Annotated in this window: 51 protein-coding genes (2 of these 51 cut by a window edge); 46 read left to right on the forward strand and 5 right to left on the reverse strand. The window is 55.0% G+C overall.

Features of this window, described 5'->3' with window-relative positions; translation table 11 throughout:
• The 35 genes from ACTQ1N_RS05500 to efp all read left to right on the forward strand — a co-directional run.
• Positions 1 to 1,052: the 3' portion of an acetate/propionate family kinase gene (locus tag ACTQ1N_RS05500; protein ID WP_441955403.1), read on the forward strand. It extends 148 nt beyond the left edge of the window; the window shows 1,052 of its 1,200 coding nt (coding positions 149-1,200); the start codon falls outside the window, past its left edge; the stop codon is at positions 1,050 to 1,052.
• A 173-nt stretch (positions 1,053 to 1,225) separates the two neighbouring features.
• A complete protein-coding gene (locus ACTQ1N_RS05505; RefSeq protein WP_441955405.1) occupies positions 1,226 to 1,795 on the forward strand; it encodes a DUF177 domain-containing protein in 570 nt (189 codons plus the stop codon).
• A 3-nt stretch (positions 1,796 to 1,798) separates the two neighbouring features.
• Positions 1,799 to 1,987, forward strand: a complete 189-nt coding sequence (gene rpmF / locus ACTQ1N_RS05510) for a 50S ribosomal protein L32 (RefSeq protein ID WP_154523799.1) — start codon at positions 1,799 to 1,801, stop codon at positions 1,985 to 1,987.
• 168 nt (positions 1,988 to 2,155) lie between these two features.
• Positions 2,156 to 3,247: a phosphate acyltransferase PlsX gene (plsX, locus tag ACTQ1N_RS05515; RefSeq protein WP_441955407.1), complete on the forward strand. Its 1,092-nt coding sequence runs from the start codon at positions 2,156 to 2,158 to the stop codon at positions 3,245 to 3,247.
• Between the two features lie 17 nt (positions 3,248 to 3,264).
• A complete protein-coding gene (acpP, locus tag ACTQ1N_RS05520; protein WP_441955539.1) occupies positions 3,265 to 3,495 on the forward strand; it encodes an acyl carrier protein in 231 nt (76 codons plus the stop codon).
• Between the two features lie 10 nt (positions 3,496 to 3,505).
• Positions 3,506 to 4,222, forward strand: a complete 717-nt coding sequence (rnc, locus tag ACTQ1N_RS05525) for a ribonuclease III (protein ID WP_441955409.1) — start codon at positions 3,506 to 3,508, stop codon at positions 4,220 to 4,222.
• A 128-nt stretch (positions 4,223 to 4,350) separates the two neighbouring features.
• Positions 4,351 to 7,908, forward strand: coding sequence for a chromosome segregation protein SMC (gene smc, locus ACTQ1N_RS05530; RefSeq protein WP_441955411.1), 3,558 nt, complete (start codon positions 4,351 to 4,353; stop codon positions 7,906 to 7,908).
• 16 nt (positions 7,909 to 7,924) lie between these two features.
• A complete protein-coding gene (gene ftsY / locus ACTQ1N_RS05535) occupies positions 7,925 to 8,872 on the forward strand; it encodes a signal recognition particle-docking protein FtsY (RefSeq protein ID WP_441955413.1) in 948 nt (315 codons plus the stop codon).
• A gap of 118 nt (positions 8,873 to 8,990) precedes the next feature.
• A complete protein-coding gene (gene ilvA, locus ACTQ1N_RS05540; protein ID WP_441955541.1) occupies positions 8,991 to 10,202 on the forward strand; it encodes a threonine ammonia-lyase in 1,212 nt (403 codons plus the stop codon).
• Positions 10,203 to 10,346: 144 nt separating this feature from the next.
• Positions 10,347 to 10,685, forward strand: a complete 339-nt coding sequence (ylxM, locus tag ACTQ1N_RS05545; protein ID WP_441955415.1) for a YlxM family DNA-binding protein — start codon at positions 10,347 to 10,349, stop codon at positions 10,683 to 10,685.
• A 68-nt stretch (positions 10,686 to 10,753) separates the two neighbouring features.
• Positions 10,754 to 12,130 carry a signal recognition particle protein gene (gene ffh, locus ACTQ1N_RS05550; protein WP_441955417.1) on the forward strand — a complete coding sequence of 459 codons (1,377 nt, stop codon included), beginning with the start codon at positions 10,754 to 10,756 and terminating at the stop codon, positions 12,128 to 12,130.
• Between the two features lie 212 nt (positions 12,131 to 12,342).
• Positions 12,343 to 12,588: a 30S ribosomal protein S16 gene (gene rpsP / locus ACTQ1N_RS05555; protein WP_154523778.1), complete on the forward strand. Its 246-nt coding sequence runs from the start codon at positions 12,343 to 12,345 to the stop codon at positions 12,586 to 12,588.
• A 16-nt stretch (positions 12,589 to 12,604) separates the two neighbouring features.
• Positions 12,605 to 12,835 (forward strand): KH domain-containing protein, encoded by a 231-nt coding sequence (locus ACTQ1N_RS05560; protein WP_441955419.1) that lies wholly within the window; start codon positions 12,605 to 12,607, stop codon positions 12,833 to 12,835.
• Positions 12,836 to 12,899: 64 nt separating this feature from the next.
• Positions 12,900 to 13,421, forward strand: a complete 522-nt coding sequence (gene rimM, locus ACTQ1N_RS05565) for a ribosome maturation factor RimM (protein WP_441955543.1) — start codon at positions 12,900 to 12,902, stop codon at positions 13,419 to 13,421.
• 108 nt (positions 13,422 to 13,529) lie between these two features.
• Entirely contained in the window at positions 13,530 to 14,306 is a 777-nt protein-coding gene (gene trmD, locus ACTQ1N_RS05570; protein ID WP_441955421.1) for a tRNA (guanosine(37)-N1)-methyltransferase TrmD, read from the forward strand.
• Between the two features lie 47 nt (positions 14,307 to 14,353).
• Positions 14,354 to 14,992: an HAD family hydrolase gene (locus ACTQ1N_RS05575; protein WP_441955423.1), complete on the forward strand. Its 639-nt coding sequence runs from the start codon at positions 14,354 to 14,356 to the stop codon at positions 14,990 to 14,992.
• 36 nt (positions 14,993 to 15,028) lie between these two features.
• Positions 15,029 to 15,433, forward strand: coding sequence for an ACT domain-containing protein (locus ACTQ1N_RS05580; protein ID WP_441955425.1), 405 nt, complete (start codon positions 15,029 to 15,031; stop codon positions 15,431 to 15,433).
• A 43-nt stretch (positions 15,434 to 15,476) separates the two neighbouring features.
• Complete coding sequence (locus tag ACTQ1N_RS05585; RefSeq protein WP_441955427.1) at positions 15,477 to 16,745, forward strand: acyltransferase family protein; 1,269 nt, start codon at positions 15,477 to 15,479, stop codon at positions 16,743 to 16,745.
• A 78-nt stretch (positions 16,746 to 16,823) separates the two neighbouring features.
• Positions 16,824 to 17,747 (forward strand): carbamate kinase, encoded by a 924-nt coding sequence (gene arcC, locus ACTQ1N_RS05590; RefSeq protein WP_441955429.1) that lies wholly within the window; start codon positions 16,824 to 16,826, stop codon positions 17,745 to 17,747.
• A gap of 556 nt (positions 17,748 to 18,303) precedes the next feature.
• Positions 18,304 to 19,911: a peptide chain release factor 3 gene (locus ACTQ1N_RS05595; protein ID WP_441955545.1), complete on the forward strand. Its 1,608-nt coding sequence runs from the start codon at positions 18,304 to 18,306 to the stop codon at positions 19,909 to 19,911.
• Between the two features lie 121 nt (positions 19,912 to 20,032).
• The gene (locus ACTQ1N_RS05600) at positions 20,033 to 20,443 is read left to right on the forward strand and encodes an Asp23/Gls24 family envelope stress response protein (RefSeq protein WP_441955431.1); all 411 of its coding nucleotides are present in this window, start codon (positions 20,033 to 20,035) and stop codon (positions 20,441 to 20,443) included.
• 122 nt (positions 20,444 to 20,565) lie between these two features.
• Positions 20,566 to 21,039, forward strand: a complete 474-nt coding sequence (gene nusB / locus ACTQ1N_RS05605) for a transcription antitermination factor NusB (protein WP_441955433.1) — start codon at positions 20,566 to 20,568, stop codon at positions 21,037 to 21,039.
• Entirely contained in the window at positions 21,036 to 22,394 is a 1,359-nt protein-coding gene (gene xseA, locus ACTQ1N_RS05610) for an exodeoxyribonuclease VII large subunit (RefSeq protein WP_441955435.1), read from the forward strand. Before nusB ends, xseA begins: the two co-directional genes overlap by 4 nt.
• Positions 22,395 to 22,443: 49 nt before the next feature.
• Positions 22,444 to 22,707: an exodeoxyribonuclease VII small subunit gene (xseB, locus tag ACTQ1N_RS05615; RefSeq protein WP_441955437.1), complete on the forward strand. Its 264-nt coding sequence runs from the start codon at positions 22,444 to 22,446 to the stop codon at positions 22,705 to 22,707.
• 91 nt (positions 22,708 to 22,798) lie between these two features.
• Positions 22,799 to 23,692, forward strand: a complete 894-nt coding sequence (locus tag ACTQ1N_RS05620) for a polyprenyl synthetase family protein (RefSeq protein ID WP_441955439.1) — start codon at positions 22,799 to 22,801, stop codon at positions 23,690 to 23,692.
• A gap of 4 nt (positions 23,693 to 23,696) precedes the next feature.
• The gene (gene dxs / locus ACTQ1N_RS05625) at positions 23,697 to 25,568 is read left to right on the forward strand and encodes a 1-deoxy-D-xylulose-5-phosphate synthase (protein WP_441955441.1); all 1,872 of its coding nucleotides are present in this window, start codon (positions 23,697 to 23,699) and stop codon (positions 25,566 to 25,568) included.
• A gap of 11 nt (positions 25,569 to 25,579) precedes the next feature.
• Positions 25,580 to 26,404: a TlyA family RNA methyltransferase gene (locus ACTQ1N_RS05630; RefSeq protein ID WP_441955443.1), complete on the forward strand. Its 825-nt coding sequence runs from the start codon at positions 25,580 to 25,582 to the stop codon at positions 26,402 to 26,404.
• A complete protein-coding gene (locus tag ACTQ1N_RS05635; protein WP_441955445.1) occupies positions 26,401 to 27,258 on the forward strand; it encodes an NAD(+)/NADH kinase in 858 nt (285 codons plus the stop codon). Before ACTQ1N_RS05630 ends, ACTQ1N_RS05635 begins: the two co-directional genes overlap by 4 nt.
• A 6-nt stretch (positions 27,259 to 27,264) precedes the next feature.
• Positions 27,265 to 27,768, forward strand: a complete 504-nt coding sequence (locus ACTQ1N_RS05640) for an arginine repressor (RefSeq protein WP_441955547.1) — start codon at positions 27,265 to 27,267, stop codon at positions 27,766 to 27,768.
• 4 nt (positions 27,769 to 27,772) lie between these two features.
• Positions 27,773 to 29,464, forward strand: a complete 1,692-nt coding sequence (gene recN / locus ACTQ1N_RS05645) for a DNA repair protein RecN (protein WP_441955447.1) — start codon at positions 27,773 to 27,775, stop codon at positions 29,462 to 29,464.
• Positions 29,465 to 29,479: 15 nt separating this feature from the next.
• Positions 29,480 to 30,088: a DUF4176 domain-containing protein gene (locus ACTQ1N_RS05650; protein ID WP_441955449.1), complete on the forward strand. Its 609-nt coding sequence runs from the start codon at positions 29,480 to 29,482 to the stop codon at positions 30,086 to 30,088.
• Between the two features lie 131 nt (positions 30,089 to 30,219).
• Positions 30,220 to 31,497, forward strand: a complete 1,278-nt coding sequence (locus ACTQ1N_RS05655; protein ID WP_441955451.1) for a COG1470 family protein — start codon at positions 30,220 to 30,222, stop codon at positions 31,495 to 31,497.
• 3 nt (positions 31,498 to 31,500) lie between these two features.
• Positions 31,501 to 32,502, forward strand: a complete 1,002-nt coding sequence (locus tag ACTQ1N_RS05660; protein WP_441955453.1) for an ABC transporter ATP-binding protein — start codon at positions 31,501 to 31,503, stop codon at positions 32,500 to 32,502.
• A complete protein-coding gene (locus tag ACTQ1N_RS05665) occupies positions 32,459 to 33,643 on the forward strand; it encodes an ABC transporter permease (RefSeq protein ID WP_441955455.1) in 1,185 nt (394 codons plus the stop codon). Before ACTQ1N_RS05660 ends, ACTQ1N_RS05665 begins: the two co-directional genes overlap by 44 nt.
• Before the next feature lie 230 nt (positions 33,644 to 33,873).
• Positions 33,874 to 34,431, forward strand: coding sequence for an elongation factor P (efp, locus tag ACTQ1N_RS05670; RefSeq protein ID WP_154523713.1), 558 nt, complete (start codon positions 33,874 to 33,876; stop codon positions 34,429 to 34,431).
• Positions 34,432 to 34,501: 70 nt separating this feature from the next.
• Here the strand turns inward: efp and ACTQ1N_RS05675 are convergent, their stop codons facing one another.
• Positions 34,502 to 35,260 (reverse strand): TraX family protein, encoded by a 759-nt coding sequence (locus ACTQ1N_RS05675; RefSeq protein WP_441955458.1) that lies wholly within the window; start codon positions 35,258 to 35,260, stop codon positions 34,502 to 34,504.
• 213 nt (positions 35,261 to 35,473) lie between these two features.
• On the opposite strand from ACTQ1N_RS05675, the gene surE reads away from it, so the two are divergent.
• From surE to htpG, 3 genes are all read left to right on the forward strand, one after another.
• A complete protein-coding gene (gene surE / locus ACTQ1N_RS05680) occupies positions 35,474 to 36,307 on the forward strand; it encodes a 5'/3'-nucleotidase SurE (RefSeq protein WP_441955460.1) in 834 nt (277 codons plus the stop codon).
• Between the two features lie 241 nt (positions 36,308 to 36,548).
• A complete protein-coding gene (locus ACTQ1N_RS05685) occupies positions 36,549 to 37,112 on the forward strand; it encodes a hypothetical protein (protein WP_441955462.1) in 564 nt (187 codons plus the stop codon).
• A gap of 227 nt (positions 37,113 to 37,339) precedes the next feature.
• Positions 37,340 to 39,586: a molecular chaperone HtpG gene (gene htpG / locus ACTQ1N_RS05690; protein WP_441955464.1), complete on the forward strand. Its 2,247-nt coding sequence runs from the start codon at positions 37,340 to 37,342 to the stop codon at positions 39,584 to 39,586.
• A gap of 93 nt (positions 39,587 to 39,679) precedes the next feature.
• Here the strand turns inward: htpG and ACTQ1N_RS05695 are convergent, their stop codons facing one another.
• On the reverse strand, positions 39,680 to 40,300 hold the full coding sequence (locus ACTQ1N_RS05695) for a DUF5721 family protein (protein ID WP_441955466.1): 621 nt from the start codon (positions 40,298 to 40,300) through the stop codon (positions 39,680 to 39,682).
• Between the two features lie 226 nt (positions 40,301 to 40,526).
• On the opposite strand from ACTQ1N_RS05695, the gene ACTQ1N_RS05700 reads away from it, so the two are divergent.
• Positions 40,527 to 41,534 carry a hypothetical protein gene (locus ACTQ1N_RS05700; protein ID WP_441955468.1) on the forward strand — a complete coding sequence of 336 codons (1,008 nt, stop codon included), beginning with the start codon at positions 40,527 to 40,529 and terminating at the stop codon, positions 41,532 to 41,534.
• 129 nt (positions 41,535 to 41,663) lie between these two features.
• On the opposite strand, the gene ACTQ1N_RS05705 is transcribed toward ACTQ1N_RS05700, so the two are convergent.
• Entirely contained in the window at positions 41,664 to 42,107 is a 444-nt protein-coding gene (locus ACTQ1N_RS05705; RefSeq protein WP_441955470.1) for an aspartate carbamoyltransferase regulatory subunit, read from the reverse strand.
• Positions 42,101 to 43,021: an aspartate carbamoyltransferase gene (gene pyrB, locus ACTQ1N_RS05710; RefSeq protein WP_441955471.1), complete on the reverse strand. Its 921-nt coding sequence runs from the start codon at positions 43,019 to 43,021 to the stop codon at positions 42,101 to 42,103. The genes ACTQ1N_RS05705 and pyrB overlap by 7 nt, the downstream gene beginning before the upstream one ends.
• A gap of 207 nt (positions 43,022 to 43,228) precedes the next feature.
• On the opposite strand from pyrB, the gene pheA reads away from it, so the two are divergent.
• From pheA to ACTQ1N_RS05745, 7 genes are all read left to right on the forward strand, one after another.
• Complete coding sequence (gene pheA, locus ACTQ1N_RS05715) at positions 43,229 to 44,359, forward strand: prephenate dehydratase (RefSeq protein WP_441955473.1); 1,131 nt, start codon at positions 43,229 to 43,231, stop codon at positions 44,357 to 44,359.
• A gap of 101 nt (positions 44,360 to 44,460) precedes the next feature.
• Positions 44,461 to 45,804: an ATP-binding protein gene (locus ACTQ1N_RS05720; RefSeq protein WP_441955475.1), complete on the forward strand. Its 1,344-nt coding sequence runs from the start codon at positions 44,461 to 44,463 to the stop codon at positions 45,802 to 45,804.
• Between the two features lie 111 nt (positions 45,805 to 45,915).
• Complete coding sequence (locus ACTQ1N_RS05725; RefSeq protein WP_441955477.1) at positions 45,916 to 47,457, forward strand: Ppx/GppA phosphatase family protein; 1,542 nt, start codon at positions 45,916 to 45,918, stop codon at positions 47,455 to 47,457.
• Position 47,458: 1 nt separating this feature from the next.
• On the forward strand, positions 47,459 to 49,753 hold the full coding sequence (locus ACTQ1N_RS05730; protein WP_441955479.1) for an RNA degradosome polyphosphate kinase: 2,295 nt from the start codon (positions 47,459 to 47,461) through the stop codon (positions 49,751 to 49,753).
• Between the two features lie 39 nt (positions 49,754 to 49,792).
• On the forward strand, positions 49,793 to 50,851 hold the full coding sequence (gene ispG, locus ACTQ1N_RS05735) for a flavodoxin-dependent (E)-4-hydroxy-3-methylbut-2-enyl-diphosphate synthase (RefSeq protein WP_441955481.1): 1,059 nt from the start codon (positions 49,793 to 49,795) through the stop codon (positions 50,849 to 50,851).
• Between the two features lie 102 nt (positions 50,852 to 50,953).
• On the forward strand, positions 50,954 to 55,552 hold the full coding sequence (locus ACTQ1N_RS05740; protein ID WP_441955483.1) for a PolC-type DNA polymerase III: 4,599 nt from the start codon (positions 50,954 to 50,956) through the stop codon (positions 55,550 to 55,552).
• 29 nt (positions 55,553 to 55,581) lie between these two features.
• Positions 55,582 to 56,109: a shikimate kinase gene (locus ACTQ1N_RS05745; protein ID WP_441955485.1), complete on the forward strand. Its 528-nt coding sequence runs from the start codon at positions 55,582 to 55,584 to the stop codon at positions 56,107 to 56,109.
• Between the two features lie 62 nt (positions 56,110 to 56,171).
• On the opposite strand, the gene ACTQ1N_RS05750 is transcribed toward ACTQ1N_RS05745, so the two are convergent.
• Positions 56,172 to 57,671: the 3' portion of a GH36-type glycosyl hydrolase domain-containing protein gene (locus ACTQ1N_RS05750; protein ID WP_441955487.1), read on the reverse strand. It continues 933 nt past the right edge of the window; 1,500 of the gene's 2,433 nt are visible here — the last part of the coding sequence; the start codon falls outside the window, past its right edge; the stop codon is at positions 56,172 to 56,174.

Consider the following 57,671-nt stretch of genomic DNA (forward strand, 5'->3'; position numbering starts at 1 on the left):
AAGTCACCGATGCTCCGATGCCGACGCACAACGAAGCGATTACCCTCGTGCTGAAGGCGCTTGTGAATCCGAAGACAGGCGTTCTGAAGAGCCTGGACGAGATTCAGGCGATTGGTCACCGCGTCCTGCATGGCGGCGCAAAGCTGACGGAGTCCCGCATTGTGGACGATGAGGTCATTGCAGCCATTGACGAGGCTTCTGACCTCGGTCCGCTCCACAACCCGGCAAACCTGATCGGAATCCGTGCCTGCCAGAAGCTGATGCCGGGCAAGCCGAATGTTGCGGTCTTCGATACCTCCTTCGGCATGACACTTCCGGAATATGCATATCGCTATGCAATCCCGACGAAGTATTATAACAAGTACAAGATCCGCCGCTACGGCTTCCATGGAACCTCTCACAGCTTTGTTTCGAAGGAGACGATCAAGTTCCTGGGGCTTGATCCGGATAACTCGAAGGTCATTGTCTGCCATCTTGGCAACGGCGCTTCGATCACAGCTGTCAAAAACAGCAAGTGCGTCGATACATCCATGGGTCTGACACCGCTTGAAGGACTTGTCATGGGAACCCGCTCCGGCGACCTTGATCCTGCAATCCTGCAGTATATCTGCAATCATGAGAAGATTGACATCAACGAGATGCTGCGCATCCTCAACAAGGAGTCCGGCGTGATGGCGCTGTCAGACGGCCTGAGCTCCGACTTCCGCGACCTTGAGGAAGCGATGGACAACGGCAACAAGGCAGCAGGCCTTGCAATTGATGCGTTCTGCTATCGTGTCGCGAAGTATGTCGGTGCTTATGTTGCAGCGATGAACGGTGTGGACGCGATCACATTCACAGGTGGTATCGGAGAGAATGCAGGGATCGTCCGCAAGAAGGTGCTCGCGCATCTCGGCTACCTTGGAATCACGATGGACGAGGAGCAGAACAAGAAACGCGGCGAACGGTTCATCCTCTCCACGAAGGATTCGAAGGTGACCGTCTCTGTCATTCCGACGAATGAGGAGCTTGCGATCTGCCGTGAGACGGTTGCGCTTGTGAACGCGCAGTAAAAAGGGGTACCCGACGCTGAATCCGCAGGGTTTTTCTCTGGATGGAACAGAAAACAGGCGGCAGCGATTGGGTACCTGAGAAGCAGCGAAAGACGCGGTTATAAAAAAGTCCTGCTTGACATCATGTAAGCAGGACTTTATAATAACAAAGTGCGCTTGGAGGAATTCTGTCTATGAATCTGAATCTGACCGAAGTGCTCCTCGAGGAGGGGACCGTACTGGAGAAGGAATTGCCGGTCGATCTCAATCAGCTGGAATTCTCGTTTGGAACCTATCCGGTTCTGGAGAAGACGCCCCTGAAGATCTCGGTATGCAGGGACAAGAAAGAAAACCTGCTCATCTCCGGGAAGGTAAAGATGGTGGTTGAGATTCCCTGCGACAGATGTCTGGAACCCGTGCGGGTGCCGCTTGACCTGTCGTTCGATGAGAGGGTGAATCTGGGCGAGAGCAGTTCTGAGAATGCATCTGCAGAAGAAGAGGATAACGCCGCTGCTTCTCAGGAAGACGCATTCGAGAAGGACTACATAATTCAAGGATACAACCTGGACGTGGATAAGCTCATTTCCGGTGAGGCATTGCTGAACTGGCCGTCCCGTGTCCTCTGCAGGGAGGACTGCAGGGGCCTGTGCCCGGTCTGCGGCCACAACCTGAATCAGGGTGAGTGCGGCTGCGATCGCAGACAGCTTGATCCAAGAATGGCAACTGTCCTGGATGTTTTCAGAAGTGTTGATAAGGAGGTGTAACCCATGTCGATCTGCCCGAAGAATAAACATTCCAAGTCTAGAAGAGATATGAAGCATGCTCAGTGGAAGATGTCTGCTCCGACTCTTGTAAAGTGCAGCAAGTGCGGCGCTCTGATGAAGCCGCATCAGGTCTGCAAGGCTTGCGGATGCTACAACAAGAGAGAGATCATCAAGGTTGGGGCTGAGGCCTGAAGCTGATGACGGAGGAGGAAAGAGGGCAGCTGCTGCCTGATTTCCGATCATGTTGTGTACATAAGGGATTGCTGCGAATGCGGTGATCCCTTTTGTTGTCTTGCAAACGGACAACCGATTTAGTATAGTAAACCCGGATATGGAAACAGCATGATGGGAGGTTTCAAGGTGGCTGGAGAGATCAGAATTGCCCTGGATGCGATGGGAGGCGACCATGCGCCGGGGGAGATCGTAAAGGGAGCGGTACATGCCGTCATGCACCATGCCGGCATGAGGATCATTCTTGTCGGAAGACAGGAGGAGGTCCGCCGGGCGCTGGAGAAAGAGACACAGGCGGCGAAGGCGGATGCCTCCGCATTAGCCGGCTGGCAGGATCGAATCAGCATTCAGGACGCGCGGGAGGTCATCTCCACTTCCGAGCACCCTGTGGATGCAATCATGCACAAACGGGATTCCTCGATGGTCGTCGCACTGACGATGGTAAAGAAAGGCGAGGCGGATGCAGTCGCATCGGCCGGAAATTCCGGCGCTCTGATGGTCGGCGGTCAGGGAATCGTCGGCAGAGTCAGGGGGGTTCAGAGACCTCCGTTCGGGACGCTGATCCCGACAAAGAGAGGTGTTCTGCTGCTCGTGGATTCAGGGGCCAATGTGGATGCCCGGCCGCAGTTTCTGGCGCAGTGGGCAAAACTCGGAACCATCTACATGCAGAGCAGCCTCGGCATCAATCGCCCGAAGGTTGGAATTGTGAATATCGGGGCGGAGGAAGAAAAGGGCAATCAGCTTGTCAAGGATACATTTCCGCTTCTGAAGAAGATGCATGAGGATGGCGAGATCAACTTCGGGGGAAGCTGCGAAGCAAGAGATATCCCGGAAGGAGCGTTCGATGTCGTTGTCTGTGATGGCTTTGTGGGCAACGTCGTGCTGAAGATGTATGAGGGCGTTGCGAAGGTTCTTCTCTCCGAGATGAAGGCTGGGCTGCTTTCCAGCACGCGGTCAAAGATCGGAGCGCTTCTGATCAAGCCGGCGCTGAAGAAAACGCTCAGGAAGTTTGACAGCAGTCAGTATGGCGGAGCACCGATCATCGGGCTGACCGGGCTGGTCGTGAAGATGCATGGAAGCTCTAAGGCGGTCGAGGTCGAGAGAGCGATGGATCAGTGTGTCCAGTACCGCGAGCAGCGGATTGCGGACAGGATTCAGGAGTATGCGGCCGGGGAGAAGAAAAAGCAGGATGCCGCAAGGGCGGCGGAAAAAGGAGTTTAAGGATGGAAGGAAACAGCGTGGAATTTGAGAAGCTGCAGCAGATCATTGCCGATGTTTTGAGTGTGGATGTGGACGAGATTAAGCCGGAGACGACATTCAGGGATGATCTCGGGGCGGACAGCCTGGATGTCTTCCAGATCATCATGGGGCTGGAGGAAGAGTTCAATATCCAGATTCCAACAGAGGAAGCAGAGAAGATTGTGACAGTCGGCGATGCTGCGGATGCGATTGCCAAGGCGGTCAAGTGAGGTGAAAGCCATGATCTCATCGGCAGAGGCAGAGAAGCTGCGGAAGCTGGAAGGCGTGATCGGCTACACATTTCAGGACAGGCGGCTGCTGTTCCAGGCGCTCTGCCACAGTTCTTATGCGAATGAACATCGCGAGGAGGGCGCCCAGGACAATGAGCGGCTGGAGTTCCTCGGTGACAGTGTCCTGGAGGTATGCAGCTCCGATTTTCTTTACAGGAAATATCCAGAGATGCCGGAGGGCGATTTGACAAAGTTCCGTGCGAGTATTGTCTGTGAACCGACCCTGGCACTCTGTGCACGGCAGTTCGGACTGCCCGGCTATCTGAAGCTTGGAAAGGGTGAGGAGCTGACAGGCGGCAGAAGAAGGAATTCAATCGTTTCCGACGCGCTTGAGGCGGTGATCGGCGCCCTCTATCTGGATGGCGGTCTGGAGCCGTCAAAAGCTTTCATCGATCGTTTTATTATGGATGACGCGGAGCATAAAAAGCTGTTTGTCGACAGCAAGACCATTCTTCAGGAGGTCGTACAGCGGAAACCGGATTCGGAGATCTCCTACGTCCTGACAGGGGAGGAGGGGCCGGACCACGACAAGCACTTCTCCGTCGAGGTCGTGATCGACGGCGGAACCTACGGCCGGGGGACTGGAAGCACGAAAAAAGCGGCAGAGCAGGAGGCCGCCTACAATACGCTTCTGCAGCTGAAAAAACAGGGAGTGCGGATCGGCTGATACGGTATCATTTCTCACTGTCAGCCCGCAGGTTTTTGCATCTCAATAACAAAGAGCCAGACTCATCTGGCCGGGGGGCGTTGGTGCGATGCGCCACGCCCATTTTCTATGATCAGGAATCCGATTCTATGTATCTGAAATCTCTTGAAGTTCAGGGTTTTAAATCCTTTGCAAACAGAATACTGTTTCAGTTCCACAACGGCATTACGGCTGTTGTAGGGCCGAATGGTTCGGGAAAGAGCAATGTTTCCGACGCAATCCGGTGGGTGCTCGGAGAGCAGAGTGCCAAGTCCCTCAGAGGCGGTTCGATGCAGGATGTCATCTTTGCGGGGACGCAGACCCGAAAGCCGATGAGTTACGCCTATGTCGCAATTACATTCGACAATGCGGATCATCTTCTTCCGGTTGAGTATGATGAGGTCACGGTTGCCAGGCGGCTGTACCGCTCCGGAGAGAGTGAGTATCTGATCAACGGAACCGAAGTGCGGATGCGGGATGTCCAGGAGCTTTTTTTCGATACAGGGATCGGAAAAGAGGGCTATTCGCTGATCGGGCAGGGGCAGGTCGAGAAGATCCTGAACGGAAGACCGGACGAACGCCGGGAGCTGTTCGATGAGGCCGCCGGCATTGTGAAGTACAAGCATCGGAAGGCTTCCACGCTGAAGAAGCTCGAGAGCGAACAGGCCAATCTTGTCCGTGTCAACGACATTCTTTCGGAGCTTGAGCGCCAGGTCGGGCCGCTGAAGAAGCAGTCCGAGAAGGCAAAGGTCTATCTTGAAAAACGTGACAGCCTGAAGGCCCTCGATGCCAATGTGTTTCTGCTCAGCAGTGAAAAGTCTGAATCGGCCCTTGAGGAGGCAGATGAAAAACTGCGTGTGGCGAAAGATGAGATGGAGGAAGCCGGCAGGAAGCTTGAGGAGACGAAGGAACGGTACGAGAAGCTGGAGACAGAGCTGAAGGAGGATGCCGGAAGGATGACCGCCCTCAGTGAGGAGGTGAACGCCGCCAGACTGTCACGCCAGCAGCTTTTAAGTCAGACAGACCTCCTGCTTGAGCAGATCCGGGCGCTGGAATCAGGCCAGAAGGAGCAGGGGGAGAGAAGGGACAGACTGTCCACAGAGATTGAGGAGCGAAAGGAAAAGCTGGGGGAGTCGGTCAGCCGCCTTCAGGCGCTCGACGAGTCTGTTCTGAAGCTTGAGGCGCAGAAAGCTGAGCAGGAGAGTGCCAGAAAGACGCTTCAGGAGAAGATGGAGGCGCTCAGTCAGAAGATTGAGGAGGAAAAGTCGGAGATCATCCGGCTGCTCGGTGAACGGACAGATATCCAGACCGACAGGCAGAGGGCGGAGACACTGATGGAGCAGCTCTCCGTGCAGGAGGCGCAGCTGAATGCGCGGGAGCTGGTTCTGAAGAGCGATGAGAAGGAGGAGACAAACTCCAGAAAGGAGCTGGAGCAGCAGCAAACCGGCGCTGAACAGGAAGCCGGGGATCTGAAACTCCGCTCCAGAAAGCTGAATCTGGATCTCAGTGACGCGCAGGAGGCCTTTGCCTCCGGAAATGAAAAGCTGGCGCAGGCCAGGGAGGATTATCAGCGGCAGAGTGCCCGCTTCGAGACGCTTCGATCGATGACGGAGCGGTATGAGGGCTATGGCGGTTCGATCCGCAGAGTCATGGAGCAGAAGGATCATTTCCCCGGGATACTGGGTGTGGTTGCGGATCTGATCCAGACCACAAAGAAATATGAGCTTGCAGTTGAGACGGCGCTCGGTGGTTCTATTCAGAACATTGTCACCGACAATGAGCAGACAGCCAAGAGCATGATTGCTTTTCTGAAGGAGAATAAGTTCGGAAGAGCAACATTTCTCCCGCTGACGGCAATGAAAGCCCAGGATTTCTCCCAGAAAGGCGCTCTGAATGAGCCAGGTGTGGTCGGACTTGCCTCCGGGCTTGTCACATGCCAGGATATGTTCCGGCAGCTCGCCGGGCATCTTCTCGGGAGGACGCTTGTCGTTGATCAGATTGACCACGCGGTAGCGATCGCAAGAAAATATCACTATTCGATCCGGATTGTGACGCTCGACGGCGAACTGCTCAGCCCGGGCGGATCAATGACCGGCGGTGCCTTCCGCTCAAGCAGCAACCTGCTTGGAAGGCGCCGGGAGATTGATGACCTCTCGCGGGTGCTTTCTAAGAAAAAGCAGGCGCTTGAAAGCCTTGAGAAGGAGGTGGAGCAGGCGCATGACCGCAGAAATCATCTCAGGGAGGAGATTGCCGCGGTGACCGGCAAGATCCAGCAGAGCAGCTATGATCTCGGAACCCTGAAGCTGAAGATGCAGGATGTGGATCTCCGCATCCAAAAGACGCAGGATGCATTTGCTCAGATCAATGCCCAGCGGGAGGAGATCGCCCGCCAGCGCGAAAGCCTCAAGGCACAGCATGATGTCAGCGGGGACAATCTGAAGCAGTCGGATGCGTCCCAGAAGGCACTCAATGATGACATCGACAGCCGGACGAAGGAGCTGGATGCGCTGAAGCGGAGCGCGGCAGAGGCAGATACTTCGCTCTCCAGACTGCAGGTTCAGCTTGCCGGAAGCGGTCAGGAGCGGACATTCATCACCCAGAATCAGGAGCGGCTTCGGGAAGAAATCCAGGCGCGGGAAACAGAGCGGGGCGGGATCGAAAAAACGCTTCGGAATCAGACAGCATCGAAGGCAGACCGGGAAGGAAAGATCGGCAGTCTGAAGGAACAGGCGCAGAAGGAGCAGGAGAAGGAGGCACAGCTGAAGGAGGAGCTTCAGCAGCTGACAGCGCTCAGGGAGGAGAAAGAGAAAAAGCAAAAGACCTTCTTTACCGAGCGGGAGCAGCTGGCGGAGCACAGCTCATATCTTGACAGGGAGGTCTTCCGGCTGGAACAGCAGATCGAGAAGATGAAGGCTGACCGGGAGAAGGACATCGCATATCTCTGGGAGGAGTACGAGCTGACCCCTGTTGCCTGCAGAGAGCTCAGGCGGGATGACCTGGGCAGCCTTACGGAGATGAAAAAGCGCATCGGTGAGCTGCGCCATGATATCCGCCAGCTTGGAAGCGTCAATGTCGGAGCGATCGAGGAGTATCGCGAGCTGTCACAGCGGTTTGAATTCCTCTCTGCCCAGCATGAGGATCTGGTAAAATCCGCAGCGGATCTTGAGAAGATTATCAAGGATCTGGATGAAGGCATGCGGGACCGGTTCAAGGAACAGTTCTCGATGATCCAGACGGAGTTTGACCGTACGTTCCGGGATCTTTTCGGCGGCGGGAAGGGGACACTGGAGCTGGAGGAGGGTGTGGACATTCTGGATGCCGGCATCCGGGTCATCGCTCAGCCGCCGGGGAAGAAGCTCCAGAACATGATGCAGCTCTCCGGCGGAGAAAAATCACTGGCAGCGATTGCTCTCCTGTTTGCAATTCAGAACCTGAAACCGTCCCCATTCTGCCTGCTTGACGAGATTGAGTCAGCACTGGATGAGAACAATGTGGAGCGCTATGCCCAGTATCTGCGCAAGTTGACAAAGCATACCCAGTTCATTATCATAACTCACAGACGCGGATCCATGACCGCAGCTGACAGGCTGTACGGGATTACCATGCAGGAGAAGGGAATCTCGGCACTGGTTTCCGTCGACCTGGTAGCTGACAAGCTTGATGCGTGAGAAGGGAGCAGGATTCATGGCAGGATCGGAGAAAAAGGGAGGCTTTTTCAGCAGGCTTGTCCGGGGGCTGACCAAGTCAAGGGACAATCTCGGCAGCAGTGTGGAGGATGCCCTGTCCGGATACACATCGATCGATGACGATTTTTATGATGAGATCGAGGAGATCCTGGTCATGGGAGATGTCGGCATTGGTGCGACGACCTCCATTCTGAATCATCTGAAGCAGAAGGTGAAGGAGCAGCATGTCAGAAAGCCTGCCCAGTGCAGGGAGCTGCTTTTGCAGAGCATCAAGGATGAGATGAATGTCGGACAGGCGGACTACCGGTTTGAGCATGAGAAGAGTGTTGTCCTTGTGGTCGGTGTCAATGGCGTCGGCAAGACGACATCCATCGGAAAGCTCGCCGGTCTTCTGAAGCAGGAAGGCCGGAAGGTCGTCCTGGCTGCCGCAGATACATTTCGCGCCGCGGCGGGGGAGCAGCTTGATATCTGGGCGAAAAAGACCGATGTGCCGATGATCAGCGGACAGGAGGGATCGGACCCGGGCTCGGTTGTCTACGATGCCATCGCGGCGGCGAAGGCACGGGACGCGGATGTCCTGCTCGTCGACACGGCAGGGCGGCTTCATAATAAGAAGAACCTCATGGCGGAGCTGGGAAAGATTAACCGGATCATTGACAGAGAATATCCGGAAGCCTACAGGGAAACGCTTGTGGTTCTGGACGGAACAACCGGTCAGAATGCGCTGGCGCAGGCCAGAGAATTCAAGGAAGTCACCAATGTGACCGGCATAATCCTGACAAAGCTTGACGGGACGGCGAAGGGGGGCATCGCGATCGCGATTCACTCTGAACTTGGGATCCCTGTGAAGTATATCGGAGTCGGAGAACGGGTTGATGATCTGCAGAAGTTTGACGCGGACCAGTTTGTGAATGCGCTGTTTGATGTCAAAAAGTCGGACCTTTGAGACAGGCAGACAGGAGTGAAGGACAAAGCAGCCGCAGTTCTGCCGGGCCGTGCGGGAATACTGCCCGAGGCAGGACGTCATTCAGGCAGCCGGAGGAGATCTATTCGAGATGAAAAAGATGCTGACAAGGGAGGCCTTTGAGGAAGCCTCGCAGATTGTAAGACAGGTTACAGAAGATACGAGGCTCGTCTACAGCGATTACTTCAGCAGCCAGTGCGGCAACAAGGTATGGCTGAAGCCGGAAAACATGCAGGTGACGGGCGCCTATAAGATCCGCGGTGCCTATTACAAGGTTTCCACGATGAGCGAGGAGGACAGAAAGAAGGGCCTGATCACGGCATCAGCCGGGAATCATGCCCAGGGAGTCGCCTACGCTGCGAGAAAGTATGGCTGCCATGCGACAATCGTCATGCCGACGACGACACCGCTGATCAAGGTCAACCGGACCCGTTCATACGGAGCGGAAGTTGTTCTGTACGGAGATGTGTACGATGAATCCTGCGCCTATGCGCTGAAGCTTGCGCAGGAGAAGGGCTATACCTTCGTTCATCCTTTTGATGATCCGACCGTTGCGACCGGCCAGGGGACGATCATGATGGAGATCTTCAAGGACCTTCCGCTTGTGGAGTATGTCCTGGTTCCTGTCGGCGGCGGCGGACTGGCGACAGGCGTGTCCACGCTGGCAAAGATGCTGAACCCGAACATCAAGGTGATTGGTGTCGAACCTTCCGGGGCAGCATGTCTTTCGGCTTCTCTGAAGGCCGGTCATGTTGTGACACTTCCGACTGTCAGCACCATCGCGGACGGGACAGCCGTGAAGACACCGGGCGAGCATGTGTTCCCTTATCTTCAGAAGAATATCGATGAAGTCATCACCGTCGATGACGACGAGCTGATCGTGGCTTTTCTGGATATGGTCGAGAACCATAAGATGATCGTGGAAAATTCCGGACTTCTGACGGTCGCGGCGCTGCGTCATCTCAAGGTGAGGGACAAACGTGTTGTCTCTGTTCTGTCCGGCGGCAATATGGATGTCATCACGATGTCTTCCGTCGTGCAGAGAGGGCTGATCCAGAGAGACCGGATCTTCACCTTCTCAGTCATGCTGCCGGATAAACCTGGCAGCCTTGTCAAGGTTGCAACCGCCATCGCACAGGCGCAGGGCAATGTCATCCGTCTGGCACACAACCAGTTTGTAACGACAAACAGAAGTGCGGCGGTCAAGCTGACTATCACGCTGGAGGCATTCGGGACAGAGCATAAGGAGATGATCCTGAAGAAGGTTCGCGAGGCGGGTTTTGAGCCGAAGATGGAGGATGCCGCCCTGTAAGGAGGACAGGCGTTCCAAAGAGATGGCAGCCGGTGTATGCTCCATTCATCCATTCAGAAGAGAAGATCGGGAACGAGAGAGGTGTCAAGAAAAAATACTTGACACCTTTTTCATTATCCTGTATTCTTACGCAGGTGATGTTCAATGGAAAAGATTGTCGAACAGACGATGCTCTTTGATTTCTACGGCGAGCTTCTGACCGAGCACCAGAAACAGGTGTTTGGCGATGTCATTCTTGGCGATCTGTCTTTGAGTGAAGCCGCGGCACAGTACGGTGTCAGCAGGCAGGGCATTCACGATCTGGTAAGGCGGGTGGATGTACAGCTGAGGGAGTATGAGTCGAAGCTTCATCTGGTGGAACGCTTTCTGAAAATTCGAAAGGAAGCGCTTCAGATCCGGCAGATGTGTGAGGACGGGGAAGTCGCCGGGGCAGGTGCCGGGAGCATCAGACAGATCTGTGACCGGATTTTGAATGAGCTGTGATGCGCAGGAATGAGATCTTCCCGAGACGGGCAAGAACCGGAGGCGGACAGCCGGAGAGGAGGCAGTGAATGGCATTCGAGAGTTTGTCGGATAAACTTCAGAATATCTTCAAGAACCTCCGCAAAAAGGGAAAACTGACGGAGGAAGATGTCAAAAGCGCGCTGAAGGAGGTCAAGCTGGCGCTCCTGGAGGCGGATGTTTCGTTCAAGGTCGTAAAGAGCTTCATGAAGGATGTGCAGGAGCGGGCGGTCGGCGCGGATGTCATGAATGGCCTGAATCCCGGTCAGATGGTGATCAAGATTGTCAGTGATGAGCTGACCTCTCTGATGGGATCGGAGATGGTCGATCTGAAACTGAACCCGCAGACCTCGATGACGGTCATCATGATGATGGGACTGAACGGTGCCGGCAAGACGACCACGTCCGCAAAGCTCGCGGCGAAGCTCAAGAGCAGAGGCTACAGGCCGCTTCTGGCCGGACTTGATATCTACAGACCGGCCGCGGTAAAGCAGCTGCAGGTCAACGCGGAGAAGATCGGCATCGACGTCTACTGGGACGACAAACATGAATTCCTGCCGCCTGATATTGCGAAGAACGCGGTTGGCTATGCTCAGCAGAACGGGTACAATATCGTAATCCTCGATACAGCGGGGCGTCTGCAGATCGACAAGGACATGATGGACGAGCTGCATGAGATCAAGGAGAAGGTCACAGTCGATGACTCCATCCTTGTCGTGGATGCCATGACCGGACAGGATGCCGTGAATGTGGCTTCCGCGTTTGAGGAGAAGGTTGGAATCGACGGTGTGATCCTCACTAAGCTCGACGGAGACACACGAGGCGGCGCAGCGCTCTCTATCCGTGCGACGGTCGGGAAGCCGATCCTGTATGTCGGGATGGGCGAAAAGCTGGATGATCTTCAGCAGTTCTATCCGGACCGCATGGCGTCAAGAATTCTTGGCATGGGCGATGTGATGACGCTGATCGAGAAGGCCCAGCAGAATGTCAACGAGGAACAGGCGAGGGCCATGGAGCAGAAGCTCCGCAAGGCATCCTTCGGATTTGATGATTATCTGGCTTCGATGGACCAGATGAAGAAGATGGGCGGGATGAAGTCTGTGTTGTCGATGATTCCCGGGGTCAGCTCGTCTCAGATGTCCCAGTTTGAGGATGCAATCGACGAGAAGGCAATGGCGAGAACCGAGGCCATCATCTACTCCATGACACCGAAGGAACGGTCCAATCCGGATATCCTGACCCCGTCGAGGCGGGCTAGGGTGGCAAAGGGAGCGGGCGTATCAATTGACGAGGTCAACCGTCTGTGCAGGCAGCTTGAACAGTCCAGAAAGCTGATGAAGCAGTATGGCAGTATGCTGAAGGGCGGGAAAAAGCGCCGGGGCTTTGGCGGGATGGGCGGCCTGGGCGGCATGAGGCTCCCGTTCTGAACAAGCGCACGTCCGGTGTGCAGAGAGCCGGAAAGCTGTGCCGCAGGAAGGCGGAGCTGGAGGAATCAGCAGGCGGACGCCTGAGACCATACAGACATCAGTGCGCAGTGCGGCTCACAGACAGAAGTACAAGAGCGGATGAATATGCGCGGATGCGCATTTTCACATATATTCATTACAAGCATCAATCTTATTATTTGGAGGAATGAAACATGTCAGTCAAGATCAGACTCAGAAGAACAGGAAAGCTGAAGACTCCGCACTACAGAATCGTTGTCGCAGATTCCAGATCACCGCGTGATGGCAAGTGCATCGCTGAGATCGGAACGTATGATCCGAACACCGATCCGAGTACCTTCCACATCAATGAGGAAGAGGCGAAGAAGTGGCTCAGCAATGGCGCTCAGCCGACCGCAGTCGTTGGCAAGCTTTTCAAAATCGCCGGAATCGTAAAATAAGACGAAGGGGACGCCGATGAAAGAGTTAGTGGAAACAATTGCAAAGGCTCTTGTCGAACACCCTGATGAAGTTGAGGTTACGGAGAAGGAAAGCGGGAGATCAATCCTGGTTGAGCTGAAGGTTGCCCCGTCTGATATGGGCAAGGTGATCGGAAAACAGGGCAGAATTGCGAAAGCCATCCGCTCCGTCGTGAAGGCTGCTGCTTCCAGAGACGACAAGAAAGTGATCGTTGATATCCTTCAATGACCTGGTATCCCGCACTTTGGCATCCGCCAAGGCGCGGGACTTTTTTTAAAGGAGTATATCTATGCTGCAGCCATACCTGCAAATCGGCGTCATTACATCCACACATGCTCTGAAGGGAGAAGTCAAGGTTTATCCGACAACCGATGATGTAAAACGGTTCGAAGACCTTACGGAGGTATACGCAGCCTCAGACCCGGAACTTGCGGGAGAAGCGCTTTTCGTAGAGTCGGTTCGCTATTTCAAGAATATGGTTATTCTGAAATTCCGGGGACTCGACCGCATCGAGGATGTGCAGGCGCTTCTCAGGAAGAATCTGTATGTGGCCAGAAAGGATGCGGTGCCCCTCGGAGAGAACCAGTACTATGTGGCAGATCTGTATGGGATGGAGGTCATCCGGGAGGAAGACGGAGCGTCCCTTGGAAAGATTGCAGATGTTCTGGTGACAGGCGCCAACGACGTCTATGTTGTCAAAGGGAAGATGGATCCGAAGAAGGAAATTCTGATTCCGGCAATCAGAGACTGCATCCGGAAGGTCGATCTTGAGGGCGGAACGATGACGGTGCATCTGCCCGATGGACTGGCCTGAGGCCGGAGGACCGGCAGAACAGACTGAAATCCTGAATGAACAATAATGCGGACGGTGGATCACGGACAGCCGGAGAGGTGCTCCCGGGGCGGGGGCAGGAGGAGCTCTTTGAATTTTCATGTGCTGACATTGTTTCCGGAGATGATCGAGGGTGCATTTTCCTCGAGCATCACGGGTAGGGCGAAGGAAAAGGGGATACTGACACTGGATTGTGTCAATATCCGGGACTTTGCGGAGGAGAAGCGAAAGGGGAGAGTTGACGATTACTCGTACGGCGGCGGAGCCGGCATGATCATGCAGGCGGAACCGGTGTACCGGGCGTGTGAATCTGTCCTCGACCGGATAGGCGGACAGGAGGGCAGGAGACCGCGCGTCTTATATATGTCCCCTGCAGGAAGCAGGTTCAGCCAGCGGATGGCGGAGGAACTCTCCCGGGAGGAGGATCTTGTCTTTTTATGCGGACACTACGAGGGGATCGACCAGCGCGTGATCGATGAAGTGGTGACGGACGAGGTATCGATCGGAGACTTCGTCATGACGGGCGGCGAACTCCCTGCGCTGGTGATGATGGATGCGATCGCCCGCATGGTACCCGGTGTGCTGAGCAATGAGGAATCAGCCGGGACAGAAAGCTTCATGGGGGACGGTCTGCTGGAGTATCCGCAGTATTCCAGACCGGAAATCTGGCGGGGGCACAAGGTACCGGAGATCCTTCTGTCCGGAAACCACGGAGCGGTAGACCGCTGGCGCCGGGAACAGTCTTTGATGATCACGGCAAGAAAGCGGCCGGATCTGTGCGCCGGCGCCGTTTTGGATAAAAAAGACCGGAAGTTTCTGAGAGAATCAGGATTGACCGGGGCCTACCGGGACGCCCGTGAGGAATGAGAGGGGCCTGCCCGGTTACTTTGATGGTGTTGAGAGAGGGAGGAGCCATGATTCGCAATATCGTATATGATGTGGGATACGTCCTTGTCAGCTATACCTGGCGGGAGGCGTTCAAAGGATTCGGCTATGACGAGGCCGGCGTCCGGCGACTCTCGGAGCAGCTTTTTGGCAGCAGGGATTCCAAAAGCATCCGCACATACTGGGAGAAATACGACCTGCATGAAATCAGCGACGAAGAGATCGAGGAATACTGCTACAGCCATTTTCCGCAGGATACCAGGGCACTGAAATGGTTTTTCAGGGACCCGTCTGTCTGGTCTGTCTGCCTGTCGGATATCGCGGACACCATTCCTGTGATGAAACAGAAGGGCTACGGCGTTTATCTTCTGTCCAACTACCCGGAGCGGCTCTGGAAGTGCCAGGTGGAGAGCGCACCGTTCATGTCGGATGTTGACGGTGCGGTTGTTTCCTGGGAGGAGAGGTGCGGGAAACCGGCTGAACGCTTTTACCGGACCTTATTTGAGCGCTATGGACTGAAGCCGGAGGAGTGCCTGTTCCTCGATGACCGCAGGGACAATACAGACGCAGCTGAAAAACTTGGAATGAATGCCATCACGCTCAGTTCGCCGGAGATGAGACTGAGAGCCATCGCCGAGCTTGAACAGCTGCCGGATCTTTCCAGATAACAGAATCATAACCATACAGATGCCGGGAGGAGACACATGCTGAAGCAGTTATCGATCTACGCAGAGAACAAAAAAGGAACACTGGAGCACATTACGGGGGTTCTGCTCCGGGAGGGAATCAACATCCTGGGCTCCATGACGGAGGACAGTGCGGAGTACGGTGTCAACCGGATGGTGGTTTCCGATCCGGAGAAGGCAAAGGAGGCACTCCGGAAAGAGGGTTACCAGGTCAGCGTCAGGGATGTGGTCGGCGTTGAAGTAGAGGATAAGGTTGGAAATCTGAACCACCTTCTGAAAGCGCTCCTCGATATGAATATCAATGTCGGATATCTCTACCTGTCCTTTAACAGACAGAGCGGACTCCCGATTATGGTCTTCAGTACCGATGACGTCTGGGAGGTTGAGAATGCGATCCGCGACAGAGGGTTCCATACCCTGTAACAGAGAGACTGAAACAAGACTGGAGAGGAGGAAGGACGGGATCATGAGGACTGGAAGAGAGCGGCAGCAGCGGAATCTGGGAATAGACCTTCTGAGAATTTTCTGCATGTTTCTGATCTGCATTCTGCATGTCTGCGGGCAGGGAAGAGCGATGGTCCGCTATGTCGAGCGGGAGGAAGTCTGGTACAGTGTCTATATCCTCGAGACGGCGGCTTACTGTGCTGTCAATACCTATGGGATGATCTCCGGCTATGTCGGCATCCGCTCTGTACACCGGCCATCCAGAATCGTTGAGCTCTGGCTGAGGGTGTTCTGGTACTCGGCGCTGGGAACGCTGATTGCTGTGGCGGTGTTTCACCTTCCGGTGGAATCTGATACCCTCTATAAAGCACTGTTTCCGACCATGTGGAAGACCTACTGGTATTTTTCAAGCTATGTGGGCGTATTTGTGGTTGAGCCATATCTGAACCGTCTGGTGAAATCGCTGGGCAGCGCCGGCAAGAAGAAGCTTGCGATCACTTTGTTTCTCCTCTGTTCTGTTTTCACGATGGTGCCGCGCATTGCAAATAAAGACTTCCTGGGAATCAGTGCCGGGTACAGTTTTCTGTGGCTGTCCGTCATGTATATCATAGGAGCCTGCGTCAGGGAACTTACAGATCAGAATCATCCGGAGAGACAGAAGCAGGAGCGTTCAGAATCTGGCGGTGCGGAAAGAAGCATCACAGAAACAGAAGCCGCGGCTGGCGTGAAAGGACAGGTTTCAGAGAAAAACGCGGATTTCCTGCACCGGTCAGGCGCCTTCTATGCTATGCTGTACATAATCTGTGTCCTGACGACCTGGATTTCAAAGATCCTGATCGAGAACTGGACGACATCTGTGTACGGGGAGGCAAGATATGGCCGGCTCCTCTTTTCATATGCCAGCCCGACGATTGTCATCTGCGCTTTTTGCCTGCTGATGATTTTCAGCAGGCTGAAATGCAGAGGACGGGTGCTGAGGGGGCTGATCCGGTTCTTCTCCCCCCTGGCATTCTCCGTATATCTGGTGCAGCTTCAGCCTTACTTCTGGGAGTATGTGCTGGCAGGACGGTATCAGTTCATTGCGAAGCTCGGACCGGCAGCAGCGTGCCTGATGGTGCTTGTTATGGCAGCAGCCCTGTATCTGGAATGCACGGCTGTCGATCTGGTGAGGATGGCGGCCTTCCGGCTTCTCCCTATCAGAAGGGTGGCGCAGGTGATCACCGATTTCGCACTCAGGCCTTTTGCGGGACTTACAGAACAGGAGAACAGAGAAGCTTCAGGGGATGCCTGATCGCCGGAAGAGATAAAAAGCGATTGCAGAAGGCAGAAGGATTCATGCCGCCTGACAGGCGGCGGAAATGGAGATGCTATGGAAAAGAGAGTAGTGGCAGCGCTTGGGCATCACGCAGTGGGAACGAATTTTCCGGAGCAGTATAAGGCTGTCCATGCATCTGTGAAGGTGCTGGCCGATCTGATCGAGGCTGGCTGCCAGCTGGTGATCACCCACAGCAATGCCCCGCAGGTAGGCATGATCCACACAGCACTCAATGAGTATGCGAAAAACCATGAGACCTACAATGCGCCGATGTCTCTCTGTTCGTCGATGAGCCAGGGGCTTGTGGGGTATGATATTCAGAACATGCTGCACAGTGAACTGATGGACCGGGGCATATACCGGACGGTTTCAACCGTGATCACGCAGGTGATCGTGGATCCGTACGACGAGGCATTCTACCATCCGGTCAAGGTGATCGGACGTATCCTCACGAAGGAGGAAGCCCAGGAAGAAGAGAGTAAGGGCAACTATGTTGTCGAGGCGGAGGGGGGATACCGCCGGATTGTTGCCTCTCCGAAGCCGATCGATATTGTCGAGATCGATGCCGTCAATGCGCTCGTTCAGGCCGGACAGATCGTGATTGCCGGAGGCGGCGGAGGAATTCCGGTTCTGAAGCAGCCACACAGACTCAAGAGCGCGAGCGCGATTGTGGAGAAGGATCTGACAGCCGGCAAGCTGGCAGACCTGACAGACGCTGATATCCTGCTGTTCCTCACAGGCGTCGATCAGGTTTCCCTTCATTACGGAAGCGGTCATCCGGAGCCGCTGGACCATCTGTCGGCGGCACAGGCCAGAGCTTACATGGCAGACGGAGAGTTCGGCGAGACTGGTATGCAGCCGAAGATCGAAGCCAGTGTCAATTTTGTGTCTCAGAAGACGGGCAGGAAGGCAATCATCACTTCGCCGGAGAAAGCGCTGGCGGCGCTCAGGGGCGTTGCAGGGACGACGATCCAGTAACCGGCTCCCTTTCTGACGCCGAAGGGTGCATTCTGTATGAATAAAGCATATGGACAGCACAGGAGGATGAAGCTGGAATCCCTGCGCACTTGATGGATGAGGAATACAGAGCAGGACTTGAAAATATCTGAAATAATATAAGCAATATGAACAATTTCAGATAAAATAAAAATGATTCGATTATATATTGACAAAATCGGTTCAGACTGATATGATACAGACAAGAAGAAAAGAAAAGAAAAGAGGTTCTTCTTAAAAGTCTCCATCGATCAGGAGACAGCTCTCCGAAAAGACGGAGAAGTCTGAGAAAGGCAGGTACCCTCCAATGGGAACTGAACCGATTCATCAGTGAAAGGGACATCGAGAGAAGTTGTCGATGTCCCTTTTCATTTGTTTCAGGTTTGTTGACAGCCCCCGGCATTGCTGATAGAATCCGCTATGGTATTGACGATGATACAAATAGTGGGGATTCGTGCAGATATCAGCCAGCGCCAGGACATTCCGTGCAGGGATCATGAACGGCTTTGCCCGGAGAGGGATGGCTGGCGATGAGACCATGCCCCGGGAGTTAACAGTGAGCGACCTGAGAACGGAAATTGAGAAAAGAAGAACCTTTGCAATCATCTCCCATCCGGATGCCGGAAAGACGACCCTGACGGAGAAGTTCCTGCTTTACGGAGGAGCGATCAACCTTGCCGGCTCCGTGAAGGGGAAGGCAACTGCGCGTCACGCGGTTTCCGACTGGATGGACATCGAGAAGCAGAGAGGAATCTCGGTGACCAGCTCTGTCCTTCAGTTTCCGTACAAGGGATTCTGCATTAATATTCTGGATACGCCGGGACATCAGGACTTCTCGGAGGATACCTACCGGACGCTGATGGCGGCAGACTCGGCGGTCATGGTCATCGATGCCTCCAAGGGCGTCGAGGCGCAGACAAGGAAGCTGTTCAAGGTCTGCGTCATGAGGCATATTCCCATTTTTACATTTATCAACAAGATGGACCGCGATGCCCGGGATACCTTCGATCTGCTCGATGACATCGAGACGGAGCTTGGAATTGCCACCTGCCCGGTCAACTGGCCGATCGGGTCCGGTAAAAATTTCAAGGGTGTCTACGACAGAAGAGGACGCCATGTTGTGACCTATTCCGGTACGGAGAAGGGAACGAAGGAAGGAACGGAAACCATCTATGAGATTGATGACCCGAAGCTGACCGGTTTTATCGGACAGGACGCCCAGGAAAAGCTGGAGGAGGAGATCGAGCTTCTCGACGGCGCCTCCGCCGCATTCGACCAGGAGAAGGTGTCGAGGGGCGAGCTGAGCCCGGTATTCTTCGGATCCGCGCTGACAAACTTCGGCGTTGAGATTTTCCTGAACTATTTCCTGGAGATGACGATGCCGCCGCTTGCCCGCGTGGCGGACTGCGGCACGATTGACCCGGTGAAGGAGCCGTTCTCGGCCTTTGTATTCAAGATCCAGGCGAACATGAACAAGATGCACCGCGACAGAATTGCCTTCATGCGCATCTGTTCCGGAAAGTTCGAGGCTGACAAGGAAGTCTACCATGTGCAGGGAAAGCGCACGCTGCGGCTGTCACAGCCGCAGCAGATGATGGCCTCCTCCAGACATGTGGTCAGCGAGGCATATGCAGGCGACATCATCGGTGTTTTCGATCCGGGTATCTTCTCGATTGGAGACACAGTCTGCACGCCGGGACATAAGTTTACATATGAAGGAATTCCGACTTTCGCGCCGGAACATTTTGCGCGTGTCAGGCCGATGGATACCATGAAGCGGAAACAGTTTGTCAAGGGTATGACGCAGATCGCCCAGGAGGGTGCCATCCAGATCTTCGAGGAGCCGAACGGCAGTCTCGAGGAGACCATCGTCGGCGTCGTCGGCATGCTGCAGTTTGATGTCCTGAAGTATCGCCTTGAGAATGAGTACAACGTGGAGATCCGTATGGAGGATCTGCCGTACGAGTATATCCGCTGGATCGAGAACCCGGAGGAGGTTGCGCCGGAGAAGATTACCGGAACCTCTGATATGAAGCGGATTGTGGATCTGAAGGGACGTCCGCTGCTTCTGTTTGTGAACAGCTGGTCGGTTGGCATGGTCGAGGAGCGCAATCCGAAGCTGAAGCTGGCGGAATTCGCCCGGTAACGGCAGTCATTTTGCGAAATCCGCCGAATCCGCAGGTGTTTGGCGGCGGCGGTTGCAAACAACCCTTCTTTGTAATAGAATCGGTATAAATAAGTCTGAGGATCATCAGGGAGGTTGTCACATGTCTTCTGAAACAGCTCATATCAATACCATAACGATGCATACAGACGGCTGCGAGGGTGTCGTAAAGATCGCGGATGATGTGGTTGCGATCATTGCAGGGCTTGCGGCGTCAGATGTGAAGGGTGTTGCCTCTCTGGGCGGGAACGTCACGAGGGACGTCATCTCGAAGCTTGGAATCAAGAGCATCGGCAAGGGCGTGAAGCTGTCCGTCGATGCAGACGGGCAGGCGAATGTCACACTGTCTGTGAATGTGCGCTACGGCTACAATGTTCCGGAAACCTGCGCGAAGGTACAGGACAGGGTCAAGACCGCGATCGAGACCATGACCGGGCTCTCGGTGGGAGAGGTCAATATCCGTGTCGCTTCGATTGTCGTCGGCAAGTCCCAGCAGTCTGCCGAGAAGGAATAACAGCATCATTATCGTACCTTTCATATCATCATAAGACACAGCAGAGGCTGTTGCAGAGATACTGGTGGTCCCGGTCGGGAGAGGTGTTCATGCAATGGCTTTTTCTGTACAGGGAGATTTTTATGACCAGAAGAGAACTGAGAGAGCATGTGTTCCGGATTCTGTTTGCCTGTGAATTTCTGCGGTCTCACAGACAGGATGCCCCGTATATGTGGCCGGATGAGGCGGCTGTTTCAGAGCAGATTGACCTGTACTTCACACATGAGAGTGGTGAGGAGCTGGAATTTCCGCCCTGCGAGGTGCAGCCGCAGGACCAGGATGAGGTCCGCCAGCGGGCGCTGGAGGTCTGCACGAAGGTACCGGAGATTGACCGGATTCTGGATGAAACCTCGACCGGATGGAAGACCGGACGTATGGCCAGAACCGACCTCTGCATCCTGAGAGTCGCGGTATACGAGCTCCTCTTTGACGAGCATATTCCGGCAGGTGTGGCGATCAATGAGGCCGTGCTGCTTGCAAAGAAGTTCGGCGGGGATGACTCCTCGTCCTTTGTCAATGGGATCCTCGCAAAGATCCAGCGCCAGAAGAACGGATGAGCACGCAGAGATCTGTCTACACAGTCGCCCAGGTCAACAGCTACATTCATCAGATGTTCTCGGCGGATCCCTTCCTGACACGAATTTACGTCAAGGGGGAGATCTCGAACTGCAAGTATCATTCCTCCGGGCATATTTATTTCTCTCTGAAGGACGAGCTGGCACAGGTAAACTGCATCATGTTTGCAGGCAGCCGGAAGAAGCTGAATTTCCGGCTGGAGGATGGTCAGAAGGTCATCGTCTTCGGAAGCATGGGCGTCTACGAGAAGGGCGGAAGCTATCAGCTGTACGCATCGGCGATCCGGCTGGACGGAATCGGGGCGCTGTACGAGCGTTTTGAGGCGTTAAAAAACGAGCTGTCGGATATGGGCATGTTTGACCAGATGTACAAGAAGCCGATTCCACACTATATCAAAAGGCTCGGCGTTGTCACGGCACCGACCGGAGCGGCGGTCCGGGACATCATCAACGTGTCCAAACGGCGCAATCCTGGGATCGAGATCCTGCTGTATCCGGCACTTGTTCAGGGCGAGGGGGCGGCACAGAGCATCGCAAGGGGAATCCGGCTGCTCGACAGCCATCATGTTGACACCATCATCGTTGGCCGCGGCGGCGGCAGCATCGAGGACCTGTGGGCATTCAATGAGCGGGTCGTCGCAGAGGCGATCTTCAATGCCTCAACGCCGATCATTTCCGCGGTCGGGCATGAGACGGATTTCACCATTGCGGACTATGTCGCGGATCTGAGGGCCCCGACCCCCTCGGCGGCGGCAGAACTCGCTGTAGATGACATGGCTGCCATTCGGGCTGCCATTGAGCAGGACAGGATCCGGCTCAGAAATCAGATGACGCAGAAGTGCGCGTATGTCCGGAGAGAGGCGGAGGGATACCGGTTCCGTCTGCAGGCGAAGGGACCGGCAGGCCGGCTCAGAGAGCGGATGATGCAGCTCGATCACTTGCAGGAGAGGATGGCGAATGCCTGCCGGGCCCGAGTTGACAGTGCACGGGAGGCTGTGCGCGCTCTGAATCTCGATCTTCGGATGAAGGCAAAAATTCGGGAAACGGAAAACCGGCTCCGGATGACAGAGCCGCCGCTGAGGACAGCGATGCGGCAGCGGCTTCAGGGGACGGAAGGCAGATACAAGATACTGGAGGCGAAGGTACAGATGCTTTCCCCACAGGACCATCTGAACCGCGGCTATGCCTTTGTTGCCGACAGCAGAGGAAGGGCTGTCCAGTCGGTATCCTCACTTGTGCGGGGAGAGCTTCTGAACATTACGCTCCGGGACGGAAGTCTGGGCGCAAAGGTACAGCAGATCCGGCCGGAAGGGCTAAAGCCTCAGTCCGGGGAATAAAAGGGACGTGCAAGGATCGTTCCGGGCGAAGATGCATATAGGAGGATCGATGGCGGAGAAGGGACAAAAAGACCGGAAGACGGACCAGAGTCAGACACAGGATACGACAGATGAGATGACGCTGGAGCAGATCTTCAGCCGGCTTGAGGAAATCACTAAAAAAATGGAGAACCCGGAGACAGGCCTGGAGGATGCCTTTGCGCTCTATAAGGAGGGAGATACCCTTCTGAAGGAGGCGGAGAAGCGGATCAGTCTTGTGGACAGGCAGGTCCGGGCTCTGGAGGATGACGGGACGGAGGTCGATTTCCAGTAAACTGGATGAGGCAGCATCCTGAACGTTTGATGATGCGCCGTGCAGGCAGGCAGAGCCGGCGTGCTGCAGAGAGAAGGAGGATCGTGCCAGGATGAATTTCGCAGAGGAACTGAAGAAGCGCACAAGGCATGCGGACGAAGTCGTCTGTTCTTTTCTCCCGGTGGCGGAGGGTGCGGATGAGACGCTTCTTTCGGCGATGAACTACAGTGTGCGGGCTGGCGGCAAACGTCTTCGCCCGCTGATGATTGAGAGCACCTGCCGGATGTACGGCGGAGATGAAAAGCTGGCAGAGCCTTTTATGGCTGCCATGGAGATGATCCATACGCACTCTCTGGTGCATGATGACCTCCCGGCAATGGATAACGATGAATACCGGCGCGGGAAAAAGACAACCCATGTTGTGTACGGAGAGGCGATGGCGATTCTGGCGGGAGACGGACTCCTGAGCCTGGGATATGAGACAGCGGCGGGGGCATTTGCCCGCTGCAGCGGGCAGGAGGCGGCATATGTCGCCAGGGCGCTGCAGATTCTTGCTGAAAAGACAGGACCCCGCGGAATGCTCGGCGGACAGTCCGTCGATGTCGAGCTGGACGGACAGCCGCTGTCAGAAGAACAAATTGACTATATCTACAGTCACAAGACCGGTGCTCTGATCGAGGCTTCGCTGATGATCGGTGCCGTGCTGGCCGGTGCGCCGGATACGGAGATCACAAAGCTGGAGACAATCGGCACCGATGTAGGCAATGCGTTTCAGATCCGTGACGACATCCTTGACATCACAGAAACGACGGAGGAACTCGGCAAGCCGGCAGGGTCGGATGAGAGGAACAAAAAGACGACCTATGCGGGCATACATGGCGTGGAGGCGGCAGAGGAGACTGTGAGGCGGCTCTCGTCGCGCGCGCTCAGACAGTTTGATGATCTGGAGGCGGAGGACCCGTTTCTGAGAGCCCTTCTCGCCTCTCTGACGGACCGCAGGAAGTGAGCCTATGGTATTGGAGAAGATTAATCAGCCGGGCGATATCCGGAAGATCCCGCACGATCAGCTCCCGCAGCTGGCAGAGGAGATCCGGCAGTTTCTGATTGAAAAACTGTCCGTAACGGGCGGACATCTGGCGTCGAATCTTGGCGTGGTGGAGCTGACGATGGCCCTTCATCTCGCTTTTGACCCGGAGAAGGACCGCCTGATCTGGGATGTGGGCCATCAGTCCTACACGCACAAGATCCTGACCGGACGCAAGGAGGGGTTCACCTCTCTGAGGAAGCTGGGCGGTATGTCCGGATTTCCGAAGCGGTCGGAGAGCTGCTGCGACGTGTTTGACACCGGACACAGCTCCACCTCGATCTCCGCGGGACTCGGAATTGTCCGCGCGCGGGATCTGGCAGGTGAGAATTATTCGGTCGTTTCGATCATCGGCGATGGATCCGCGACGGGCGGCATGGTCTACGAGGCGATCAACAATGCAGCGAACCTGAAGACCAACTTCATCATTGTCTTCAATGACAACGGGATGTCCATATCCAGGAATGTGGGCGGCCTGAGCACGTATCTGTCTGACCTGAGGACAAGCGAAGGGTACACTGATCTCAAGAAAGTCACGGAAGATGCCCTGAGGCAGCTTCCGCTTGCGGGAGACTGGGCGGTCGAGCGCGTCCGGCGGACAAAGAACAGCCTCAAGACAATTCTGATGCCCGGCGGCGCGCTGCTGGAGAATTTCGGCATCAAGTACTTTGGACCGGTGGATGGAGCCAACATCGATCAGATGGTCAGGCTGTTCGAGAATGCGAAGAAGGTCGAGGGACCGGTCATTGTCCATGTCCGGACAAAGAAGGGAAAAGGCTTCGGGCCTGCGGAGAGGATGCCGGAGCGGTTTCACGGAACCGGGCCGTTTGACATAGAAACCGGGCTGCCGAAGGCGAAGAAGACAAAGGCGGACTGGACAGATGTATTCTCCACAGTCATGTGCAAGGAGGGGGCGAAAGTTCCGAACCTCTGCGCCGTGACGGCAGCGATGGCGGAGGGTACCGGCCTGAGGCGGTTCCGGGGGATGTATCCGGAGCGGTTTTTTGATGTCGGCATCGCGGAGGAGCACGCCGTGACGTTCTGCGCAGGGCTTGCGGTCGGCGGAATGATCCCGGTCTTTGCTGTCTATTCGTCATTTCTTCAGCGCGGGTTCGATCAGATGATTCATGATGTCTGCCTCCAGAATCTGCATGTTGTCTTCGCAATCGACCGGGCAGGGCTGGTCGGCGCGGACGGGGAGACGCACCAGGGGATCTTTGACCTGTCGTATCTGTCACTGATTCCGAACATGACGGTCATGGCACCAAAGAACAAGTGGGAGCTGGCGGACATGCTCCGCTGGGCCATCCACAAGGCAGACGGACCGGTGGCGATCCGGTATCCGAGGGGGAGTGCGTGCGACAGCTTTCAGGAATTCAGGGCACCCGTCGAGCAGGGCCGCTGGGAGGTGCTCTATGATGAGAGCGATATCTGCCTGCTGGCAGTCGGGAGCATGGTCCAGACGGCGCTTGAGGTCAGGCAGCGCCTCCGTCAGAACGGATATTCCTGCACGATTGTCAACTGCCGGTTTGTCAAGCCGCTCGACGAGGAGACGCTCACCCGGATGGCAGCAGAACACAAGCTGCTCGTCACGATGGAGGAGAATGTCCATTCCGGCGGCTTCGGAAGCCGTGTTCTGGAGTACCTCTGCGCCATCGGCAGCAGTATCCCGACGCTTGTGTGTGCGCTTCCGGATGCCTACATCGAGCATGGCTCGGTCGATGTGCTGAAAAAAGAGTGCTGCATCGATGCGGAAAGCATATACGGAAAAGTGGTTTCCAGGTTTATCGGACTCTGACGGAGGGGAAAGTGAAAGAACGTTTGGATGTCCTTCTCGTGCGCGGCGGCTTTTTTGATTCCCGCGAAAAGGCGAAAGCTGTCATCATGGCCGGTGAGGTCTATGTGGACGGGCAGAAGGAAGACAAGGCAGGGACAAAGTTTGATGTCTATTCCAGAATTGAGGTCAGGGGCAATCCACTCCCATATGTATCGCGTGGCGGCCTGAAGCTGGAAAAGGCGATCGAAACATTCGGCATCCGGCTGAACGGACTGATCTGCATGGATGTCGGTGCTTCCACGGGCGGGTTTACGGACTGTATGCTCCAGAACGGCGCCGTCAGAGTCTATTCGATCGACGTCGGTCATGGTCAGCTGGACTGGAAGCTGAGAAATGACAGCCGTGTGGTCTGCATGGAGAAGTTCAACGCCCGTTTCCTGACACCGGAGGATATCCCGGACAGGCCATCTTTTTCATCGATTGATGTTTCCTTCATCTCACTGACAAAGATCCTGGAACCGGTCAGCGGCGTTTTGTCGGACGATGGCCGCATCGCAGCCCTGATCAAGCCGCAGTTTGAGGCTGGACGGGAGAAGGTTGGCAAGAAGGGCGTGGTGCGGGACGCGGCTGTTCACGAGGAGGTTATCCGGAAGGTCCGCGATTATGCACAGGAGCATGGTCTGACGCCAAATGGACTGACATTTTCCCCGATCAGAGGACCGGAGGGCAACATTGAATACCTGATTGATCTTGTGAAGGGACAGAAGGACAGCGAGGGCAGCGTCACGGACAGGATGATCACAGAAGTTGTAAGCGGCGCGCACCTGAGTCTGGGCAAAACCGGGGAAGAGGCATGAACGGATTCTATGTCATTGCGAACCAGCAGAAGGGATCCTGCCGCAGGGAGGCAGAGTTTATCCGGAAGTATCTGGAGGATCACGGGAAGAAGTGCTACATACAGGAGCAGGCACGCTCCGCGCCGGATTCAAGGTACAGGTACACGGATGCGGGAGCCATTCCGCCCGATGTGGAGGGCGTCCTGGTTCTCGGAGGGGATGGCACGCTGATTCAGGCATCCCGGGATCTGGCGGAAACAGGGCTTCCGCTGCTCGGCATCAATATGGGATCGCTCGGCTATCTGGCGGAGATTGATCTGCAGAATGTTCCGGTTGCGCTGGACCGGCTGATGGGGGATGATTTTTCCATCGAGGACCGCATGATGATTGCCGGAACGGTCTATCACCAGAACCGGGTGCTGATGCGGGACATGGCGCTGAATGATATCGTCATCGGAAGGCGCGCGATGCGGGTCATTGATATCAACCTGTTTGTCGATGATATCTTCCTGTGTTCCTACCGGGCAGACGGCTTCATCGTGTCGACGCCAACCGGATCCACCGGTTACAGCCTCTCAGCAGGAGGACCGATCGTCGAGCCGGAGGCCTCTCTGATGCTGCTGACAGCTGTCGCTCCGCACACCCTGACTTCCCGCTCCATCGTCCTCCCGGATAATGTGGCCGTGACAGTGGAGGTCACAAAAGGAAAGGCGGAGGAACGGGAGAAACCTGCGGAGGTAATGTTCGACGGCGACACATCGGTGGCGCTTACGCCGGGAAGCAGGGTGGTCGTGACGAAGGCAGAGAAAAAGACGCATATCATCAAGATCAACCATACAAGCTTTGTCGAAATCATCCGGCAGAAACTGAGGTAAATGAATTTGAAGATCAACAGGCATGCAAGAATACTCGATCTGATCAGCCGCTACGAGATCGGGACTCAGGAGGAACTGGCGGACTATCTGAACAAGGACGGGTTTGCGGTGACGCAGGCGACGATTTCAAGGGATATCCGCCAGCTTCATCTCACGAAAGTTCCTGCCGAAAATGGCCGCCAGCGCTATGTGGCACTTGAGCCGCAGAAAGCGGACAGCCTGATGGACGAGAAATACCTGAGGGTCCTGAAGGCAGGCTACGTGTCGATGGACAGCGCCGGGAACATCCTGGTGATCAAGACGGTATCCGGGATGGCGATGGCGGTGGCTGCCGCGCTGGATGCCATGAACTGGCCTCAGATTGCCGGCTGCATCGCCGGAGACGACACGATTTTCTGTGCCATCCACTCACTGGGCGACACACCGGTCGTGATGGACAAGATCCGGGGAATCTGCACCGGCCGGGATGGAGAAGAGGGAAGAAGCGCGGGAGAGCGTGCGCAGGGGTAAGTGAATGCTGAGAGTACTTCACGTGAAAAATATGGCGCTGATCGAGGAGGAAAAGATTGAGTTCGGGGATGGGCTCAATATCCTGACCGGGGAGACAGGCGCCGGCAAATCGATCCTGATCGGCTCACTGGGAGTCGCACTCGGCTCGGGATCTTTCAAGGATTTCGTTCCGGAGGATGCGGACAATGCTTCAGTCGAGCTGATCTTCGAGACCCAGTCCGGCAGCGTACAGGCATGGCTCGATGAACATGAACTTCCGGACATGGACGGACAGATCATTATATCCAGATCCTTCCGGAAGGGCCGGTCCATTTCCCGGATCAACGGGGAGGTCGTCCCGATCGGGCTTGTCAGGGAACTTTCCTCCGATCTGATCGATATCCATGGTCAGCATGAACATCAGTCGCTTCTGTATCCGAAGTACCACCTGCAGCTGGTCGACGACTTTGCAGGCGAGAGTCTGGAGAAGAAAAAAGAGCGGTGCAGGGCGCTCTATCAGTCGTATGCATCTGTTTCGCAGAAACTGAAGGAAGCGCTGCAGGATGCGGGAGACCGTTCAAAGAAAATGGATTTCATCAGCTTTGAGGTCTCGGAGATCGATGATGCAGATCTTCGCCCGGGAGAGGATGAGGAGCTGGAGAACCGCTTCCGTTTTCTCTCGAACGCCCAGAAAATCATGGAAGCGCTCTCAGCAGTCCAGCGGCTGACGGACGGTGATGGCGAGACCGATGCGTCCTCCCAGATTTCGAGGGCGTCGGGCGAGCTCTCCGCCGTTGCGCCTTACGATGAGGAGCTGACGCAGCTTCAGAGCACCCTTTCGGATGCGGAGAGCATGCTCAGCGATTTCACGCGCGCCCTGTCCGGCTACATCGACGCATTCAGTTATGATGAGCAGGAATTTGCGGAGGTTTCCGGGCGGCTGGATCTGATCAACCATCTGAAGATGAAGTATGGCAGGACGATTGAAGACATCCTGTCTTACCGGGACGCGCGTCAGCAGGAGATGGACCGGCTGAGTAATTTCGATGCCTATGTCGGCGGGCTGAAATCGGAAGCGGAGAAGAACCGGAAGGAGCTTCTGGAGGTCTGCAGAGAGATCACAGCGCAGAGAAAAACAGCTGCGGAGAAGCTCACGGAACAGATTGTCCGCTCTCTGAAGGACCTGAACTTTCTGGATGTCCGGTTTGAGATCCATTTTGAGAAGCTGAAGGAGCCGTCAGGCAATGGAATGGACGAGGTATCATTCCTGATCTCGATGAATCCGGGCCTTCCGCTCCGGCCGCTTCAGCATGTGGCCTCCGGCGGCGAGCTGTCCAGAATCATGCTTGGTATCAAGACCGTGATGGCGAAGAAGGATGAGATCGAGTGCCTGATCTTTGATGAAATTGACACGGGAATCTCCGGACGGACAGCCCAGAAGGTCTCGGAAAAGATGGCGCAGCTCTCCAGGGACAGACAGGTCATTGCGATTACGCACCTGGCTCAGATCGCATCAATGGCGGATGTCCATTTCCTGATAGAGAAGCGCTCGGAGGACGGAAGAACACACACGGGTGTCCGGCAGCTGACAGGAGAAGAGATCACGGATGAGCTTGCCAGAATCCTTGGAGGCGTTCAGATCACGGATGCGGTGCGCGCGACTGCAGCTGAGATGAAGCGGATGGCGGATGAGAAGAAGAACAGTTACGGACGATAAAGGAGAACAATCCAGATGATGACTGAGATGCAGGAGAAGAAAACAGGACGGCAGATTCTGGCAGCGGTGCTCGCAGGCGTGATGCTTTCTGCGGCACCGGCATATGCAGGACAGGGTCAGACCACTGAGAAGGCGGGCAGTGCCGTCAGCGGAACCGTGAAGCTGCAGGCAGAGAAGGAACAGACAGAAAGCAGCCAGGTGATGCCCGGGGAAACAGAGGGTGTATTCAGTGAGTCTGAGGCAGAATCGGAAATCGAGGCAACGGTCGACCTTCATGCACTGAAGGAAGCGAAGGACGGGAACGGACTGAAGGCAGATGACTGGCTTCCGATCGGGTCGGTTGTGCTGCTGAACGGCGCAAACAAATCCCTGATGGTCATCTCGAGATTTGTCTTCAATGTCGACGACGGCAGATACTACGAGTATTGCGGCTGCCTGTATCCGGAGGGCGTCTCCGACAGTGAGTACTACTTCTTCAATCACGATGAAATCGGCCTGGTGGTTCAGCGCGGCTTCGAGGATGAATACGAGAAGCTCTACCGGACAACCGTTCTGGACGGGATCAATGTCAGCCTGCTGAATCAGAATACAGATACAGAGGCGGAAGCGGAGACAGAGAGCTGACCTCCGTTCACAAATTGAACACAATTCTATAACAGGAGCGACACACAATGCGTTTACTTTAGACGTTGATAATTGTGTGTCGCTTTTTTGCCTGATCGACACAAATCTTCAAAAATTAAAGGAGCAAAGTCATGGAAAAGGCAACGGTAAGAAGCAATAGAGCTGGGATTGCGAAAAATGTGGTCCTGGCAGGAGTGCTGTGCAGCGCCATTGCGGCATGGTCCTTCACATCGGTCAACGCGTATGCTGCCGGCAGCAGTACAACCTCGCAGTCGGAGACAGAGGCACCGGCCCCCACAGTATCGGGAACGGACGTCGTGTTCAGTACGGATTATCCGGGTGTGTCCGTCAAGCCGGGAGACTCCACCACATTTTCCCTCTATCTGACGAATGACGGGGACAAACAGGACACGGTTGAGCTGAGCGCCGCAGATCTGCCGGATGGCTGGACAGGAAGCTTCAAGGGCTCTTCCTCAGAGGTTTCGATGGTTCATGTTGAGGCTGCGCAGACGAAGGAGGCTTCACCGACACTGAGCTACGCGCTTTCCATTCCGGAGGACACAAAGGAGGGAACCTACAATCTGACGCTGGAAGCCAAGGGTGACAGTACGGACGCAAAGCTTCCGCTGACCGTCAAAGTTGACAAGAATGAGAAGGGTGTTGCGGCCGGCGAGTTTACGGCAGAGTATCCGGAGCAGCAGGGCGCTTCCTCCACAAATTTCAGCTTTTCCACGACACTGAAGAACAATGGGTCTGCGAACGCAACGTATGCGCTGGCAGCAGACAACGTTCCGGATGGATGGACCGTTACCTTTACACCGTCCGGGGCATCTGCACAGTCGGCTTCCGTACCGGTTGACGCAGGATCAAGCTCCTCCATCACAGTTGCAGTCACACCGTCCAAGGATGCCAAGCAGGGTGATTATGAGATTGACTGCACCGCAACATCCGGAGATGAGACTCTGAAGCTTCCGCTGACCGTCACGATCACAGGTACATATGGGATGACCCTGACGACTCCGTCCGGGAATCTCTCTGCAAAGGCCTATGCCGGGGAAGGCAGGAAGGTCACACTCGAAGTCCAGAATACCGGGAATGTTGCCCTGAAGAATGTCCAGCTGATGTCCCAGGCCTCGACGGACTGGAATGTCGAGTTCGACAACAGCACCATCGATTCGATTGATCCGGGTGCGTCCAAGGAGGTGACCGCGACGATCACTCCGGCAAAGGATGCAGTGATCGGAGACTATGTCACCGCGATTACGGCGAAGAACGATAACGCAAGCTCAGAGGCGGATCTGCGCGTTTCTGTCCAGAATCATACTGGCTGGGGCGTTGTCGCCATCGTCATCATCGCAGCACTTGTTGTCAGCCTTTGGGCGATTATCCGCAAGTTCGGCAGGAGATAAAAAATGTCGGAAGATTATACAATCATCCGCACCAAAGACCTGACGAAGGCGTACGGCAGCAAGGTGGCAGTCAACCATCTCAACCTCAGCATTAAAAAGGGAGAGATTTTCGGGCTGCTCGGGCCGAATGGTGCGGGAAAGACGACGACGATACTGATGCTGCTCGGACTGACGGAGCCGACACTTGGCAGTGCCGCGATCGACCGGCATGACTGCACGAGAGACTCGTTTCAGGTCAAGCGCATCACAGGGTATCTTCCGGACAATGTCGGGTTTTACGGGGACATGACCGGAAGGGAGAACCTCCGTTTCACAGCACGTCTCAATGGAGTGCCGGAGAAGGAGATTGATGGCAGGATCGACCAGCTGCTGGAGCGGGTCGGGATGACGTATGCCGGTAACCAGAAAACGAATACCTATTCAAAGGGCATGCGGCAGAGGCTCGGGATTGCCGATGTTCTGATGAAGGATCCGGAGGTCATCATCATGGACGAACCGACCCTCGGACTGGACCCGGAAGGCATGCGGGAATTCCTGCAGCTGATCAAGCAGCTGTCTGTCGAGGACGGAAGAACCGTACTGGTGTCCTCCCATCAGCTCTACCAGATCCAGCAGATCTGCGACAGAGTCGGGATCTTTGTCGGAGGCAATCTGATCGCGTCAGGCAAGATTAACGAGCTGGGCAGGAAGATTGTCTCGGAAGGACATTATGTCCTTGAGATAGAAGTTGAGCCCTGTGATGATCGTTTCCTTGGCTTCATCGGAACGCTGGACGGCGTGAAGAAGGTGTCGAAGGAAGGTGAGCGCTTCATCATCGAGTCGGACAGGGACCTTCGGAAACAGATCACGGAGTTCCTGGGCGTGAATCACTACACGCTGCTCCACCTGCGTCAGAAGGGCGGAGACCTGGATGAAATTTACAGGGTTTATTTTGAACAGGCAGAGAAAGAGGAGGCAAAACATGTCAAGTCCGGTAAAGAGCACGGCGGCAGAAAAAAAGTCTGAGGCCGGGACAAAAAGACAAACCTCCGACAATCGTGCCTGGTTCGGAATGAAGCCGAAGAAGGAAAAAGGGCTCGATGCCGTCAGGGAGAAGGTTGACAGTGTAGTCGGGAAAATGGAGTCCCAGAAGGATCCTGAGCTGGAAGCAGCTGCCGAGGAGAGGCGTCAGGTACGCTATCACAGTCTGGATGCGCTTTACAGGAAAGAGCTCGCAGACCATATCTGCAGCAAGCGTCTGGTCATCATCCTGGTAATTGTCGCGGCACTGTCGATCGCGAGTGTGTACGGCGCGCTGACAGGTATTAAATCGGCCATGGATGCGGCGGCTTCTGGGAAGGGCGATTCCTTTGACACGACCTTCATGTTCCTGAAACTGTATACGACCTCCGGCAATTCCATTCCGTCCTATATGTCTCTGATCGCACTGATCGGGCCGTTCATCGGGCTGATTCTGGGATTTGACGCGATCAATTCAGAGAAGAGCAACGGGACGCTGAACCGGCTTGTCTCCCAGCCGATCTACAGGGATTCCATTATCGTCGGAAAGTTCCTGGCATCGGCAACGCTGATCACAGTCATGGTGTTTGCGACCGGTATCGCGGTTGGGGCGGCGGGCTTCCTTTTCTCCGGAATCAAACCGGATGGAGAGCAGATCGCGAGAGTGCTGATCTACCTGATCTATACGATCGTGTATATCTGCTTCTGGCTGGCCATGTCAATGCTGTTTTCGGTTTTCACACGCCATGCAGCAACCTCTGCGCTGGCTTCCATCGCCCTCTGGCTGTTCTTTGCGATCTTCATGAGCCTGCTGGCAGGGATCATCGCGGACGGCGTGTATCCGGTCAGCACGGAGTATCAGCAGGCTGCCAATGCACTGAAGAATGCAAATCTGAACACAGGGCTGAATCGCATATCGCCGTACTATCTGTACTCAGAGGCGGCGTCGATTATCATGAACCCTGCGGCGAGAGCCATCAACGCGGTTTCCTATGCGCAGCTGGTCGGGGCCATCAGTGGATATCTGTCCCTGGGGCAGAGTCTTCTTCTGGTGTGGCCGCATCTGGTCGGGCTGCTGGCGCTGACATTTGTCTCATTCGAGATTTCCTATGTCGGCTTCATGAGGCAGGAGATCAGAGGAAACTGACGCAGCAAAGCCTTCGGCAGTCTGATATGGGCTGCCGGAAAGGCAGAAGTATGGTTTCCTGTCTGGTGAGATGCGCGCCGGACGGCTGATGAAGGCTGTTGAACCCTGCTGAACCGTGAAAAGTCCTTGAACTGAGCCGTGAAATGGCATAAAATAAAGCGATGCATGGCGGAATCAAAAGATGCGATGCGATCTACGGATATGCGATAAGGACATAAGGAGGAATTTATATGGTATCAGCAGGCGATTTCAGGAACGGCATTACACTGGAGATCGATGGACAGGTTATGCAGGTCATGGAGTTTCAGCATGTCAAGCCGGGCAAGGGAGCGGCATTTGTCCGTACCAAGCTCAGGAATGTCATCGATGGCGGCGTTGTCGAGAGAACGTTTCGCCCGACTGAGAAGTTCCCGCAGGCAAGAATTGACCGCATCGATATGCAGTATCTGTACCAGGACGGCGATCTGTACAATTTCATGAATGTTGAGACCTACGATCAGATTGCCATCAACAGCGATATCGTCGGCGACAGCATGAAGTTCGTCAAGGAGAACGAGAATGTAAAGGTCCTTTCCTACAACGGATCTGTGTTCGCAATCGAGCCGCCGCTGTTCGTTGAGCTCGAAGTCACTGAGACTGAGCCGGGCCTGAAGGGGAACACTGCGACAGGTGCAACCAAGCCGGCAACCGTCGAGACAGGTGCGCAGATTCAGGTGCCGCTGTTTGTCAACACAGGTGATAAGCTGAAGATTGACACTAGAACGGGAGAGTATTTGTCCCGCGTATAATGTGACAAAAAAAGGGGATCCGCGGATATCCGCGGATCCCCTTTTTTTGCAAATGACAGACACTTCAGACTTATGTGATAGTTGCGATACAGAGCCATCTGATCAGACCGAGAATCATCAGATGAACAGGATAGAAAAGGTAGAAAAAGTATTTCAGCCGCAGACCGCGCTTTCCATTGTACAGGTAGCAGAGAATAAACGAAGGCGGGGCATATGTTTCCCAGGCGATCGCGGCGGCGCCTGCAAAGCACTGAACCAGCCGTTCATCATGAAATAAGTACAGGACAACGATCAGGAAAACACCCCGGAAGCTGTAATCGGTCATGAGCCCCCTCGCGAAGGTCATTCCACACAGGGCAATGACCAGCCGGAGCATTCTCCGGGAACGGAACTGGTCCATCGTCCAGATGGTCCAAAGTCCGATCAGGAGCGTGAAATAAACATTCTGTTTCAGCGGGTAGAACCAGCCGGGCTTGAGGGCCAGGTCAAACGGAATCTCGGAGATCAGTGAGAAAAGAAAGAGCCGCTCCATATATTTGCGGACATCGTGCGTGTGATAGTAGCCCTCGACGATGAGAAAACAGAAGATGGGAAACGCAAGCCGCCCGATCTGACGCATCACGGTATAGACGGACAGAATCTGGTTGTAACGGGCGGCATTTGCCCGGATGGCGGGCTGATTCAGCAGCTGCAGGACAACAGAACCGCCGGTATGGTCGATCAGCATCGTGATGCAGGCAAACAGCTTCAGCGTGCTGGAAGACAGGCCATACCGGGAACCGGACAGGCCTGCCATCAGCCGGCTGTGTGAGACACGTTGTTCCTCCATAGGAATCCTTTCGAAGTACCGGCCCGTTTCGGACCGGTCAGAAATCAGAATGAACAGTCAAAAGTGTATCACCAATGCAGCTGGAAGAAAAGATGCCGGTGGCGTCTGCGTCTGAATTTCAGCCGGTCTTTCGCTGCAGTCCGAACGGCAGAGATAAAAGCATTTGCACTTTGCATATGAGCGGGCTGGCATATATAATTCAGGGTGTCTTCTATGAAGGCAGAGTCAGGGCCATCTGATGAGCAGATGACGGAAAACAGGACAACCAGGAAAGGAACGGAGACGAAAATGCTGAAAATACTTGTGACGAATGATGATGGGATCGACGCTCCGGGCATTGTGAAACTGGCGGCCTGTGCGGCAAAACTGGGGACAGTGACGGTGGTAGCACCGAAAAACCAGTGTTCAGGGATGTCGCACCATATTACATTGAACCGGCCGATGGAACTGAAGGAGAGGCCGGATTTTCCCGTGAAGGGGGTGAAGGCTTACAGTCTTGACGGAACGCCGGCGGACTGCGTCAGGTCGGTTGTCCATGGGATGCTGGATCCGGACGCCGGGGAGAAGGGTGCCGGAACGGAGGCGTATTTTAAACAGAATCCGTATTTCCCCGATATTGTGTTTTCCGGGATCAATGCGGGCGCCAATGCAGGCTATGATATCGTTTATTCAGGAACGGTCGGAGCGGCGATGGAAGCAGTACTCTATGGAATCCCGGCTGTCTGTTTTTCCCAGGAACAGGCGGGATGTGATGAGGCTGCAGACCGGTATCTGGACCAGATCGCCGGAGAACTGATTCACAGACAGCTCCCTGCTGGCCAGATCTGGAATGTCAATTTCCCAAGAGTGGGTCTGAACGAGCTGAAGGGAATCCTGTATGACCGTGTGCCGGATCACTGGTGTATGTACCACGACTATTATATCGAGCATGATGGATACGTGACCGTAACGGATGTAAAACGGACATCAGGAGCGATCGGGACCGATATCGGAGCCATTCTCGCAGGATACATCTCAATCGGAGTTATATCCAATCCAGTCGTATAAGGGGGATACCCGCAGACGGGGCTGCGTGCGAAAGCGGAAAACGGCAGCTTTCCGGATGATTCGAAACTGTGATTTGTTTGTGTACAGATTCCAATAGAAGTTGGAAGGTGCTACAATGAATCTGACAGCTGACGATTTTCGGTGATCATCATGGAGAGCTGATCCGGATACATACGTGATGACGTTCATATCCGGGAATTAGGAAGCATGCAGGATAGAGTGACAGGGAGGAGGTCTCGATATGTCATTGCTGGATGATCTGGGCGGAAAGCTCAATAAACTGACCGGAAAGCTGAAGGACGCGGATCTGGGGGACAAGATCAGTGAGGTTGGAAATAATGTCGCGGATGCTTTGAGCATGGGTGCAAGGACTGCTTATGGCAGGGCAAAGAATGCTGCCGAGGTCGGCGGCCTGAAACTCAAGCTGGCAGACGCAAGAAAGGAAGAGGCCGCTGCGTTTGAAAAGTTCGGACGCAGATATATGGAGCTTCACAGAGAGGACGCCGATCCGGATCTTCTTGATGAGATTGAGTCAATCAAGGCGGCCGGAAGGAAGGTCGAGTCAATTCAAAGGTCCATCGAGGAATCAAAAGCCGCGCAGGCAGCTGCTGAGGCTGAGATGAAGGAAAAGGCTGAGGAACAGAAGACTGCCGCAGCGGAAGAAGACGCGGGTGATGAGTTTTCCGGGACGGTGACGGAGGAGGAGACTCCCGCAGAGCACACAGAAGAAGAGACCGCAGCGGAAGAAAAGAGCCCGTCGGAGCCTGAGAAGGCAGTCGATAACCAGACGGACGGGCAGAACTAAAAAACAGGATGAATCGTCTGTGACGGCAAGGTCAGGAATCCTTTCGAGCGGATTCCTGACCCTTTTTTGTGCAGGCCGGAATGCCGGGCAGATACAAATTGCTAGCACTCACCAAAAATGAGTGCTAAATTTTCCTTGACTTTTGCCTCATGCAGAACTAGAATCTCTGCATATAAGGTCAGGTATGACCGCTTTCCAATTCATGAAATGCAGGAGGCGAAATCAATATGGAAACCAGAACGGGTAATGTTTCAATCAACAGCGAGAACATGCTGCCGATTATCAAGAAGTGGCTGTACAGTGACAAGGACATCTTCGTCCGGGAGGTTATATCGAACGGCTGTGATGCCATATCCAAGCTGCACAAGCTGGAGATGATGGGAGAATATCAGTATCCGGACAAGTTCAAAGATTCGATCCGGATTCTTGTCAATCCAGATAAGAAGACCGTGAAGTTCATCGATACCGGTCTTGGTATGACGGCAGAGGAAGTGGAGAAGTACATCACTCAGATTGCATTTTCCGGCGCGACGGCGTTCTTCGAAAAGTACAAGGATAAGGCAAACAAGGATGACATCATCGGCCATTTCGGACTGGGCTTTTATTCTGTGTTCATGGTGTCCGATATGGTCACGATCGATACGCTGAGCTACCAGAAGGATGCAAAGCCGGTTCACTGGGAGTGCGATGGCGGGGACACCTACACGATCGGCGATGGGGACTACAGCCAGGTCGGTACCTGCGTGACGCTTCATCTGAATGAGGACAATCTTGAATTTGCGAATGAATACCGCATGCGCGAGGTGCTGGAGCGGTACTGCAGCTTCATGCCGGTTGAGATCTTCCTGAGCAAGGAGGGTGCTCCGCAGGAGTACGAGGAAGTAAAGCCGGACGAGGTGAAGGAGGACGACGTTGTCGTCGGGCCGGTTCATCATGACGCGGTGACACGTGAGGAGGATGACGGAAAAGGCGGCAAGAAGACGGTCGAGGTCGAGCCTGCGAAGGACATGGTCAAGATCAACAAGCGCCCGGTCTCCATCTCTGACATTCACCCGCTCTGGCAGAAGACTCCAAGTCAGTGCACCGATGACGAGTATAAGGATTTCTACCGCAAGGTGTTCAATGATTACCGTGAGCCCTTGTTCTGGATCCACCTGAACATGGATTATCCGTTCAACATGAAGGGAATCCTGTACTTCCCGAAGATCAACACTGAGTACGAGTCGATCGAGGGAACCATCAAGCTTTACAGCAATCAGGTCTTTGTCGCAGACAACGTCAAGGAGATCGTACCGGAATATATGGTTGCGCTCAAGGGTGTTGTGGACTGCCCGGACTTCCCGCTGAATGTATCCCGTTCCGCACTTCAGAATGACGGTTTCGTGAAGAAGATGTCCGACTACATCGCCAAGAAAGTTGCGGACAAGCTCGTCGGCATGTGCAAGACAAAGCGCGAGGACTTTGAGAAATACTGGGATGACATCAATCCGTTCCTGAAGTATGGCTGCCTGAAGGACGAGAAGTTTGACGAGCACATCAAGGATTATATGCTCTTCAAGGACATCAACGGGAAGTATTTCACACTGAAGGAATATCTGGAGCATGTTGCGCCGAAGAAAGCGGAGGAGGCTGCTGAGGATCAGTCAGAGGCATCTGGAAAAGCGGCGGAGGGAACGGTCGAGGGAGCCGGAACATCTGCAAAGACAGCGGAATCAAAGAAGGCCGATGATACGGTCGATTTCACAGAAAATCCGGAGGACCTGAAGAAGGAAGCTGACAGCCAGAGCGATGAGGAGAAGGCTGACCGGGCGGCAGAAGGCAGGACAGAGGAACACAAGTCCGGCGACGAGAAAGAAAAGCCTGAGAAGACGGTCATTTATTACGTCACAGACGAGGTTCAGCAGGGACAGTACATCCGGCTGTTCAAGGAACAGAATCTGGATGCAGTTGTCATGAAGATGAACATCGATACGCCGTACATTTCCAAACTGGAGTCTCAGAATGAAAATCTTTCCTTCCGCCGCATCGATGCCGATGTCACCGGCTCTCTGAAAGAAGAAGGTGACGCCGACAGCCTGAAAAAGGAGACCGAGGAGCTTCAGAAACTGTTCAAGGAGGCTCTGAAGAAGGAGAAGCTGACGGTCAGGGTGGAGAAGCTGAAGGATGAGAATATATCCTCCGTCCTGACGCTCTCCGAGGAAGGCCGCCGCATGCAGGATATGATGAAGATGTACAGTGCCGGCTCCGGCAGCATGGATACGGATATGTTTGCCCCGGATGAGACCCTGACGCTGAACGAAAACAATAAAATTGTGAAGTATTTGCTGGCTCATCAGGACGGAGCGCACACCGGCCTGTTTGCAAAGCAGCTGTATGATCTGGCAGCGATCGCAAATGGCCCTCTGAAGCCGGATGAGATGGCGGACTTTATCAGGAGATCCAACGAGATGATGCTGCTTGTGGCAGAAGCGTAACGGCCTGAGAGTGGGACTGGATACCATCTGCCGGCGGAGGACAGGCCCCCGCCGGCAGATGGCGGCGAATGGAGATGATGATACAGGACTTTGTCACTGAGGTTCTGCAGCGATGTTCCTTGCGGCAAAGAAGCGGAGCATCATGTCATCCCAGATCTGGTCCAGAGATTTGTCGAGTGTAAAGGGCTTCAGTGAAACACCGCTTGTACAGAGAATCTCTTCATTCTGATAAGTGATGTTCAGAAAAAGGCCGTTCACATCCTCCACACTCCAGGAGAGACCGCCGGAGGTCAGGATGCTCTGAATGCCTTTGTCCGGCATCTTCAGGATGATCCGGAAGCTGAGCGGTGAATGCTTTCCGCTGACGATGGCGCGGACAATTGGCCGGATTCGCGCCCAGGATGGTTCCTGAATGCGCAGCTGGCCGTTTTCAGACGCTTCGATACGATGCCCGCTGCCGGCAGACAGGTGTTCAGATACCTGCCCGGCAGCGGGCGTTTTTCTGTCTGCAGGCTCCTGCCCGGCAGACAGAGGCACCGATGAAGATGGCTTGTCCTGAGGGCCGCTGAAGTAAGCCGGGTGCCAGGTCCCATCAATCCGGAAGGTCGTGTAGGTTGTAATCTGGGCTTCCCCGAGGATGAATGTATCAAAGACCGGGCGGGTGAAGAGTGCGGACAGAAAGGCTCTGTTATCAGAAATTTTGACTGCAATCAAAGAATTGTACCTCTCGAAACGGGCGATCAGGCCGCTGTATGATGAAATGGTTGTCAGAGCAGTGTAATGGTACTACACAATGACAGGATGAGAAAGCCCAATTTTAAGAAAGTTTGTCACGGACGGTGAGTTTTCTTAAGGTTGCCTCCGATCGCTTGCCTCCCTTGTTTAAATATGCGATGATACAGGTAACACTCAGATGTGACTTCACACAGGAGGAGAGGATATGAGGACAGATCGCAAAAAAAAGCTGCTGCTGCCGCTGGCAGTGAGTCTTCTGACGGTGCTGATGATCCTTGAGGGGCCGGCGCTTCTTCGGGGCAGAGGGTTCGGCGGAATCAGCGCACAGGCGGCGCAGAGCAATCTCTATTCAGTCCATGTGGACAGCGGGTATCTGGCGCTGCGCACGGCGAAGGCTTATGACTACAGCAATGAGATCGGAAAGCTGTACACCGGGGATCAGGTGCAGGTGACGGATACATCGGATTCTGTCTACTGGTATGTGTATGCGCCGGGACTTGGAAAGTATGGCTATGTGAACAGCAAGTACCTGACTGCTGTCAACGGAAGTCCTGCGTACAGCGTGGCAGGAGTTGCGATGACGGTCAGGGTTGACAGCGGCTATCTGGCTCTCCGGAACGGAAAAGCCTACGATGCGTCGAATGAGATCGGGAAGATGTACACAGGGGAGACGGTCTATGTGATTGACATGAATGATCCGGACTACTGGACGGTCTACTCTCCGAAGCTGGGGCTGACCGGATACACAAACCAGCATTATCTCTATGCAGTGAACGGAAGTTTTCCTTCCTACGATGCGATGACCGTAAGAGTCCAGAGCGGGTATCTGGCACTTCGCACGGCGAAGGCCTACGATGCCTCCAACGAGATCGGGAAGCTTTATACCGGTGATACGGTCTATATCGAGGATACAAGTGATTCCAGGTACTGGTGGGTTTATGCACCGACGCTCGGACAGGAAGGCTATGTGAACAAGGATTATCTGACCGGCGGAACATTCTACACTTATTCGCTCGGAAGCTGGACGGTGTCGGTTCAGAGCGGGTATCTGGCACTCAGGACGGCAAAGGCGTATGACGCCTCCAATGAGATCGGAAAGCTGTACACGGGAGAGACCGTTCAGGTCATCGACGCATCGGACAGCCAGTACTGGTATGTGTATGCGCCGTCGCTGAACCTGTACGGATACGTCAATGCAAATTATCTGTACTGAGCAGACAGATCAGTGTTTTCGAAGAACAATCCGAATGTATGAACAGACGGAAAAATGCGCCGGGTTAAAAGCCCCGGCGCATTTTTTATGTCCTCTCATTCGAATCGTCTTGCAGGCATCTCCCCTGAGTCAGACGCCCTTTTTCTTGGAAGAGTGGTACTGCTCGTCGCAATAGCGGCAGCGGTAGATTTCGTGTTCCTCGTCCGCAAGGTAGAAGACCTGATCCAGACCCTGCTCGATGGTCGAGATACATCTCGGATTCTTGCAGTGGATGATGTTGACAAGTTTCTTCGGAAGCTTCAGCTTCTGCTTCTCAACGATCCTGCCGTCTCTGATGATGTTGACGGTGATCGTGTGATCGATAAAGCCAAGTGCATCAAGGTCCAGCTTCTCAAGCGGTGCCTCCACCTTGATGATGTCCTTCTGACCCATCTTATTGGAATGAGCGTGCATGATCATGGCAACCTGGCAGTCGAGACGGTCGAGTTTCAGACGCTTGTAGATATCCATCGCTTTCCCTGCCGGGATATGGTCGAGCACAACACCTTCCTGCAGCTGTCCTACGCTTAACATACCTTCACCCCCAGTAATGTAAGAATCAATGCCATTCGGACGTAGACACCGTACTGAACCTGGCGGAAGTAGCAGGCGCGCGGGTCGCTGTCCACATCGACTGAAATTTCATTGACACGCGGAAGCGGATGCAGCACAGCGCAGTCCGGCTTCGCAAGCTGAAGCTTCGCGCGGTCAAGAATGTAGAAGTCCTTCATACGGATGTAGTCATCCTCGTTGAAGAAGCGCTCCTTCTGTACACGGGTCATGTAGAGAACATCCAGCTCCGGAAGAGCGTCCTCCAGGCGGATCACTTCCTTAAACGGAACATTGTTCTTCCGCAGAACATCATCCCGGACATAATCCGGAATCCGAAGCTCTTCCGGAGAAATCAGGACAAAACGGATGCCTGTGTACCGGACAAGGGCGGAGATCAGGGAGTGGACCGTGCGTCCGAACTTGAGATCGCCGCAGATGCCGATTGTCATGTTGTTGAGCCTGCCCTTGATGGAGCGGATCGTCATCAGGTCGGTAAGCGTCTGGGTCGGATGCTGATGACCGCCGTCGCCCGCGTTGATGACCGGGATTTTTGAGACAAGGGAGGCAACGTAAGGCGCGCCCTCCTTCGGGTGACGAATGGCTGCAATATCCGCGAAACAGGAGATGACGCGGATTGTGTCAGATACGCTCTCGCCCTTCGAGGCAGAACTCGAAGAGGCAGAAGAAAAGCCAAGAACCTTACCACCTAAATTAAGCATCGCAGTTTCGAAACTGAGACGGGTGCGGGTACTTGGCTCATAGAATAATGTCGCGATTTTCTTTCCTTCACAGGAATGGGAATACTTTTCCGGATTATGCTCGATATCAGTTGCCAGATCAAGAAGCTGATCAATTTCCTCAACCGAGAAATCCAAAGGACTCATGCAGTGTCTCATTGATACCTCCGTTGCATTGTAAAGTTTCCTGCGTTTGAATCTTACATATCATACACAGTTCATCCCTGCCATGCAATAGAAAGTTTACAGGTTTTGAGATATACTTGAGATTGCCCTGGCAGCGGAGCGTGGCGTCTGGATTCAGTCTGGTTCTCCCGCTGCGCGCAGGCGGCGGAAACAGGAAGGCAGCAGGAAAAGGGATATTGAATGGGTGATTTGAAGGAATACCGCGCGGAGATTGACCGCATCGACCGAGAGCTCGTAAGACTTTTTGAAGAACGGATGAAAGTCTCGGAGCAGATTGGCGCCTACAAGATCGAGAATGGGGTCAAGGTTTTTGATAAAACGCGGGAGAGGCAGAAGCTGGATGAGGTCAAGGGACTGGCGCACGGCGACTTTAACCAGCATGGAGTGGAGGAGCTGTTCTCTCAGCTTATGTCCATGAGCCGGAAAAAGCAGTACGCAATGCTGGAGAAGCGGGGAGCAGGCGGACGGCTGCCGTTCATCGGTGTCGACAGGCTGGACACGGATCATATCCGCGTGGTCTTTCAGGGCGTTGAGGGAGCCTACAGCCAGGCTGCCATGACAGCATTTTTCGGGGAGGATGTCAACAGCTTTCATGTAGCGAGGTTCCGCGACGCGATGGAGGCGATCGCCGAAGGCAGTGCAGACTATGCAGTCCTGCCGATCGAGAACTCCACGGCAGGAATCGTGGCGGATAATTTTGATCTGCTTGTCGATTTTGAAAACTACATCGTGGCTGAGCAGATCATCCCGGTTGAGCATGTCCTGATGGGGACGAAGGACGCCGAGCTGTCATCGGTCCGCACAGTCTACTCACACCCGCAGGCACTTGCGCAGTGTGAAGGCCTGTTTCAGACTCATCCTGACTGGAAGGCGGAGCCATTTGGAAACACAGCGCTCGCTGCCAGAAAGGTTGCGCAGGACGGGCGGAAGGATGAGGCAGCCATCGGAAGCGCATTTGCAGCCAGGCGGTTCGGCCTTCAGATCCTGAAGACGCACATCAGTGATGAGGAGGCCAATGCGACCCGCTTCATGATTGTGACAAACCAGCGGATCTTCCGGAAGGATGCGAGGAAGATTTCGATCTGTTTTGAACTGCCGCACTCATCCGGAACCCTGTACAATATTCTGTCGCATTTTATTTTCAATAACATCAACATGACACATATTGAGTCCAGACCGATTCCCCAGCGCAGCTGGGAATACCGGTTCTTCATCGATTTTGAGGGGAACCTGGCGGAGCCGAGTGTCAAGAACGCACTGAGAGGGATCCGGGAGGAAGCCATCAACATGAAGATTCTCGGGAACTATTGAGTCAGGCGGCAGATCCGGGAAATACAGAAACGCAGGAACACAGAAATGCAGACAGCTGACAGACTTGGGACAGATGTTAAGACAGTGACAGGGGGACATGCATGCACGACGCAGGGGAACTGATCCTTTTCAGAGATACGGAGAATGGTTTTTTAAGTCGGCTGGCGCAGCTGAGAGCAGCATGCGGGGCGGACGCGTCCTTTCAGGGGAAGATGGCGGAAACACAGAAGGATCTTCGCCGGCTCCGCCTTCAGTGTGTATCAGACTATACGGCTTTGATCCGGGATATCCTGGAGACATCGGAAAAACGGGGATTTTCAGGCAATCTCTGGCAGGCCTGTCTGACAGGGATTCTGGTCTACAACGAGAATGCCTATTCAAGAGCCTGTGAGATCAGGGGAGCAGTGGACGGCGGCATCAATCAGGCGGCGCTGCATGATGTCCGCATCCTGATGGAGTACTTCCGCTATGATTTCAGTGACATCGAGGAGAGGCTTGGCGTCTCTCTGTACAGCCTGATCCGGGACTATGTCCAGACGGACGATGACCGGAGACTGTACAGCAGGAGGGTGCGGGACCGGATCCAGACGCTGTCCGGGCGGCTTTCGGCAGCGGAGACCCCGGAGGAATTCAAGGCCGACCTCGATTCCTTCTACCATGACTTCGGATGCGGCAAGTTCGGACTTCACAAGGCATTCCGTGTGATCCACCGCGAGGGGGAGACACAGTGCCAGATTGTTCCGATCACGAACATCGCCCACATCCGGCTCGATGACCTGGTGGGGTACGAGATTCAGAAGAAGAAGCTCAGGGAGAACACGGAGGCTTTTCTCGACGGGCGGCAGGCGAACAACTGCCTGCTGTTCGGGGACGCAGGGACCGGAAAGTCTTCCTCGATCCGTGCGATTCTGAACGAATACTACGACAGGGGACTGCGGATCATCGAGGTTTACCGCCATCAGTTCAGGGATCTGGTCGATATCATCGCACAGATCAAGAACCGGAATTACCGCTTCATCATCTATATGGATGACCTTTCCTTTGAGGAAAATGAGACAGACTACAAGTATCTCAAGGCGGTGATCGAGGGCGGCATGGAAAAGCGGCCTGACAATGTCCTGATCTACGCGACGAGCAACAGACGGCATCTGGTGCGGGAAACCTACGGAGACAAGGAGGGCGATATCCGTCAGGATATGCACACCTCGGACACTGTCCAGGAGAAGCTGTCGCTCTCGCTGCGTTTTGGTGTGACGATCTACTTCGGCGCACCGGTCAAGACAGAGTATGACGGGATTGTGCTGGGGCTGGCGCGCAGGGCAGGCATCGACATGCCGCAGGATGAGCTGCTGCGGAAGGCAGGAAGCTGGGAGCTGTCGCACGGCGGACGTTCGGGACGCTGCGCGCAGCAGTTCATCGATTACCTGCTGTCTGCAGAGACATAAGCAGCTGCGGGCCCCTGGATGGATGTCCGGTTCCGGAGGGAGACGGAATTCAGGAGAAGCCCGTCGGGGAACAGATTTCCTGTAGTTGAATCAATCGTGAGGACAGAGAGAATGGCAGTCAAGTTATTTGCGTCGATTCTCATCGGATCGACAGAAACGGAAATGAAGCTTTTCCAGCTTTCGCCACGGAGAGGGATGGCACAGCTGTCCTGCCAGAGCAGGCGGATTGACCTGGGTTCGGATGCCTATGCACGCGGAACGCTTTCCACGCAGAAGGTAGAGTTTCTGGTCCGCACGCTGAAGGCATTTAAAAAGACGATGGACGGCTACCATGTGGACAGCTACCGGATGGTGGCGACATCGGCGATCCGTGAGCTGAAGACGGCGCTCATCACGAAGGACTACATCGAGAAGCAGACGGGGCTGAAACTGACGATCTTATCCAATTCCGAGCAGCGGTTTCTCGACTACAAGTCTATCGCGCTTGACACGGACTCCTTCGAGGAAATTATTCAGACGGGGACGGCGATTGTAGACATCGGCGGCAACTCCCTCCAGATTTCAGTCTTCGACCACGATAAGCTGATCACGACCCAGAACATCAAGGTTGGAAAGGTTTCGACCAGGGAACAGTTCTATCCGCTTGCTCAGAGCAATGCGCACTATGAACGGCTGGTGATGGAGCTGATGCAGCATGAGCTGGACGGATTCGGGAAGCTTTACCAGAAGGATCGGCAGATCACGACGCTGATCGCAACGAACCGGGAGCTGCAGGAGATTTTCCGCCCGGTTGCCGAAAAACAGAAAAGCTCCGTGATTTCCAGGGAAACCTTCATGGAACTGTATCAGAAGGTTGTCGGACTGAACGCAGATGAGATTGTGGCGCGGATCGGTGTTTCGATGGAGACGGCCATCTATGCCACGACCTCCCTTGTCATCTGCCGCGCACTGCTCGATCGCTTCGATTCCAAATCTGTCTGGCTGCCGTACGTCTCGATCGGGGATGGTCTGGCGTACGATTTTGCCGCGGAAAACGGAGTGCTGAAGGCCCCGCATTCATTTGACGAGGATATCATCGCTGCGTCGCGGTCGATCGCCAAACGGTACAAGTCGAACTCTGACCATATCCGGGTTGTCGAGAGCCTGAGTCTGAAGCTCTTCGATCAGACCAGGCGGGTCCATGGGCTGGGAAAACGGGAACGGCTGCTTCTGCAGATCTCCGCGATTCTGCACAACTGCGGCAAGTACATTTCGCTGACGGACGTGTCAGACTGCGCCTACAACATCATCATGGCGACGGAGATTATCGGACTGTCCCATGCAGAGCGTCAGATTGTCGCCAATGTCGTGAAGTTCAACACAGCTCCGTTTGAGTACTACGACGAGCTGGTGCAGGATTCCTCTGTCAGCGTAGAGGAGTATCTGGTCATCGCAAAGCTGACGGCGATTTTGAGAACCGCAAATTCTCTCGACCGCAGCCACAGGCAGCGCATTCAGGACATCAAGGTCTCGATCCGGAACGGCAGCCTGGTCATCACGGCGCTGACGGATGAGGATCTGACACTGGAGCAGGGGACACTGGCGATGGAGGATTCCCTGTTTGAGGAAGTGTTCAACTTACGGACGGTGCTCCGCCAGAAGAGGAGGGTGTGAAATGGTCAGAAATGAGGCACAGGCTGCGGCTGGAACGGCGAAAGCGGTTGATTTTACGAACCCGGCCTATTATACGAACAGGGAGCTTTCCTGGCTGGACTTCAACTACAGAATTCTCGATGAGGCAAGGGACAAGGAAAACCCGCTGTTTGAGCGGCTGAAGTTTCTCTCCATTACAGCTTCCAATCTGGATGAATTTTTCATGGTCCGGGTGGCCTCGCTCAAGGACATGTCGGAGGGCGGCTATTCGGGACATGACATTGCCGGGATGACGGCGGATCAGCAGCTCTCAGCGGTACAGAAAAAGTGCCATGAGTTCATGGAAAGGCAGTACTCAACGCTGATGCGCAGCCTGGTTCCGTCACTTCGGTCAAACAACATGGAAGTCCTTTTCGACCACGAGAGCCTGACAAAGCAGCAGGCGGACTACTGCGACCGTTATTTTGACGAGGTGATCTTCCCGGTCCTGACACCGATGGCGATGGACTCCTCGAGGCCGTTCCCGCTCGTGCGCAACAAGACACTGAACATCGGTGCCCTGATTTCCCGAAAGCCCGAGGCAGCGCCGGAGGGCTCCATCGAGGCGATGGTACAGGAGAACCTGACCAGAACCGGGGAGCGGGTCGCCCGGAAGGCAGCCAAGGACAACGGAAAGGACAGCAAGGATGGGAAGGAGATTGATCTCAAGGACGGGACAATGTTCGCAACCGTTCAGGTTCCGTCCGTGCTCCCGAGGGTGATCGAGATCCCCTGCACGATGGAAGGCACAAGAACCGGGATCCTGCTCGAGGAGATCATCGAGCGGAACATGGGAAAGCTGTTTTCCGGCTATCATGTTGTCTGTGCGAACGCGTACCGGATCACGAGAAATGCAGATATGACACTGGACGAGGACGATGCGGACGATCTGCTCGATGAGATCCAGAAAAAGCTCCGGAAGCGTCAGTGGGGCGAAGTCATCCGATTCGAGTATGAGGACGGGATGGACAAAAAGCTGTTCAAGATTCTGAAGAGGGAATTCGGGGTTGGAACGGATGCCATCTACAAGATCAGCGGACCGCTGGATCTGACCTTTCTGATGAAGCTGTACGGGATGAAGGGCTTTGAAAACCTGAAGGAAAAGCCGTACGTCCCGCAGCCGGTCCCGGCGCTCATGAACCTGCCGGAGGGGACGAACCTGTTCGATGCAATCCGGGAGAAGGATATTTTTCTGTCGCATCCGTACGAAACCTTTGATCCGGTCGTGAATTTCATCAGCAGTGCGGCCGACGATCCGGACGTCCTGGCGATCAAGATGACACTCTACCGCGTGAGCGGCCATTCGCCGATTGTAGCGGCGCTGGCAAGAGCTGCCGAGAATGGCAAGCAGGTGACAGCGCTGGTTGAGCTGAAGGCGCGTTTTGACGAGGAGAACAACATTCAGTGGGCGGAAATGCTCGAGAAAGCGGGCTGCCATGTTATATACGGACTGGTCGGCCTGAAGACCCACAGCAAGATCGCTCTGGTTGTCCGGAAGGAGGAGGATGGAATCCGCCGGTATGTCCATCTGGCGACCGGAAACTATAATGACTCAACCGCCAAGCTCTACACAGACTGCGGGATCATGACAGCCAGTCCGGCCTACGGGGAGGATGCGACGGCCGTTTTCAACATGCTGTCCGGATACAGCGAGCCGAAGCACTGGAACCGGCTTTCCCTGGCGCCGATCTGGCTCAGGTCTAAGCTGAATGCACTGATTGACCGGGAGATTCTCCACGCAAAGGCACATGAGAACGCACACATCATCGCGAAGATGAATGCGCTCTGCGACCCGGGGATCATCGCGAAGCTGTATGAGGCGAGTGCTGCCGGCGTGAAGATCGAGCTGATCGTGCGCGGGATCTGCTGCCTGAAGGTCGGCATTCCAGGAATATCGGAGAATATCACGGTCCGTTCGATTGTCGGACGCTTTCTGGAGCATGCCCGCATTTTCTGGTTTGCGAACGGGGAACATCAGGAGATCTATATGGCTTCAGCAGACTGGATGCCGAGAAACCTGAACCGGAGAGTCGAGATCATGTTCCCGCTCGAGGACGCAGACAGTGCAAGAGCGGCCAAACACATCCTGGATGTGCAGCTGGCGGATACGATGAAGGCACATGTGCTGAGGCCGGACAATACCTACGAGAAGGTTGACAGAAGGGGGAAGGTGCTCATCGGCGCGCAGGCGACGCTGATGAAGGAAGCCATCGAGGCAGCGGCAGACCCTCATGACCCGATGGCATCGAGAACCTTCACGCCTGCGGCGGCAGACTGACAGACAGAAGATCCGGGACAGAGGTCAGGAGGGGAAAAGATGACAACAAGAGAACATACAAGGACAGTGAGAATTGGAGACCGCGTCATTGGCGGAGGGAATCCGATTCTGATCCAGTCCATGACGAATACGAGAACGGAAGATGTAGACGCAACCGTCGCGCAGATCCACCGGCTGGAGGAAGCCGGCTGCGAGCTGATCCGCTGTACCGTTCCGACGATGGAGGCAGCGAAGGCACTGGCGGAGATCAAACGGCAGATTTCGATTCCGCTGATCGCAGACATTCATTTTGATTACAGGCTGGCGATCGCGGCGATTGAAAACGGAGCAGACAAGATCCGTATCAATCCCGGCAACATCGGCTCGCAGGAGCGGGTACTGGCCGTCGTCGACGCGGCAAGAGAGCGGGATGTGCCGATTCGTGTCGGGGTCAACTCCGGCTCGCTGGAGAAAGAGATCATCGAAAAGTACGGTGGGGTGACGGCAGACGGACTTGTCGAAAGTGCGCTGGACAAGGTACACTGGATTGAATCGATGGACTACAGCAACCTGGTTGTCTCGATCAAGTCCTCGAATGTCCTGATGTGTGCGGAGGCCTATGAGAAATTTGCGCAGCAGTCGGATTATCCGCTTCATGTCGGTATCACAGAGGCCGGGACGGTTATATCCGGAAATATCAAGTCGGCGGTCGGGCTGGCGCTGATTCTTTCGAAGGGAATCGGGGATACCATCCGTGTGTCGCTCTCAGGAGATCCGGTCGAGGAGATCCGGAGTGCGAAGCTGATCCTTCGGACGCTGGGGCTGAGAGAAGGCGGAATCGAAGTGGTATCCTGCCCGACCTGCGGACGGACGCAGATCGATCTGATTTCCCTTGCAAACCAGGTCGAACAGCTTGTGCAGTGCTATCCGCTGAACATCAAGGTGGCTGTCATGGGATGCATCGTGAACGGCCCCGGCGAAGGCCGCGAGGCGGATCTTGGTATTGCCGGCGGAAAGGGTGAGGGCCTGCTGATGAAACACGGAGAGATCATCCGGAAGATTCCGGAATCGGAGTTTCTGCCTGCCCTCAAGTGGGAGCTTGACCACTGGGAGGGCTGAAGGCGAAAGATACAGTTTTCCTGCCCTTTGCGGAAGCGGGAGCCGGCCTGGTGGGAAGGATGAAACAGGAGCAGGAAAACTGGGATAAAGGAGATACAAGGGTTGACGAAGTCGTTTGAAGATACATTTCCGGGCGTCTGCGCAGGAGATGAGGAACTGTCGGAACTGTACCCGCACCTGAATGTGACAAGGGTCACGGTCAATGCGCAGCACACCATGCTGAAGGTCTATGTCGAAGCGGACCGTCTGATTGACAAGAAGGATATCCGCCGGATTGAAAAGCGCATCGACGAGGAGGTCTGTTCCGGCAGCGGGATGGAGACGAAGATCATCGAAAAATTCCGTCTGTCGCAGCAGTACAATGCCCGGAACCTGATGAAGGCCTACCGGGCATCGGTTCTCTATGAGCTGGATCAGTACGACAAGTGCCTGGGCAATCTCTTCCGGCATGCAGACGTCACCTTCGGGGAGGATGGACTGTGCCATCTGGTACTTGAGGACACAATCGTCGCCCGCCGTTATGAGGAGCAGCTTTGCTCGATCCTTGAGAAAATTTTCACAGATCGCTGCGGCGTGGATTTCCGGATGACAGTCGGGTATAAGGAAGCCAGCACCGCTCAGAAGACCCGTCAGTTCCGGGCAATCCAGACGATGCAGAAGGCGGAGGAGACGCTGCGCGAAGCAGGTCTGCTCCAGAAGATGCAGGGCGCAGGGCCTGGCGCGGCTCCGGGGGACGGAGAAGATGCAGCGGCCGGATACGGCGAGCCTGCGCCGGCAGGAGAAAGCGGCGCAGCGGGCGGCAGAACGGCCCAGGCAGCTTCAGGCATCAGAGCGGGCGGGCTTTCCGGAAAGGGCAGCCAGGGTGTCAGAGGCCGCAGAGGAAGAGGCACCTTTGGCCTGCGGGGCGACTCGGAGCGGAATGAGTCGCTTGTCAGAAGCAGCAACCCGGATGTGCTGTACGGCCGGGATTTTGAAGACCTGCCGATTGAGATGAAGTCGATTCTCGGAGAGATGGGGGATGTGACGATCCGCGGCCAGGTTTCAGAGATCGAGACACGGGATATCCATACAAAGCGCGGGAGCGATCTGACCATCCTGATCATTACGCTGACGGATTTCACCGATACGATGCGGATCAAGATGTTTCTCGACACCCAGAAAGCACCGCAGCTGACGGATCAGCTGAAAACAGGAATGTTCATCAAGGTCAGAGGTGTCACGACGATCGATAAGTTCGATTCGGATCTGACCATCGGAAACATCTATGGCATCATGAAGATTGCGGACTTCCGTCAGAAGAGGAGCGATACCTGGCCGAGGAAGAGAGTCGAGCTTCATTGCCACACCAAGATGAGCGCGATGGATGCCGTGTCGGAGCCGGGAGATCTGGTGAAGGCAGCAGCTTCCTGGGGGCACAAGGCGATCGCGATCACGGATCATGGGGTTGTGCAGGGGCTTCCGGACGCATACAAGGCGATTCCGGAGGATTCTGATTTCAAGGTCATCTACGGGTGCGAGGGCTACCTGGTGAATGACCTGGTGGAGACGGCTGTCAACTCGAGGGGCCAGTCCCTGGAGGGAGATTTTGTGGTTTTCGATCTTGAGACAACCGGATTTTCTCCTGTCGAGAACCGGATTATCGAGATTGGCGCGGTCAAGGTCAGCGGCGGAAAGATCGTGGACCGCTTCTCCGAGTTTGTGAACCCGCAGGTCCCGATTCCGCTGCGGATCGAGAATCTGACCTCGATCAACGACGCGATGGTTGCGGATGCACCCACAATCGAAGAGATCCTGCCCCGGTTTCTCGCATTTTCGAAGGACTGTGTGCTGGTCGCACACAATTCCGCCTTCGACGTCAGTTTCATTGAGGAGAACTGCAGGCGTCTGGGATATGATCATGATTTTACATCCGTGGATACTGTGTCGCTGGCGCGCGTTCTGCTTCCGAATCTCGGGAAATACAAGCTCGACACGGTTGCGAAGGCACTGAACATCGATCTCGGACACCATCACCGGGCAGTCGACGACGCGGAGTGCACGGCGCACATCTTCGTGAAGTTTGTCAGCATGCTCGAGGATCTGGATCTTCATAACCTTGATGAGGTCAATGAGCACTGCAGGGCGGACGAGCACAAGATCCGGAAGATGCCGACCTACCATGTCATCCTTCTGGCGAAGAATGAGACAGGCCGTGTCAACCTGTATCGCTGTGTGTCGGAATCCCATCTGAAGTATGTCTCGAACGGGAAGCCGCACCTGCCGAAGAGTTTTCTTGAGGCGCACAGGGACGGACTGATCATCGGGTCTGCCTGTGAGGCCGGCGAACTGTTCCAGGCAATCGAGCGCGGCGCCTCGGAGGAGGAACTGAAGCGGATTGTAGATTTCTATGATTATCTGGAGATCCAGCCGATCGGCAACAACATGTTTCTGACCGTTCCGAAATATGACAAGAATGGAAATCTCAGAAATGAGCCGAAGACCGTCGAGGATCTGAAAAACTACAACCGACGGATTGTCGCGCTCGGAGAGCAGTACGGCAAGCCTGTGTGTGCGACCTGCGACGTTCATTTTCTGAATCCGGAGGATGAGATCTACAGGCGGATTCTGCAGTATGTGAATTTTCAGGATCCGGAGGCGGACAATCAGCCGCCTCTGTATCTGCGCACGACGGAGGAGATGCTGAAGGAGTTCGAGTATCTGGGGGAGGAGAAGGCGAACGAGGTTGTTATCACAAATACCAACCGGATCGCTGACATGGTGGAAAAGTTCTCGCCGGTCCGCCCGGACAAGTGTCCGCCTGTCATCCCGCACTCTGATGAAATGCTGACGAAGATCTGCTATGACAGGGCACATGAGATCTACGGCGATGACCTTCCGCAGGTAGTGGAGGACCGCCTGAAGAAGGAGCTGCATTCCATCATATCGAATGGATTTGCCGTCATGTACATCATTGCCCAGAAGCTGGTATGGAAGTCCGTGGCAGACGGGTATCTGGTCGGGTCGAGAGGCTCTGTCGGGTCGTCCTTTGTCGCAAACATGGCCGGCATCACGGAGGTCAACTCCCTGCATCCGCATTACCTCTGCCCGAAATGCCACTACGTGGACTTTGATTCTCCTGAGGTTCGAAAGTACGATGGCATGGCCGGCTGCGACATGCCGGATAAAAACTGTCCGAAGTGCGGAACGAAGCTTCAGAAGCTTGGCTTTGACATTCCGTTTGAGACCTTCCTCGGCTTCAAGGGAAACAAGGAGCCGGATATCGACCTGAACTTCTCCGGAGAGTATCAGTCAAAGGCGCACCACTACACGGAAGTCATCTTCGGCGCGGGTCAGACGTTCCGGGCCGGAACGGTGACGGGTGTGGCGGACAAGAATGCGTACGGTTATGTGCTCCGGTATTTTGAGGACCACGGGGAGAAAAAGCGGCCGGCGGAGATCAAGCGTCTGGCAGACGGCTGTGTCGGTGTCCGGAAGTCGACCGGGCAGCACCCGGGCGGCATCATCGTTCTGCCATACGGGGAGGAGATCAACACATTTACGCCGGTCCAGCATCCGCCCAAGGATGAGAACACGATCACGACGCACTTTGATTACCATAAGATTGACCACAACCTCCTGAAGCTGGATATTCTCGGACATGATGATCCGACTATGATCCGCATGCTGGAGGATCTGACCGGGCTCCATGCGACAGACGTTCCGCTGGACGACAGAAAAGTCATGAGCCTGTTCCAGAATACCAGTGCGCTCGGAATCACACCGGATGACATCGGCGGCTGCCCGCTGGGTTCGCTTGGCATTCCGGAGTTCGGGACAGACTTTGCCATCCAGATGCTTGTTGATACAAAACCGAAGTATTTCTCGGATCTGGTCAGAATCGCCGGTCTGGCGCACGGGACGGACGTCTGGCTGGGGAATGCGCAGGATCTGATCATGAACGGCATCTGCACCATTTCCACGGCGATCTGCTGCCGCGACGATATCATGATCTATCTGATCTCGAAGGGGCTTGATCCGGAGCTTTCCTTCACGATCATGGAGAAGGTCCGCAAGGGCAAAGGCCTCCGGCCAGAGTGGGAGGAGGAGATGAAGAAGCATGGGGTGCCGGACTGGTACATCGGCTCCTGCAAAAAGATCAAGTACATGTTCCCGAAGGCGCATGCGGCGGCGTATGTCATGATGGCCTGGCGGATCGCATGGTTCAAGATCTATCAGCCGCTCGCCTACTATGCGGCCTTCTTCTCGATCCGTTCGCCCGGCTTCGACTACGAGCTTATGTGCGAGGGCCCGGAGGTGCTGGCACGGCATATGAAGGAGATTGAAGCCAAGGATAAGAATGAGCAGCAGCAGAAGGAGCAGGAGCAGTACAAGGCGATGAAGGTCGTCCGGGAGATGTATGCACGCGGCTATGAGTTTGCGAAGATCGACGTCTTCAAGTGCAGGGCAACGAAGTTCTGCATTGTGGACGGGAAGCTGATGCCGTCGCTTAATAAGATCGACGGACTCGGGGATAATGTCGCGGCGCAGATCGTGGATGCCTGCAAGGACGGGCCGTTTTTATCGCTGGATAACTTCAGGGAACGGACGAAATGCCCGAAGGGCATCGCGGACAAGCTGGTGCAGCTCGGCATCCTGTCGGGCCTTCCGGAATCGAATCAGCTGTCGATCTTTGACATGATGCCGACCGGAACGGAAGGGTGACGGGCGGCCTGACAAGAATGGAGAATCGTATGCAGAAGACGGATGAAAATGTCATCCTGATCGGGTTCATGGGAAGCGGAAAGTCGAGTGTGGGCAAAAAGCTTGCCGGCCTGCTTGCAGTGCCCTGCCTGGATACCGATGCACTGATTGAGGAGCAGGAAAAGATGACGATCCGGGAGATTTTTGCTCAGAGGGGGCAGGAGTATTTCCGGGATGCGGAAACCAGAGCGGTCCGCGGTCTGACGGACAGAGCGGGACGATATGTCCTCTCTGCCGGGGGAGGCCTTCCGCTGAGAGCCGAAAACCGGGAGATTCTGAAAAAACTCGGAACGGTGATCTATCTCAAGGCCAGTGTTCAGACACTGGCTGAAAGGCTGGCAAGGGATACCACACGGCCTCTTCTGCAGGGAGAAGAGCCTCTGGAAGAAAAAATAACCCGGATTCTGAGTGAGCGCGAGGCCCTCTATGAGGAGGCCTGCAGCCACGTGGTCCTGTCGGACAGAAAGAGTGTCCGGGAAGTCGCACAGGAGATCAGACGATTGATTGAAACATTGTAAAAAGACCTGCAGCGTTTCAGCTGCAGGTCTTTCCATAGAGGAACTTGTCTTCCTGGTCAGCCTTACATGACAGCGTCTACCTCGTACTCTGTCACACCTTCGGTGATCGGAATCAGGTTGCCGCTGACCTCTTTTCCGTTGACTGTCAGCTTCCGTATGCCCTTCTCCACATGATCCGGATTGGAGATATGGATGCGGTACATGGCCCCGCGGAATCTGCGGCTGACTGTGTAAGGTCCGAAGTCCTTCGGGACGCAGGGATCAATCCGAAGCCCGTCGTAGTCCGGGAAGATGCCCAGAATATGCTGCGAAATATTGACGAATGTCCAGGCGGCTGTTCCTGTCAGCCAGCTGTTTTTTCCCTGACCAAAATACTTTGCGTCGCTGCCGGCGACCATCTGGGAGTAGACATAGGGCTCCGTGCAGTGGATCTCCGAGATGTCCTCGATGTAGGCCGGGCAGGTCTTTTTGTAGATATCGAAGGCTCTTGTCCCGTGTCCGAGGACGGTCTCCGCGATCGATACCCAGGGATTGTTGTGGCAGAAGATACCGCCATTTTCCTTGTATCCCGGCGGATAGGAGGAAATCTCTCCCAGGTTCAGGTAATAGTGTGAGTAGGAAGGAGCGAGGATCCGGATCCCGTATTTTGTGTCAAGGTGCTTCTCAACGGAAGCGAGTGCCTTTTCAGCCTTCCCTTCCTTCACGCCGATGCCAGCAAGGACACAGAAGCCCTGCGGCTCGATGAAGATTTTTCCTTCCTCACACTCGTGGGATCCGACCTTCTGTCCTTTTGCATCGTATGCACGCAGAAACCACTCGCCGTCCCAGCCTGCATCAAGGACAGCCTGCTGCATCCTCCGAACCTCGGCCATGGCGGCTTCCGCCTTGTCCGGGAGACCTCTGTGCGTGCAGAGCAGCGCATAATCCTTTCCGTATCGGACAAACATGCCTCCGATGAAAACAGACTCTGCAATCGGACCTTCGCTGGGTCCCGTCGTCTGGAAGGATTCGCCCGGCGTGTCGGAGAAGCAGTTCAGGTTCAGGCAGTCGTTCCAGTCCGCACGGCCGATCTGAGGAAGCCCGTGCGGTCCTTTGTGGGTGACCGTGTACTCGAATGAACGGGTCAGGTGTTCGAAGAGCGGGACGCATGTTGTTTCATCGTTGTTGAACGGGACAGACTCGTCGAGGATCGAGAAGTCCCCCGTCTCGCGGATATAGGCTGCCGTGCCCGCGATGAGCCACAGCGGATCGTCGTTGAAGCCGGAACCGATGTCTGCATTCCCGCGGCGGGTCAGCGGCTGGTACTGATGATAGGCCGATCCGTCCTCAAACTGCGTGGATGCGATGTCAATGATCCGCTGCCTGGCCTTTTCTGGAATCAGATGAACGAAGCCAAACAGATCCTGACAGGAGTCGCGGAAGCCCATGCCGCGTCCGATGCCGGATTCATAGTAGCTGGCCGACCGGGACATGTTGAATGTGACCATGCACTGGTACTGATTCCAGATGTTCACCATGCGGTTGACCTTTTCATCGCAGGATTCGACATGGTATCCTTCCAG

The sequence above is a fragment of the Porcincola sp. LCP21S3_C12 genome (genome assembly GCF_052118625.1).
Taxonomy (GTDB): Bacteria; Bacillota; Clostridia; order Lachnospirales; family Lachnospiraceae; genus Porcincola.

Bases quoted from the DNA above. Each gene is read 5' to 3' on its own strand.
- ACTQ1N_RS05505 (WP_441955405.1), top strand. From the start codon at position 1,226: ATGAATCTGAATCTGACCGAAGTGCTCCTCGAGGAGGGGACCGTACTG.
- rpmF (WP_154523799.1), top strand. From the start codon at position 1,799: ATGTCGATCTGCCCGAAGAATAAACATTCCAAGTCTAGAAGAGATATG.
- rnc (WP_441955409.1), top strand. From the start codon at position 3,506: ATGATCTCATCGGCAGAGGCAGAGAAGCTGCGGAAGCTGGAAGGCGTG.
- smc (WP_441955411.1), top strand. From the start codon at position 4,351: ATGTATCTGAAATCTCTTGAAGTTCAGGGTTTTAAATCCTTTGCAAAC.
- ftsY (WP_441955413.1), top strand. From the start codon at position 7,925: ATGGCAGGATCGGAGAAAAAGGGAGGCTTTTTCAGCAGGCTTGTCCGG.
- ilvA (WP_441955541.1), top strand. From the start codon at position 8,991: ATGCTGACAAGGGAGGCCTTTGAGGAAGCCTCGCAGATTGTAAGACAG.
- ylxM (WP_441955415.1), top strand. From the start codon at position 10,347: ATGGAAAAGATTGTCGAACAGACGATGCTCTTTGATTTCTACGGCGAG.
- ffh (WP_441955417.1), top strand. From the start codon at position 10,754: ATGGCATTCGAGAGTTTGTCGGATAAACTTCAGAATATCTTCAAGAAC.
- rpsP (WP_154523778.1), top strand. From the start codon at position 12,343: ATGTCAGTCAAGATCAGACTCAGAAGAACAGGAAAGCTGAAGACTCCG.
- ACTQ1N_RS05560 (WP_441955419.1), top strand. From the start codon at position 12,605: ATGAAAGAGTTAGTGGAAACAATTGCAAAGGCTCTTGTCGAACACCCT.
- ACTQ1N_RS05575 (WP_441955423.1), top strand. From the start codon at position 14,354: ATGATTCGCAATATCGTATATGATGTGGGATACGTCCTTGTCAGCTAT.
- ACTQ1N_RS05580 (WP_441955425.1), top strand. From the start codon at position 15,029: ATGCTGAAGCAGTTATCGATCTACGCAGAGAACAAAAAAGGAACACTG.
- ACTQ1N_RS05585 (WP_441955427.1), top strand. From the start codon at position 15,477: ATGAGGACTGGAAGAGAGCGGCAGCAGCGGAATCTGGGAATAGACCTT.
- arcC (WP_441955429.1), top strand. From the start codon at position 16,824: ATGGAAAAGAGAGTAGTGGCAGCGCTTGGGCATCACGCAGTGGGAACG.
- ACTQ1N_RS05595 (WP_441955545.1), top strand. From the start codon at position 18,304: ATGCCCCGGGAGTTAACAGTGAGCGACCTGAGAACGGAAATTGAGAAA.
- ACTQ1N_RS05600 (WP_441955431.1), top strand. From the start codon at position 20,033: ATGTCTTCTGAAACAGCTCATATCAATACCATAACGATGCATACAGAC.
- nusB (WP_441955433.1), top strand. From the start codon at position 20,566: ATGACCAGAAGAGAACTGAGAGAGCATGTGTTCCGGATTCTGTTTGCC.
- xseA (WP_441955435.1), top strand. From the start codon at position 21,036: ATGAGCACGCAGAGATCTGTCTACACAGTCGCCCAGGTCAACAGCTAC.
- xseB (WP_441955437.1), top strand. From the start codon at position 22,444: ATGGCGGAGAAGGGACAAAAAGACCGGAAGACGGACCAGAGTCAGACA.
- ACTQ1N_RS05620 (WP_441955439.1), top strand. From the start codon at position 22,799: ATGAATTTCGCAGAGGAACTGAAGAAGCGCACAAGGCATGCGGACGAA.
- dxs (WP_441955441.1), top strand. From the start codon at position 23,697: ATGGTATTGGAGAAGATTAATCAGCCGGGCGATATCCGGAAGATCCCG.
- ACTQ1N_RS05635 (WP_441955445.1), top strand. From the start codon at position 26,401: ATGAACGGATTCTATGTCATTGCGAACCAGCAGAAGGGATCCTGCCGC.
- recN (WP_441955447.1), top strand. From the start codon at position 27,773: ATGCTGAGAGTACTTCACGTGAAAAATATGGCGCTGATCGAGGAGGAA.
- ACTQ1N_RS05650 (WP_441955449.1), top strand. From the start codon at position 29,480: ATGATGACTGAGATGCAGGAGAAGAAAACAGGACGGCAGATTCTGGCA.
- ACTQ1N_RS05655 (WP_441955451.1), top strand. From the start codon at position 30,220: ATGGAAAAGGCAACGGTAAGAAGCAATAGAGCTGGGATTGCGAAAAAT.
- ACTQ1N_RS05660 (WP_441955453.1), top strand. From the start codon at position 31,501: ATGTCGGAAGATTATACAATCATCCGCACCAAAGACCTGACGAAGGCG.
- ACTQ1N_RS05665 (WP_441955455.1), top strand. From the start codon at position 32,459: ATGTCAAGTCCGGTAAAGAGCACGGCGGCAGAAAAAAAGTCTGAGGCC.
- efp (WP_154523713.1), top strand. From the start codon at position 33,874: ATGGTATCAGCAGGCGATTTCAGGAACGGCATTACACTGGAGATCGAT.
- ACTQ1N_RS05675 (WP_441955458.1), bottom strand. From the start codon at position 35,260: ATGGAGGAACAACGTGTCTCACACAGCCGGCTGATGGCAGGCCTGTCC.
- surE (WP_441955460.1), top strand. From the start codon at position 35,474: ATGAAGGCAGAGTCAGGGCCATCTGATGAGCAGATGACGGAAAACAGG.
- ACTQ1N_RS05685 (WP_441955462.1), top strand. From the start codon at position 36,549: ATGTCATTGCTGGATGATCTGGGCGGAAAGCTCAATAAACTGACCGGA.
- htpG (WP_441955464.1), top strand. From the start codon at position 37,340: ATGGAAACCAGAACGGGTAATGTTTCAATCAACAGCGAGAACATGCTG.
- ACTQ1N_RS05700 (WP_441955468.1), top strand. From the start codon at position 40,527: ATGAGGACAGATCGCAAAAAAAAGCTGCTGCTGCCGCTGGCAGTGAGT.
- ACTQ1N_RS05705 (WP_441955470.1), bottom strand. From the start codon at position 42,107: ATGTTAAGCGTAGGACAGCTGCAGGAAGGTGTTGTGCTCGACCATATC.
- pyrB (WP_441955471.1), bottom strand. From the start codon at position 43,021: ATGAGACACTGCATGAGTCCTTTGGATTTCTCGGTTGAGGAAATTGAT.
- pheA (WP_441955473.1), top strand. From the start codon at position 43,229: ATGGGTGATTTGAAGGAATACCGCGCGGAGATTGACCGCATCGACCGA.
- ACTQ1N_RS05720 (WP_441955475.1), top strand. From the start codon at position 44,461: ATGCACGACGCAGGGGAACTGATCCTTTTCAGAGATACGGAGAATGGT.
- ACTQ1N_RS05725 (WP_441955477.1), top strand. From the start codon at position 45,916: ATGGCAGTCAAGTTATTTGCGTCGATTCTCATCGGATCGACAGAAACG.
- ACTQ1N_RS05730 (WP_441955479.1), top strand. From the start codon at position 47,459: ATGGTCAGAAATGAGGCACAGGCTGCGGCTGGAACGGCGAAAGCGGTT.
- ispG (WP_441955481.1), top strand. From the start codon at position 49,793: ATGACAACAAGAGAACATACAAGGACAGTGAGAATTGGAGACCGCGTC.
- ACTQ1N_RS05745 (WP_441955485.1), top strand. From the start codon at position 55,582: ATGCAGAAGACGGATGAAAATGTCATCCTGATCGGGTTCATGGGAAGC.